Below are 40589 nucleotides of genomic sequence, written 5' to 3' on the forward strand. Positions count from 1 at the left end.
ATCGAAGAACTCCGTCACGTGACAGGGTGGGAGATTGTCGTATCGGATAAGGTGCAACAACAAGCGTTGATACGTTTAGCTGAACAGATCACTCCTGGTGTGATCAAGACACCCAGTGTGTACCTTGTCAAAAAAGCAGTAGGGGTACGGACAGAGCAACATCTATCCTCAGAAGTCATCGAGGCATTTGCTCGTCAAACAAAGTGGCACTTGCAAGCCGAGTGAAAGGAGAACAACACATGCATGTACGCAGCCTAGAGATGAAACGAAAAAATGGGACCACCTACCGGTTAGAAACGGATCTAACGGATGAAGCGATTCGCAAGCAGTATCCAAAAGATAGTCTCGTTAGTGAACACGCCCTACGAGGGAAATCTTTCACAAGCGAAGAGGATGATGTGTGATGTCCCAAGCGCGATTTCTGGTCATCGACACAGAAACAACAGGTACAAACCCATTAGAAGATACGATCGTCGAAGTGTCTGCCATGTGGGTAGTCGGTCTTAAGCCCTAAATTGTATTTGAGACTTATCCCTTATCTATTAATCTTATATTATTAGTGAAGGTGATTGGTGTATGCAGAGAAAACAATACACCTTGGAGTTCAAACAACAGGTGCTTCAGGAAGTGCACGAGGTGGGCAATGCTGCCCAAGTTACACGTCGGCACGGTCTTACCCCGAAGATGGTCTATAACCGGATGAAAAGATCCAACCACCATGACTGGCAAACCACATCTCCTAAGGCAAAGAAAGTTGCCAGTTATCTTGTTTCTTCTGCTGAGTTTAAGGATCTTGAGACGACACCATGATCTCGTCGTGAACAAGAAGAAGGTGTATCGACTTTGTGCAGAGCTGGATATTGTAGAGCCGCAGCACAGAAAAGAATTCAGCATCCGAGACGATTGGCAAACAATCATGAGCTTTCGGAATCAAACCAACTCTGGGAAATGGACATCAAGTATGTGTCCATCCATGGTGAACATCGATTCTTCTTCCTGATGCGTAATTGATGTGTACGACCGAGCGATCGTTGACTATCACATCGGACTTTCCTGTGAAGGGCATCATACGGAACAGAGATTGCAACGTGTTTTGTGGAAGAGGCAAATGTTTGAGAACGATAGCCGACCTGTCATTCGAACGGATAACGAACCGCAATAGGGGCTGTGAGGGAGTAGGTGTGACGCATGAGCGCATTCCGCCAAACAAGAATGCATATACATTGAAATGTTCCATTCACAGGTAGAAAGCGACCGACTGTCTACTACAGAGTTTGAGAACTACCAAGCAGCGTACGTAGTCGTGACAAAATAAATGCCTTTTTACAACCAAAGCGAAGTTCATGGCAGTTTATATGATTTGACATCGGAACAGTTCATTCGTGCAATTGTAATTCGTGAGGTGAACCCATTTGTTGTCAAGATCTGATCAAGCAATCTTACGATTGAATGCGAATAGGGGAGCAAGGCTCTGAAATTGAGGGGGTAACTCGTTCAGCAATTTTCTACAATCACTTATGGGTAATGCTAAGGACTTTAGCCATGGGGAGGAGGTCAAACACTATTGATTTGTCATCATACCCGTAGTAAATGAGGCAGTTGATTAAAAAAGGATCACCACATATATGGGTGATCCCAATCGTTTTATGCACCGTGAACCATACTCCACATGCGAGATTGATGCCATGGATGACGAGGATCAATGCGCTGCGCATATAACCAATTTACTGCGTTAGCACGTTGGGTTGGACTGATGGACACATTCATAACGCTGCTCATGTGGTCGACAAAGGCCGCACACCCATCTGGGGTAGATAGCAATTCGCGTGAACAATTGTTCCTCAAGCAATGATGTGCTCGCCGCCAGTAAAGAGGATTCGCGATACGTGCGCGAAAGGCATCTACGAGTCTAGGATCGAGAGCCATTTATTTTCACCCCCTTTCCATAGATGACTGTAGGTATTTCGATACCGTGTTAGTGCAACAAGGGGCCATACTTTAGGATATAAGTGATAACGAATGTGTAAAGCACCAGGGAATGCTGATCCTGTGGGAACGAGTTCACGCCACTGGGATTTTTCAAATGACTCGATCAACCAAGATGCGCTGCGATGGCTTGCATGAGATAGGCGCTTCTTCTCCAGATCATTGGTCTCCACCGAATACAAATAAAGAAGAGTTTCAAGAGCCCAAGCCGTTTGCGATGGAAGTCCCTGTTGTAAAGGAGTATAACAACCCAAAGTATCACTTTTACACGACTCTCCGAAACTACCGTCTCTTTGTTGAATGAGTAGTAACCAGTTACGTGCTCGCTGTAGTGGTTTATTTGTATCGATCATCTTGCTTACGCACAGTGCCCGTACAACGCACCACGTGCCGTAGAGATACGTATTGCCCCAGCGTCCGTACCAAGAACCATCCTTTTCCTGTGCATGCAAGAGCCAACGCACGGCGCGATGAATGGCGGGGTCGGTTGCTACCATCTGCTGGTGATTAAGGAAAAACTCTATCACTCTAGCCGTAATGTCCGGAGTGGACGGGTCTGCAATAGCATGCCTCATGTCGTTACTTGGGATGTTTTCCATCCAACGCTTCCCACAGTTTTGGTCAAAGGCGGACCAACCACCGTCGGAGTTTTGTCGGGAGATTAACCACTGAACACCAAGTTGCCACTGAGAGTAATTACAATCGGATGCATCAGCGAGTGCCTCAAGACATGCGACGGTGTCATCCGTATCGGGATGTCGGGTGTTGTTACTGGAGAATCCCCAGCCACCAGGCATCGTGAACGCCTGGTGATACGCATCCCACTGCGAAATGTGCTGATGGTTTACTAGATAACGCATTGCAGAACGAACGTTTGAATGACTTAGAGGCAACCCTGCATCGCGTACAGCACGTAGGGTGAGTGCTGTATTCCAGATATGAGCGTCACAAGTTTGTTGATGGTTTTTTGCTTCACCAAACGGACAGCCCCATGATCGACGGATTACATTCACAGTTTGTCGAATGTCTGGATGTGTCAACTCATATCCCATGGCTAATTGCGCAAATAGAAATAAAAATGTAGAAGAGTGATACCCTGCGAGTGTGCCATCAAGTTCACGCTGACTGTTGAGGTAATGCATACATCTCCGTAGCAATGTCGTTGGAACTGACATACCCCGTTTATGTTTTGATCTCCTTTGCAACTTTATTACAGAACCATAGGCCATCAAATGCCCCAATTTTCGGGTTGATACAACAGGTGACACATACTGATGGGCAGATACGATGATCATTGAGGCGATATGCAAACGTGTAAAGGTGACAATGTCTTGCATCTTTACTGGGGATAGGTCACTCCATAACCAAGCGTATAATGTCGGTGAAGGCAAATGTATCCAGGAAATCTCTCCACCAATTGCGAGAAGCATTTTTGTAAGATTGCGGCAAGCCTTCAGCCCTCCTGATCGCAAAATGAACTGTTCTGTTGCCAGACGTTCGTCAGGATACTCATCCCAAGCATCGTATAGGGTCATAGCATAATAACATTCAACTGTAGTTGAAAGATCGCCGGGTGAATCTGGATACGGACTCCAAGAACCGTCTGTATTTTGTGTTTCTCGCATGCGATCAATTAACCCCTGTATCCAGATCGGATCACGATAATTGAGCAAATATAAGAAAGAAGCTGTCTGTGCATCTGGCATGATCCCCATTTCAAATCCATGTTGCCATGATCCATCAGTTGCTTGTTCGTTCAAGAGGGAAGTGACCGCTTTCTGGATAATGCGTTGAACGACTACACCGCGGTCAACCGCAGACTGATGGATATGGTATCCCATACGGCCCCTCCCCTTTCGACTCATTATATTTTTAGAATGGTAAGAATGATCGGAATCCATGACTAAGCACTTGAAAGACTCGATACTCATCTTCTATTTTACTGAAACCATATCTAAGTCCCTCTACTGTTACTCAACCAAACTATGCTAAGAGTCTGCAGGTGTTTAGACGTTTTCATCTTATTACGCACCCTTAGGGCAATTGTATGAAGAGAATGGTATGCATGATGATGTCTATCCTTTTGCAAAAACAAGTAAAGTAAGATTTACGCATATCATGATGAAGGAACAGTGATAACATTACAAAAAATGAAATTGACACTTTGATTCTAATGTTTATTTCATACTAGAAATGGGCTCTTAGTGGATGAACCTATAAATGATACTAATAAAAACGTTGGGTAACTATTTAATGACTCCCTTATAAATAAAAATAGAAGAAAAATCTTCAAAGACACTTGTAGACTAGATCTAAAGAATCTCAATCAGTTATACGATCTATAAATGATACGTATATAAATGAAGAAGTCACTTCTATATATCGGGTATGTGAATGATTCATCCGTATTCAAACAGAAAACTGTGTGATATCGTATGGGTTCCTTAAATAAAACATTCTATTTTATACGTAATTGAGACTCCTTATATCGAATACTTACAACATATACAAAACACTCAATTTGATCCATGGGTGTCTTGTATATGTTCATTACAGATCATTAATACCCGCCCATACCTGCTTCACTAGCAGGTGCAATTAAGACAAACAGAACAAAGATAATGAGAAATACAACAGCCCATCTTGTATACCCACCAAACGCGCCCATTTTATACCCACCTCTCATAGAATAGAATGTTTAGTGCCCGCCCATTCCAATACCTGCAGCCCCACCAAAAGCTGGAATCAGTAAGAAAAACAATACAAAAATAATGAGGAACACCACAGCCCATTGCGTGTATCCTCCAAAAGTACCCATGATCAAATCACCCTTTTCTGTTAATGCATAACCCTATAGTACTCTAAGCAGTCTTTGACCGTATGTGCTTACAACCATTTATTAGGATTAATTAGCGAATTTTCATCTAGATTTAGGCTTTTTAGAAGACTCTTCAAAACACATAGTTACATAAATAAAAATAAAAAAATGAAATTAATTCCGTATAATTGGTGTTGTACATACGATAATTCAGTATTCGATCTTTGTTACTTAAAATAGGCCATAATAGGCATATGCTGTTTCAAAGTTGCTACAATGAAATACATTAGAAATATCCCCTGATGTCATTCCTTAATGGCCCACCACTAACCACGGAAACTACCCCTTTGGTTAGTGGTGGGCCATGCTGAGTTTTATAGAACATCAGATCCATAAGCAGAAGCATCAAAAACAAACGATCGTGTTACAAGCACCTACGAAAGCAGTTGCAGCAACAAGGCACAGCTTCAACTCGTGGGTAACTCAAACAAATCGGACAACGAGAAACCCGTTGGATGTCGGATGTAACCCATCATGTATCAAAGACTCTCGTAGAGTGATATGGAATTGGGATGTAAATGTCAACACAAACTTGTACACTTTCGCTTGTTTAAGTATGTACAAAATCAATCATCATCTTTAGCGAGATGATTCTTCAACCGGTAGGATTCGCTTACAATGGTAACGACAGTCGCATGATGTAGGATACGATCAGGAATAACGTTGGACAGTTTCGGTTTACGAAACACTTCATCTGGTGCTCTGAAGTTCACATTTGTTGTCAAAATTGTACTTCGTTTTTCATAGTGAATATCCATCAGTTGAAAAAAATAACTTTGCATTTTTTGGTTCAATCGGTAGATAACCGATCTCATCAATAATGAGTAGTTTCTACTTAGTATCATACTTTAATCTAGCTTCTGAACGATTTTCTAGCATCACTCGTTTTAAGTTCTGAATCAGATCATGACATGTAATAAAGTAAGTGCTAATACGTTTCTTGACTGCAGCGATTCCCATAGAGGGGCGACTCTAGATAACATGCAGGATCAGTCTATGATTCTGGCCGTACAAGATACGACCATGTTTACTTTCACCTTGCACCGAAAGGCCGAAGGACTGGGACCTATCGGACAGACAGGTTTGTCTGGTTTTTTCCTACACCGTTGCCTTCCGTATCTATCAAGGGGGTCCCGCAAGGAATCTTGGCCCACCGTTTGTGGACTTGCTCTACTGAGGATAAGGGAAAACGGGAACTCCGTAGACAACGTCCTTTGGAAGACAAAGAGAGCGTACGTTGGATCGACGTTACGAAAGAAGCACGAACTGTCATTCCTGATTCTACCAAAGTAATCATGGTCGGAGACAGGGAAAGTGGTATCTTTGATCTGTTCCTTCTCGCAGTCAACAACCATGATTTTTTGGTTCGGGCCGCCTGGGATCGCCGACTTCATGATTCGGATGACCATCTCTAGCATGCTGTTGAGAACGCCCCCGTCCTTGGTCAAACAACCATCAAAGTACCACGTAGAGACGAACGCCCTGAACGGGAGGCCATCCTTACCTTACAGGCTGCAACGGTAACCTTAAGGACGCCACCTCATCGAAAGAAGGAGAATCTGGCACCCCCCACAGTGAACGCCCTACTCGTGCGAGAACAACCGCCTCAGGATGGCGAACCACCAATCGAGTGGATGGTTTTGACCACGTTACCTATCACCACTTTTGAAGAAGCTCTACCATGTTTAACTTGGGTTGGTGGATTGAGCGATTCCATTACATCCTAAAAAGTGGTTGTCAAATAGAAAAGCTTCAGTTGGAGACGAAAGATCGGCTCATGCGTGCACTCGCAGTATACAGCATTGCGGCCTCGCGTTTGCTACGGCTTACTTATCAGGCTAGGTAAACGCCAGAGTTACCCTGCACGGAAGCGCTCAGAGAAAGCGAATGGCAGGCCCTCTATACAGCGACGAACAAGACAACCGTTCTTCCCGAGCAACCTCCGAATATGCAAACCGCTGTACTGTGGATTGCCAAACTCGGTGGTTTTCTCGGACGCAAACGCGATGGCAATCCCGGCTTAAAGGTGCTCTGGCAAGGCTTCCGCCGACTCCATGATCTAACTACGATGTGGGAGATCCTAAACCCGCCTAATATTTATGGGTAATGCTAAGGCCTAAAGGCATGGGGAGTGGTCACCCAATTTAGATGTCAACGACCCAGATGTCATAGTGGGATCGCTTCCCTGGTCTTCAAATTTCCCACGATCTGTGAGAAGTCGGAATTAAACTGAAAAACGATTGAATATCCACGATCGTTGTTCAAGAGTGGAGATTATTTTACATTAAATTTAATACTTCTTGTGCAAGAATTTTCCTGTCTCTAAGGAGTCGAGATGAATGGCGTGTTTTTCCTCCTCATGATATACTATCAGTAGTGTTAGTGAATAAGGTATATATTGTATGGAGCTTGACAGTAATTATCATTCAGTGTTCTTGAAGTATTACCATCTGATTTTGGTTATCAAGTACCGGCGTAAAGTGATTGATGATGCCATTACGGACTGGTTGCGTAAGATTTTTGAGTACATACAGCCAAATGACAGCATCACGCTTCAAGAATGGAATCACAATCGTGATCATGTCCATGTTTTGTTCAAGGCACATCCCAATTCCGAACTATCTAAGTTAATCAACGCTTACAAAAGCGCGTCATCAAGACTAATAAAAAAAGAATTTTCAATCATAATAGCAAGTGGTATGTGAACCTTGCCTATGTGACAGAAGCAGTCGCGCCACTCACAGAGATTCAAAACGCGGCGGGCATTGACCTTGGATTGCTTTCGCTGATTGCCACCTTGGATGGGGAATTCTTCGAAAATCCCAAGTGGTTACAGAAGAGCGAAAAGCGGCTGAAGCGCAAGCAACGACAGCTTTTCCGCAAAAAGAAAGGCAACAAGAACCACGAAAAGGCCAAACATGAACTCGGACATATTCACGACCATGCGGCAAACCAGCGTAAAGACCATCTGTACAAAGTGAGCTGATCTTTGGTGGATTGTTATGACCTGATGTGCATAGAGGATGTGCAAGTGAAAGGGATGATGAAAAATCATCGACTTGCAAAATCTATGGAAAATACAGGATGGGGAAGGTTGACGGCCTACATCGAATACAAGGCAACATCCGCTGGGAAAATGCCATTAAAGTTCCACCCCATCACACATCACAACTTTGCAGTAGCGGTTGCGGAACGATTGTAAAGAAAGACCTATCGGTGCGAATCCACAAGTGTCCAGCATGTGGATTAGACATGGATCGTGATGTAAACGCAGCGATTAACATGCTGCATCGAGGTTTAGAAATACTACAGAAAGTCAGCTAACTTGTATGCGCCACATAGGCATGGAACGTGCCGAATCCACGCTTGCGGAGATCATGTAAGACTTGCTACGGCAGACGGTGGTCGATGGAATAAGAAGCTTACACCTCTAAGCGAAGGAGGGAGCAGTTCACTCATAGTATGTACTTTGGAGGAATAATATCATGATATCAAAAGTTAATCTTGCAGAAAAATTTTCATTGTTTGAAGATCTGTGGCATCCTCGAGTTGTCGGGGAACTTAATGATTCCTATGTAAAGCTTGCGAAGTTAAGCGGGGAATTCGTTTGGCATCAACATGCCGATGAAGACGAAATGTTTTTCGTCATCAAAGGAACATTGCTTATTCGCTTGCGCGATCGTGATATTACTCTAGAAAAAGGTGAGTTTGTCGTCATTCCAAAAGGGGTGGAGCATTTCCCGATCGCTAAAGAAGAAGTGTATGTCTTGTTACTGGAGCCTAAATCCACGCTTCATACCGGAGATGTTGTTACAGAACGCACTGTTACTACAATAGATTGGGTTTAACGCAAACCAATGAAAGGCGTTGGGATTGAAATGAAGAGAATTGGAATTATCGGCGGGCTAAGTGCTGAGTCAACGACTCATTTTTATGGTGCATTAACTAAATTATATGTAGAGCAACATAATGACACCGATTATCCAGAAATTGTACTGTTTAGCGTTCGGTTTCAAACATTTATGAACTGGTCAAAAGCTGGGGAATGGGATAAATTTACCAATGGATTGCTGAATGGATTACAAGCATTACGAGCATCTGGAGCTGATTTTGCCGTTATTGCAGCAAATTTACCCCATGTTGTGTTTGATGAAGTTGAACACGAATCCCCGTTACCGTTATTACACATTGCGGATGCTGTTTCAGCGAGCGCACATCAACGTGGATTTCGACGCGTTGCATTGATTGGTACACTTCCAACAATGAATGCTAGTTTCTATCACGACCGATTGAAACCTTTTGGGATCGAATGTATGACACCTTCAGTGGAGCATCAAATGATGATTCAGGAGATTCTTGATACTGAATTATTTCGCGGTATCATGACTACGGAAGCAGAACAGAAATTCATCCATATAATTGATTCGATGAAAGAGCAAGGCTCTGACGCGGTGATTCTGGGTTGCACGGAAATTCCAATGCTTATTTCTGATACAAACAGTCCTTTACCTGTGCTTGATTCAACGATGTTATTCGTCAAAAAAACGCTTGAAACAGCTTTATTTGGTTGAATCTTGGTCTCGTTTGAGATTTCGGTTCATTGCACAAGTTTACTACTTTTAAAGTAGGGAAGGAATGGCATGTTCTTTAGTCCTCAGTATAATTGTGATATTATGAACAGATTAAACGAATTATACAGATATCTGATGAGTATTTATACAATTACACTGTTTGGTGACAGATATCAATCTCTCAGTACCATGAGCTACGAACTGAAACCAATTTAGTACACCCCATGTATTGACCGCATTTGAAATTATTAAGTAGTTGTGAGAGCATAGTCAATATACTCGATTTCTCTTTTATAGCCTCTCGGCATTGAGACGTTCCTAAATGAGCAATAACGTTAATTATGCAAGTTGTTTACTGGGAATGGAGTACTTTCGGTATGTCGAGCTGGTTTCCATAGGGAATTGGGCATGGCAAAGAAGCCACGGCCCGGATCTTTTTTGAAAAGGTCAGCGTGGCTGCGCCGAGATTCTTGTGTGGCTTAGGCCACCAAGAAAGTCGACTTCAGGTCAATCTCGATCTCGTGATGCCACGCATCCAGGTGCTGACACATCATAATCCCGAAGATTCGGATCAGCCACATGTTCGTACTGCGATGCCTGCCAGCTTCGAGCTTGTAGTCGATCTTCTCCCGTTTGTTGGAACGCTCGACGGATGTTCTGCGTTTGTATGTCCCGTTCCACGCCTCACTGTTTCTTGCAACCGGCGGAAACAGGCGCGGGTTGTCGTGGGTATACGTGTACACGCACCGACCGTAGGCTGAGTCCGAGCAAGGCGTATCGCACGTGCAACCACCCTTTTTCATGAGGGGACAGCGGTATTTGCGTCTCCCGCGTTTGACATCATACCCGTTGTTTTTCATGGCAAGCCCTTTTTGACAGATGGGAGTTCCTTGATCGGATAGCGTGATGTCATCCTTGTACTTCTTGATTCCGGTGTGGCGTTTGTTGAGATCAATGAACGCAAGGATATCCTTGGACACAAAATATCGGTAGAAAGGCATGGCGTCATGAGCCGCATCGAGGAGCACCCGTTTCCAAGTCCAATCCGGGTCATCGTGCTCGAACTCTCGGATACTCACGACTAGCGACACGGAGTCATGGCGGGAAGCCCGGCACAGTCTCGGATAGAGAGGAAGGTCATAGCGGCTGTCCGATGCCGTGAACCGATAGAGATGGTAGCCGAAGTAGTGGCAGTTGCGATGGCTGTCCCACCCGATATCACAGTCGGGTTGCGAATACAGACGGGGACAGGCGCACGAATCCTTGCCTTGTTTTCGACAGTCACAGATCCGCTGACTACGAGGGTAGGCGGCTGTTCGTATCGGCGTTCCGTCCCCGGCGATCGACAGAGCGGACACGTCGCCCAAGATCCCGAGAGACGCCGAGACCTGCACAAAGCATTCGCGAAACAGGGCCATGAGACGGTCGGTGGGCAAGGAGATAATGGCAGAGCGGCGGATCAGGATCCGGCGAACCAACCGCTCCACCTTTTTGGGTGTCGTGGTCGGGGCTTTTTCTCCCTTCTTGCCCTTGACGGGTTTCTTCTTCCGTTTGGGTTTGATACGACCTGTCAGATGAGGGCTGGCAGAAGGCCAGAGGCGGGCGAAGAAGTCGTAGAAGGTGCCCACACCGGGAGTATGTCCGGGAAAGAAGCCACTGATGATGGCGTATAGGGGAACGCGGCGCAATTCGTCGACCCACGCCGTCACGGAAGTGCACCCCACCTGCAACATCAGAAGGTAGGAGCGAAAGAGGTCGGCCGAATCGGTCGCCTTGATGCCACGGATGGCATACTGTCGGCTCAGAACGGATGCGGTGTTCGAGAGGTCCGCCAGCCAGAACTTTTCGATGAAGGTCCAGTCTTTGGCGAGCAGCACCAGGATGCCGCCCGAGTAATGGGTACGCAACTGCTCCAGGACACACGATTGGTACTGGGCATGGGAGCGGATGGATGGTAACATACGGGGTGAACTACCCCTTTCGGCGAAGGATAGAGTGGGCTAGACTCTTCGTCGCGATTATTGGGGTAGTTTTCAAATGTCAAGTGTTTTTGTGGGATTTTACGCTATTTTTCGCCACAAATCGAAGTAGAATTTCCAGTTCCCTGCCCTAAGCAGGCAAGGAAGCCCCGTTCATGGTGGAGGGCACGGCAACATCCTACGGACAAGAATCCCAGGAGAATCAACGAAGATCGAATGCCGAGAGGCTATCATAGCTAAAGGAGGCTACTGAAAAACTTACGGTTTTGCTGAAACAGCTAAAAAAGGAGTGATAAAAGACGAACCCATTCTGGTTTTTGAAGTATGGTCGTCTTTCCGTTGTCTAAGCAGGCAGGTAAGAATGATTTTTTACTTGATCAGTTTCAATATTTTTTTAAATTGACGGTGAATATGGCCATGGCGCCTTATAACTCCATGCCAACAAGACCTGAAGATGACGCTACGTCATACCTGTGTCTGTGTTTCAGTTCTCTGTCCTTTGCTTCAATTTTGTAGCGGCCTTTCGCTTTGAAGTACTCACTTTCCTGGAACACCATCTGTTCTGCGTGCTCGATCAATTTAATCGTCACTGAGTATGATTTACTTTTTGCTCCTTCAGTGTAGCATCCCTCTTTCAACAGTATTTTTTTACATATTTTAATAAAAAGTAGTATATAATGGCTTGGTTTTTACCTATGCCATGCTTTCCAGATCGCCATATGTCCGGCTTTGCATACATACATGCCCGTATCTTTATTGAACTGAAATTCATCTTCTTTCTTGCGTTCCCTTTGCGTGATGGGTGGATTTAATTTAGCAACCAGTTCCATGTCATTGTCGTGGCTATACTTTATATTTTATTTTTTCGAGTAAGCAGTATCCCCGATGACCGTCGTGACAACAGCCACTGTCATCAGCCGTTCCACGGTCATGGGATATGCGTTTTGTATACAAAGAACGAGGAATTTGCGCTCTCTTGACCCACCTTTGCATCCTAGTCTTCTGAGATTTGAAGCTACTCTAAGTCATCCACAACCGTTTCTTTCAATAGATTAAGCGGTTCTTGGACCTTAGAAAGTTGACAGACGCCACCTTCCGATTCGAGTACGGCAATTAATTTTAATAGTGATCGATTCCTGATTATATCGGGCTTTCGTATGGGTCGCATCGATGATCATCGCCTTGCTTTTGATCATGCCATTTTCAATTGTGATTTCAACGGTCTTATGGATCAGCCTATAAAGCAAGTTCAGACCCTTTAGCCGTAACTTTCAAATCTTGGTTAAGGAGCTCGATTCAAACACGGAGTCTTCATCCGCCATGTGAAGAAAACATTTGAATGACATGTCATATTTATTTCGCTCGACGATGTCCACGTCGGACAACATAAAGGTCGCCTTTAAGAGCAAAAACTTGAACATCCGAATCAGATCAATGGGCTTTTGGCAAGAATCCAGACAGTAGTGCTTCTTAAACTCATCGTGACCACTCCCTATGCCTTTAGGCATGGGGAGTGGTCACAAGAAATGTCACAAAGAGCATCTTAGAAAACCCGGAATCCCAACTATCTTGATAAGCATGGAGTTGGCAACTGCATAGTCGTCGGTGTGGTAGCCTGCAATATGGTGATACACCTTCTGCAGTACTACTACGTCACTATTCGAATGATCTCGATGCAAAACACAAGCAGACAACCCTATGATCTGATCACATTCCTTGTAGAGAGATAACCTAGCGTATGTGGACAAGTCACCGCCGTCGAAATTCACTTTCAACCCTGGGTTGAAGTCTATAATGAATTCTTGTACGCTGTTCATGAGAAGAACCCCGTAGGTGTTTCGATTCGATATTTCAACACGACTAAAGGTTGAGGTCTTTTCTACCATCACGTCATCTTTTAGGGGGAATTGGCCAATTTCCAATGGATCCTCGCACTGCATACTTTCGTCGTCTCTTCAAGATCATGCTATGAATTTTTCAAATAGGATTATTTAAAATAAACGTAATATAGGTTAGGGGATCTTGCATTGTCATCCATGATTGCACCAGCTCGTCCTAAACAGTCACCATTGCAACGCTGGCTAATCCATCCGTATCGTGAACCCATCATTGTTGGTTTACTTGCCATCTTAATCGGAGTGATCGGTGGACTAGGGGCTATTTTATTTAGGGGTATGATTCATTTATTTGCATCATGGTTTTCTATGATACCTGTCACACATTCTCCACTGCGCGCCTTAATTCCAGCTTTAGGGTTATTGCTTGTTGGACTCATTACACATTTTTTTGCAAAAGAAGTCAAAGGCCACGGAGTACCACAATTACTAGAATCGCTTGCTTTGCGTGGCGGCAAGATTCGTCCGCGTGTCGCATTTTTTGGCATAATAGCACCTGCAATCACGCTTGGTGCAGGTGGATCCGTGGGACGAGAAGGTCCGATTGCGCTAATCGGTGGCGCTTTTGGTTCGATTCTTGGACAACGGCTACGGCTCTCCGATAAGTATATTTCCCTTCTCTTAGCATCAGGGGCAGCAGCAGGCATTGCGGCGACATTTAATGCGCCGATTGCAGGCGGTTTTTTTGGCTTAGAAATTATATTAGGCAGTTATGCGATGGGGGCTATTATGCCCGTATTTTTAGCTGCAGTTACAGGGTCTACAGTTTTTGATGCAATCATGGGGAATCACCCCGTGTTACAAACGACACCCTACCCTGTGATTCATCCAATAGCCCTCTTGTTTATGATTATCCTTGGCTTACTGGCTGGAACACTTGGTATTGCCTATTCTAAAGGATTGACCTTTTCGGAAGATTTATTAGAGCGTTGGCGTGTACCCTTTTGGGTAAAAAACATTACAGGCGGGGCACTCGTAGGAGTACTTGGCTTACTGGCACCTGAAGTCCTAGGCGTTGGGTATCCCTCGATCCATTTGGCACTCGGTGGGCAATTAGCCATTGGAACCATTCTTCTTCTGTTTGTATTGAAATATGTAGCGACACTCACTACGGTTGGGTCCGGTGGTTCTGGGGGTGTCTTTGCACCCTCGCTCTTTCTTGGTGCGATGCTCGGTGCGTTATATGGTGATGTATTGCGATTCATGGTTCCTGGGTTGATTCCGCATCCAGAAATCTATGCCATTGCAGGTATGGGTGCCATATTTGCTGCGGCTGCTCAAGCTCCATTTGTATCCATTACGATCTTACTCGAGGTCACCGGAGATTATCAGTTGACCCCTGTTGTCATGGCTGCCTGTGTGACAGCTTTTGTAGTCCATGGATTACTTACGCGTGACTCTATGTATACAGTAAAGCTTTCACGACTGGGGATAAACATCTTACGTGGCAATGAGGTGCGACCCACAGAGCGTATCTCTGTGCAACAAGCCATGGAGCCGTTGGCCGCTCATTTTTCTTCTGACGACACACTAGTAGAAGCGTATCACGGAGTAAACCTGTCGCGCGATCATGTAGCTGTTATTACAGATCATCGACAACAATTACAGGGAATTATGACGCTTGAAACCTTGCGCTCCTATGCTGAAAGTATGCCGCTGACGACTCCTTTATCCATGCTTGATTTTTCTGTCCTGCCTGTCATCGTGCAAAGCGCTACTCTAGAAGAAGCGATGCGTCTTTTTTCGTTGCATGATGTTACCTTATTGCCCGTAGTAGATGATCGCACAAATGAAGTTGTGGGAACGCTCACTCAGCGCGATGTCGTTCGTGCGTATAGTGCTTATACGTTGTATTCGACTGAATCCAACGCTAAAGTACAGCAGTTAAAGGATTATACTGGAGATGTGGGGCAGTTTGTGAGTATCCCATTAAAGCATTCGAGTCCGATTGTCGAGAGTCCATTATCTGAAATAAGTATACCTAAACAGGCTGTCATTGTTTCTGTGAAACGAGGAGGAGAAGTGGTTGTCCCACATGGGAATACAGTGTTGAAGCCGGGGGATGAGTTATTGGTCTTTATTTCTCCACTCTCTGAAGTGGACCTTGTCCTCGCACAAATTCATGGGGCTGTTCTCCTGTAAAGGGAGGGAGAAACACCATCATCAAGCATAAAAGCATTCGTTGCATCACATGCTAGCTCCGAAGATCATCATTTGTAGGAGGAGCTTGGATGCAACGGAGTAAACAGAGTATGCTAATTCACAGAAATCAAAAGATCAGCTATCCATCGAAAAAAAAAGGTCATGGTTCTTTAGGACTCGGTGAGCTCATATTCATTGGGGTTGGGGGCATTATTGGGGCTGGGTTTTTTCTTGGCAGTGGATTACCCATACGCACTGCAGGTCCAAGCGTACTGATCTCTTTTGTGATTGGCGCATTTCTAACCGCACAGGTTACAGGTGCACTCACCTCGATGGCAACTCAACATCCTGTAGAAGGGTCGTTTAAAGTATATGCCGATATGTATATTGGACAATTTGCTGGGTACATGCAGGGCTGGATGTATTATTTAGCTAGTGTATTAACGATCGCGAGCGAAGCTGTAGCGATGAGTGTGTTTACTCGTGTGTGGTTGCCGGGTGTTCCATTGTGGATATTTGCGGCTGTATATTCTGCGATTATTTTGCTGATCAATGCTTTTGGTGTTAAAAGTTTTGGTCGTGTAGAATCTTTGATGAGTGTGGTAAAAATAGCTGCCTTGGTTGGGTTTATCCTATTTGTCGTCATAATCATGTTCGGGCACGCCTCAGTGGGTAGATTTGCACATGCCAGTCTTACGTCTGCAGGATTTTTTCCACATGGTATCACTGGTATCTTACAGTCCATGTTAATCGTAGTTTTTGCCTATGCTGGGATTGGCGTTTTTGCAACAGCGGCTGCAGAAGTAAAAGATACGCGAGAAATTGAGCAAGGAGCCATATGGACGATCATCATCTTGACGCTTGTGTATGTGTTATCCATTGGTGGACTCTTATTGATTGAACCTTGGCAGACAGTGAGCACAAAGACAAGTCCATTTGTTTTAGCCTTAGAACATGCAGGGATGCCTGTATTAGCGTATATCTTTAATGCGGTTGTCCTTGTTGCCTCTTTTAGTGTCATGGCAGGTGCTGTGTTTTCAGCCAATCAGATTGTAGTGAGTTTAGGAAAAGACCGTGAAGCACCTCGTTTTGTCTCTAAGACATCTAAGCGAGATGTCCCATATGGGGCTCTAGCGAGTACGGCAGGTGGGATTTTCATTGCGATTGGAGCGGCGTTTATTTTGCCGTCCAATATCTATAATTTTCTTATTAGCGCATCCAGTTTTATGACCTTTTTCTACTGGTTTATGATGTTGTGGACTTTTCTTAAATGGCGTAACACAAAAGAGGGAAGACAAGGGGAAGTTTCTCGGCTAGCATTTGGTCAGCCGTTTTCCACAGTGATCACCATGGTTGCGATTGTTGTTCTCACCGTGTATGCGTTATTTCAAAAGGATCAACAAATTGCCTTTTATGCATTTGCCATTGTAACAATGATCATTGGTGTAAGCTATCTATTTGTTAAAAAGAAACTTGTGAAACCATGATCTGGTTCGATCGACGTAACGATATTGATGCAGCGTTCAAAGCTGGCGGATCCAATTCACAGGTCATTGCTTGAGGCACTTACGAAGACTGAGTTCTTTTGTCATATTGATGGTGAAGAGGTCAAGGGAATTTATGTGTGAACTGCTCCCTCCCTCGCTTAGAGGTGTAAGCTTCTTGCTTCCATCAACCACCGCCTGCCGTCGCAGGTCTTACATGATCTCCGAAAGCGACGATTCGGCACGTTCCATGCCTATGTGACGCATACAAGTTAGCTGACTTGCTGTAGAATTTCTAGCCCTCGATGCAGCATGTTGATCGCTGTGTTTACGTCACGATCCATGTCTAATCCACATGCTAGTCACTTGTGGTTGCACCGATAAGTCTTCCTTTCACGATGGACCCACACCGATGCTGCAAAGTTGTGAGGTCTGCTGAGGCAACACTTTGATCACTTGTTCCCAACATTTTTGGCCTTGTATTCCAAGTAGGCTTCGAGACTCCCTCAGCTTGCATTCGCGATAGAATTTGCAAGTCGAAGATTTTTCATCATCTCATTCACCTGCAAATTTCCCATATAAATAAGGTCATAGCGATCCACCAAAGATCGACACACTTTATGCAGATGGTCTTTGCGCTGGTTCGACACATGGTCGTGAACATGTCCGAGTTCATGTTTGGCCTTTTCGCGGTTCTTGCTGCCTTTCTTTTTTCGAGAAAGCTGACGTTGCTTACATTTAAGGAATGAAATCACGATAAAGATCATGTTTATATTTTATTTAAAAAGCAACAGTGAATTATTTAAATAAGATTCTTGGCCCATTTGAGAGATCATAAAATGAGTCAGCAAGCCCTTTGCAGATGAAAGATACTATAGAATAGTTGGTTTTCGAGTGAGGCAACTTTAAATAGAGTGATAAACTGGATTGCATTAATGAGTTCATTTTATTATGATGTATATCATAATAAATAGGCGATGGAGCTCGCCATAACCGCCCTGTTGGGATGATGGCTCCTGCGAATATTGTCTTATATTCGCAGGAGCCATTTTCATTTGGAGGTCATCGGAAATGAGAGACGAAAAAACTGAAACACATGTAAAGAAGCATGATGTAGTTTCCGATTATCTAGTACAAATCAATCAAGTACGCTTACTTCTTGACGAAGAAGAAGTAAGCCTGTCCCGTTTGGCATTAACCGGAGAGCAAACGGCAATGAATCAATTGATTGAAGCGAATCTAAGATTAGTTGTTTCTATTGCTAAGCGCTACAATGGACGAGGACTGGACTTTGAAGATGTAATACAAGAAGGGAATCTCGGCTTAATTAAGGCGGCACAAAAGTTTAATCCAAATTTAGGCTATAAATTCAGTACGTATGCAGTGTGGTGGATTCAAGAATCCATTAAACGGGCAATGGCTAATAAATCAAAAATAGTACGCTTTCCTGCTCACGGATTCAATGATTTTTTGAAACTACGAAAGATAGTTATATCTAGATTCTTAGAATACGGGAAATACCCCTCAAATAAGTGTCTTGCTGCAGAATTAGGGAGAAATATTGAGTATGTCACATTACTCAGGATATGGCTTAATGAACCAATGTCCATGGAAATGACATTGAGTGATGAAATGCCATTGCCACTTAAAGAAATGATACCGGATCAAAAAATGGAAGATATCTTGGATACCTTAACTAAAAATGAACAGCAGCAGCAAATGATGGGTTTGTTAGAACAATTAACTGATAGAGAGCAAAAAATATTACGACTGAGATATGGTTTTGATGGAAGAGAACCAATGACACTTGCAGGAACAGGAAGGGAATTAGGAATGACCAGGGAAGGAATTCGTCAAATTCAAAACAAGGCATTAAGTAAACTCAGAATAATGATAAATAATGAGCATTAACCTGACAATAAATAGGGTAAATAGATAGAAAATTTGTTATATTACTCCAATATATGATTTAATTATTGGAGTATGTTTATGAATTGAAATCGCACAGTTTGATATTTACAAACATAAAAATCCAGAGATTTTAGGAAATGATTACCAAGAAGGTGAACCGCTAGCATTATAAAATGTTTGAGAGTATGTCTTTTTTCGTGATCAATATACTAGTCGACATTGCAAAGAGTAATCGAAAGACAAGATTCTAAACGTCCAGCACATTGAAAGTCGAAAAACGGATGGAGATACGCCGGATAATCTCATTACTCGCAAGATTTCTTATTGTGATGCCAGTCACATGATGGTACTCCGTTGGTTTTTCTACAACGGGATATCAAACTAACTTCTGTCTATCTGACCAAGAATCAAATATGGAGTAGAAAAAAAGACATAAGATTGACGCACGTTGTATTCGTGGAAATCCTTGCGCAACCAATAGAAACAATCTATCTATTCAACCAGGTTCGCGGAAAAAATCATCAGTTGCATAGCGATGGTTTTGAAAGAGGGAATAAGGAAGGCAAACAAAAGTCCACGGTATCTATTTGGATTCCAATTGTTTGATAAGGTGCCTTATGAGGGTCAAGGATGGCTCGTTTTTGGTCGGCGTTTCAGTGAATATTTTGATTTGCGATTGCTAAACGAAACAAAGGTTCATACCAGAGCGAATGATAAGAAACTGGAGTTGTTAGAACGATCCCATACTTTTTTAGTAGAAAGGAGAGAAGATGTAGTCCTCTTCGCTTGAAGAAGCCGGAGTCTCTTACGCTGAAATACGATGATATAAGAAATATTCACTAATGAATTGACAGATCCGCAAGTGATGATTATTCTAATAATAATAGTGAATAGCGATGGAGCTCGCGTATAGCCTATTAAATAGGATGATAGCCCCTAAAAAACTTTGCCTAGGGTAATTATGCAAAGCTTTTAGGGGCAATTTGTATTTGCATTAATAAAGTGAGTAAAGGGGTAATGATACAAATGAATAGTAAGCATTGGGAATTCAAATCAATATGCCCAAAATGCGATCATGTTTCAACCCACTCATCACCAATAGGAGAAGTTGTTGTACGCATTCATTGCGAACATTGTTCACACGGTTACGAGTACACGCATGTGATTATAGAACATAAAGAAGTAGAAGATATAGGAGAAGAAGCGATTGATGAATAATAGCGATGATACTCATGCAGGAGGGATACTAGATTGCCGTATTATTTATTAAAATACTTAAGTCCTCTCACAGTCGAACAATTTTATTCTTCATTATTGCTAACCATAGGAATCATTGGTATCTGCGTAATTTTTATAAGTTTGCTGCTTTTCTTTTTAAAAAAAAACAAACAATTTAGTGGTCTGTCTCGGACATCTCAAAATTTCCAAAACAATAACAAGAGTACCTCTGTACCTGTGGGTCGATGGATTTTATGGTATGGATTAGCCAGTTTTTGGTTAGTTGATGCTATATTACAAATACAGCCACCCATGTCTAGTAGTATGTTTGTTGATATGGTAGTAGCTCCAGTATTACAAGGCGAACCCACTTGGTATTTACGTACCTTAGGACAAGGAATTCAGTTGTGGACGAATCATCAAATAGCATCGGCTGTTTTTGCCGCTGTGATCCAACTGGCTATTGCAGTCTTTCTATTTTTAGGAAAGGATCGGAGGATAGGCAAAATAGGATTATGGATTTCTATTGCATGGAGTTTGGTGGTATGGACGTTAGGAGAAGGTATGGGCGGTATTCTTTCAGGCAGCCCTACTTTTATTACAGGAAGTCCTGGATCAGTCATTCTATACATTGTAGCTGCAGTCCTGCTATTATTACCTATTTCACGGTGGGAGGATGGGGGAATTCACCGAAGAATAGGGAAATGGATCAGCCTCTTTTGGGTTATGACTGTAGTTTGGCAAGTATTACCTAGCGATGGTTTTTGGACGTGGCAGGGTTTGAGTAGTGGTATTTTTGAAAATACATTTGAAACACCGCAGCCACCATTTATATTAATGCCAATCCAGATCTTTTCACATCTTGTAGAACAACATCCCATCCTATGGAATGGATTTTTTGTGTTGATGATGCTTATGTTAGCCGTTGGATATTTATTTACAACATGCAAACGATGTACGTGGATGTTAACTGTATTTTGGCTATTTTTTACTTGGTGGGTTGGTCAAGATTTCGGTGTCGTAGGTGGTGTGGGGACTGACCCTAATATTTCTCCTATGGTAGCTCTGGTGATTTACTCTGCTTGGTATGTAGAAAGACCGATTACAGACTACAATCAGTTACATTTATTTTTACGTATGACAAAAAGGGTACGTACATATAAAATGTGGATACGGCAGCATCCGCGAGTAATCTATGGAACATTTACACTATTTTCTGTGCTGCTGCTATTTACAAGTTATACGGTAGCTCCTGCGATTGCATCCAATGGAATTACAATTAAAAGTATTCAAGCGTATCAAAAATCTAGGCAATCTTTTTCAACAAAAAATTTGACTGAGCGTTTTATGCGGATCAATACGAAAAATCACCGTGTATATTTTCAATTGACAGCAACGACCACGCCGCTGGGTGATGTGGACTTTGATGGATTTGCTAATGGATACTTACAAGTTGTAGTCCCAGTCGGCTGGAACGTTGATGTAACATTTAAAAATAATCAATCGTTAGTGATCAATAGTGCCATGATTGTACCCTTACATGAGATCCAAGGAGGAGCATTTACACCTGCTTTTAAAAATGCATACACCCCCCATCCAACGATAGGAATCGGAACGAATGAAGTAAGTACATTTCAATTTATGGCTAATAGGGCAGGGTTGTATGCAATCGTCTCTGCAGTACCTGATGGTCAAACGGATTCAGGGTTATGGGCGCGTTTTGATGTATCTACAAGGACAAAGATCCCTTATATCGTTGCTAAATAACCTACATTGCAATGGATACTTTAAGGTTGGCTACTTGAATTTACGATCATAATGAACTTGGTGGGAAAGTGCATATACGAAGAACTTTGAAAGTAGAGTAACACTCTCTGAGCAATTGAAATGACAAAGATGTCATTTATACTATAGCGTGTCAAGGAGGACAATAGGCATGAAGGATACTGCTAGTTTTCTTAACACGTACTACTTAAGTCTTTTTGAATTGGTAGGTGCTATCGTCTTTTTGGTGATTTTCAAAGTAGTGATGCTATTGGTCATGGAAAAAATGTCAAAATCATTAGCTGATAACTCACATCCTGAAGATTTGAAGGCTAAAAAAAAGGCAATTCACATACCGGTACAATACCGAATGATCAAACATAGCATTGCTACATTTTTGTTGATCAGTGGACTTTTACAGATTCGTCCTAGCATCCTTTTTATCCAACCATCTACGTGGCTTGTGCATCAGCAGATGGGAGTTGGATCCGCATATGATACATTTCTCACTTTCTTTATGCATCACGGGATGTGGATTAATATCTGGTCAGTGGTCATTCAACTTTCACTTGCAGGACTCTTATGGTCGTTTCGTCAAGTGACCATTACGCGAATCATGGGTGGGTTCGTGTTTCTTTTTGGTCTTTTTACTTGGGTATATGCTGAAGATCTCGGACGAATAGGCGCCCCCAACCCGACCTTTTTGGCTGGATCGCCTGGCACGGGAATACTGCTTGCAATCACGGTTGCGTTATTATGGATTCCGTTAAATAGTTGGCGCACACTCCTTATGCGCGACCTGGTCGTCTATGTCAATGCAGGATATTGGTTTTTATTTGGCATTGTTCAATGGCTACCATTTCATTCATTTTGGTCAGGAAAAGGATACCAGATAATGATTGCACTTCATCCTGTTCATACGCCGGTATGGCTATTCCGTTTGTTTGCACAAGTGAATCTGTGGGGAATGCATCATGGCGGGATCGCGACATTTATGCTGGGGATCATCGCACTGGGATTAGCTGTTATGTGGCTGTTTACTAAATGGCGCTCAGGACTTACAGGATTTGTCGCAAGTATCACATGGATGATTTTGTTTGTTTTGTGGATCGTTTTTCAAAGTGCGGGATTTCGCGGAGCATTTGCATTGGCATTTGGACCCCAACCCCTATTGGCCATCTGGGTAGCCGTATCTTTTCTTTTTTATTCTAGAGAAAAAATCCCTCAACACTGATTCATTTCACCTCGTGTTAAGGAATTGATCAACGCTAATTTTTTTGATTGATTTTTATCAAATGCGCCGTAAAACTCCTTGATTCATCTATGGGGATATAAGGCGCTCGCCGTCAGGCGAATCTTTTCTTTTTCCTCCAAACAATAGATAACATTTTTGTATCTACTGTTTGGCGCTATACTAGTTTGTGGTGATTCATCCTGAGTAGAGATGTTGATTCAAACCACAATGTCACGTTCGATTGTAAATACCATGTTGTCTTTTGCCCGGAGTATCGCCGTAAAGTGCTTGCTGAACCCATTGACGAAAGGTTAAAGGCGTTGCTTTGGGAAAAGTCAACGGACATTCAGGCTGAAATCGTTGACATGGACATCATGTCTGATCATGTTCACCTTCTCATCAAGTGCGATTCGCAATACGGGATTCACAAAGTCATTAAACAACTCATGGAATACACGTCCAAAGTTCTTCGTGATGAATTCAAATCCATCAAAAGTCGCTTGCCTTCCCTGTGGACGAATGCCTATTTTGTCGCTACAGTAGACACTGTTCAACTGGATGTGATCAAGAAGTATATCGAAGAGCAGAAATTCAGGTGAGACCATGCGAAAAGCGTATAAGTATAGACTCTATCCTACGAAAGCGTAAGAAGAGAACATCCAGTTTACCTTAGAACGATGTCGCTTGCTCTACAATCGTTTGCTTGACGAACGGCGTTTCGCCTATAAAACGGACAAGACTACGCTGAATGACTATGATCAGGCTAATACGCTAAATGAGCGCAAAAAGTACATTCCAACACTAAAACAGGTTCATTCGCAGGTGTTACAAGATGTGGTGAAACGACTCGACCAAGCATTTCAAGCCTTTTTTCGTCGTGTAAAGGCAGGTGAAACGCCTGGGTATCCACGTTTCAAATCAGCAGGACGATATGACTCTTTCACGTACCCACAGGGTGGCTATGCGATCCATGGTCATCAATGAACACTCTCAAAGATTGGCGAAGTGAAAATGAAACATCATCGCCAGCCACAAGGAAAAATAAAAACCTGTACTGTCATGGTGAAAAACGGTAAGTATTGCGCCAGTCTGTCATGCGAAGTGGAGCTGAATTCCTTGCCAGAATCGAATGCCACCGTTGGGATCGATCTTGGGGTCAAGCATCTTGCGATTACGTCCGATGAGGATTTTTACGAACAGCCAAAATTCCTGCGCGAATCCGAACGAACATTGCATAGAAAGCAACGATCCGTATCACGCAAGAAGAAGGGGTCTATTCGTCGTCGCAAAGCCGTTAGAGAGCTAGCGAGATTGCATGAGCATATCGCGAATCAAAGCAGGGACTACGCGCACAAAGTGTCTAAAAAACTAGTCCGTGGCTATGGACTCATTGCTTTTGAACATCTGAACGTGCAAGGAATGGTGAAAAATCACCACTTTGCCAAAAGCATCGTTGATGCGTCTTGGCATCAACTCGTACAGTACACCACGTAAAAAGCGGAAGAAGCTGGTCGTCGTGTCGTGCTAGTCGATCCCAAAAACACAAGTCAACTCTGCTCGAATTGCGGGGAAATCGTTCCTAAGAAACTGTCTGAGCGTGTACACAGGTGCAATCATGGTGGCTATGTTCAGGATCGGGACGTAACCGCGGCACAAAACATCTTGAAACGTGCGTTAGACTAGTATGTTGACATGGCTTGGACTGAGCTTTCAGAATGTAACGTAAGCGGTTGCGTCATGCGTGTGCTGAGAAGCCCCATGGGGAGTGGTCACAATAGGTACCTCAGACTATTGATGGACTAATAATAAGGAGATGAGGGTATTTTGTTTTCTTTATCTACTCATATGTTGCAATTGATCAGTATGATCGCGATCATCGTGGGTGCCTTGATCGTGATCGTAATTCGCCTGCAAGCGGCTAAAAAACCCACTTCGACGATGAAAATTATTATGCCACCGCTTGGAATGATAACCGGTTTTTTGATGTTTCTAGTTCCTGATATCAGAATTCCTTGGACGTACGCACTGATTACTTTTCTTGTTGGATGCTTTTTTTCCATACCTTTAATTTATACGTCTCATATGAAAAAAGTAGATGGTGACATCTATTTAAAAAGGTCGCCAACTTTTATCTTTGTATTGTTAACGTTACTGATTATTCGTCTTGCGTTGGATAGCTACATTGGGACACTTGTAACAATTGCACAAACAGGAGGGATGTTTTTCATTTTGGCATTTGGCATGTTGTTACCGTGGCGAGTTGCAATGTTATTACGATATAAAAAATTTCTTAGACATAGTCAGTAACATGTCTTTCCGCTTAAACTTCAAAATTAGATTTGAGTCTTTATACCTAATCTAGTAATTATCACCTAGAAATATCCGCGGTGATGTGAAACGGATAATAAAAATAGATAAAGTGGGTATTTAAGGTTGAGTGGTGGCCAGAATTCAGTCTCTTTTCGTGCTGAGTATGGCCCTATTACATCACTCTCACTTCGGGAGACGTTATATAGATAAATGCGGTTTAAAAGGAGCGCGCAGATTCCCATGGTTGCCACAGGCTGCTACCAATCCTTAGATCGGATTAGATTCCTACCAAGTGCGTATAGCAGGGTCTGAATGAACATCTCTGCGATTTTAATCCATTGATTCCGCATTGTCTCCATCCGTCCTGATTTCATCAAAAGAATTTTTTAGCAACAAAGAAACAAGCCCTTTATTTTACATATACATAGGGCGAGGGACGAGAAATGTACATATACTCACAAGATGACGGTAGAATGGCCATTGAGAAAAGGAACGTCACCAAACACATGAAATGCAGGGAGTGAGGTCAATGGCTAAAAGGGAGAAACCATCACATGTGCAAGTACTACGTAAAGAGAGAGGAACATCAGGCAAGCCAACCACAGACGATCAAGTACTATCTGATGCGATGATCGACTTGTTGTACGATCGTATCGTGAAGGATACACAGACCAATCGTCGTCTTTCCACACGGGTTCATTCGTTTTCTCCTGATGTTGAGCACCAAGGTGAGGATGTCTGGGTACTGGTAGCCGAGGGGAATACGCCGATTAAAACCTCTCAAGGCGACTTAACTTTGCATGATTTTTTGAAGGGCTTTCGCGCTGGGGCAGAGATTCATGTGCATCGTGACGAGATTCTTTTTGGTCTTTTAACTTTAGTCGCGGAACAAGAATCGTTTCGCGTAGCTCCAGTGGGAAAAGCATGGTGGGCTGTTTCGCGTGCGGGGTCTCTGAATGAATCTGGCGAAGAGAAATCATAGAGAGATTTTTAGGGATGAAGAGGAGGGCAACCTCTGTAAGATAGGTACCCGTAACCACAACGTTACGGGTTCTATCTTTATCTGACCCTCATTTTCCAGACGAACAACTCTGATCATCTTAAGATCACAACCATATCCGATAATTGGGTTATAAAGGATGACAAATCACCCACACAAAGGCCCCCTTTCGTAGCGTATCTTATGTGAGCGATGAGAAAGGAGGCCATTTCATATGGGTACATTCGGTGGATATACGCGCTGGGCTGTGGTCTTTTTAATTATTTTTGTCCTGTTCTTCTTGCTCGTCCCAGGTTACGGCGGAGGCGCATACTAAGTTATTGGTGCAAAAGGAGAGAATCTCATGGATGGTGTCTTCGGTGGGTACACCCGATGGGCGGTAGTGTTTTTAATCATCTTTGTCTTGTTCATGTTGTTTGTGCCTGATGTGTACGGAACAGGTGGAGGCGCAGCCGCAGTTGGTGGGTACGGCGCATACTAAGTGATGGCTTAGGGATCGCACCTTGATTTTGAACCAGACAAAAACAAGGGCATGATGTCCATGTTTCAAGATGTTAGAACGACACGAAGCGTAGTAGGGTTGGGCTAAAGAGAATAGGTGTAGGTATTACCTGGTTGAAGTTGTTTGGCTAGTCGGCTACTTGTAATTTTGGATAGCCGACTTTTTCACGTCGTCATTTGAAATAGGTGGTTTCTATAGGCACATTGCCATTGTACGAAAATATATTCCACCTTATTTGATGAGGGTGTAAGAAGGCTCGTCCTCATGGTTACCACACTCATGTCGAGAAGGCATGATAGGCAAATTCACTATTTTTTCTCCAAGACTGGAGACCAAATATAGTCTGATGAGGTTCATGAATAAGGAGGATTTTCGTGATGCACCATCTCACGCTTCTTCATCCAATCATACGCAATTAGATGAAGTCATGATTAGGAACTACGATCAAATACAAGAGGATATGAGGGAATTGCGAGCAGCTTTGCGTAAGTTATCCAGTAAAATAGATAAACAGCAACTAACGGTTGTGCCAAACAATCAGGAACAGCTTATCTTTAGGACAGTTACACCGCAGGAAAAAGTCATGATGATTCGTTATATGAGGGAGAATATTGAAAAATTTAACCCAATCCCTATACTTAGGATTTGACAGCGATCGGCTTCAAGCCAATTATTCCGCATTTCATTCGCATTACATGTAAAGTGCGTGACCTTCGCGCAACCATTTTTAAAGTAAGGGTATTGAGAAATGAATAATTGGGTGCTGATCGAAGGTCATTCGCCACGTGGATATTCTCATTTCACCACGTATCTTGGTGGTGAATTCAAATCGAATATATACAATTTATTCTTATAATGTAATAATGCATTACACTCATGGACGCAGTTCACTTCTCATTGGCCGTGTTTTGAACAGAATAACCCCCATAGATTGTAGTAAAGTGTTGGGAGGTGAATATCATGTGTACCAAAGCACAATGCGAACAACACGTTGGACAATGGATTCAGTTTCGTACCCTGTATGGGCATCATATCGGACGTATCGAACACGTCACAGCCAACGCAGCCATCGTGGTTTCTCCGAGTCAATATGTGCCACAGCATCTTGCCAAACCAGTGACCGCTGATGATGAAAGTAAGCTTGACATGGTTCTTGCCTTTTGGCCAGGCGGTGGATACCCCCGAGTGGGATATGGCGGCGCCACAGGTAGTGGCTATGGAATACGATCAGGTCAGGTAAATGGATATGGTTGGCAACGATGGGCAGTGTCCTTTCTGATCATCTATGCTTTATGGGGACTCTGGTTTTGGTGATCGTTCTCTGAGAACGTTGATCGGGTGATAAGCATCCGCCGTGCCCTCAGCTCATGCTGGGTACTGCGGATGCTTTTCTTCATTACCGAATGCGCCGTAAAGCCCCGCACTTCAGTGCTGGGGATATAAGGCGCTCGTCGTCAGGAGAATCTTTTCTTTTTGATCATCTACGTCTTGTGGAGACTTCGGTTTTGAAGAGAAATTCCCTTTTGTTTTTAGTGAGCGCCGCCAACACGGAGGATATTGCGCCCTTTTGACTTATTTGAGGCGCTTACGCGCCCTTTGCTTCGACTGGCTCTCTTTTTTTGCCCCAGATACTTTTGCTTTTTTCTTGCGACCCGAAGCTGAGCGCTTCTGCTTCTTTGCAACACGCTGCGTATCTTTTACTGACTCTCGCTTTGTACGTCTGTGCCACCTTAAAACGTGATCTATCTTCGCCCCACCCGCTTCATCACGGCATATAGAAGCAACAGTCTGAGCCTCATTACCAACCCCATCTCTCTGACTACTTTCACGTATTGCCAATACATGCATGAAATTCGCCTTGCGTTCCAGAAGAGTCATCCAGACATGCACAGGTTATATGTTCACCACAGCGTCATAACAAATGGGCATCACCTATAAAAGTATATGGCAAAGAAGGCGTGCGTATTGATGGGGGCATGTTTGGAGGAACCCCCGTAAAATAGTTGCATGTTTAATCATCATCGTCTTGTTTTTCTTGATTATGGTATTAAGATGGTATAGTGGGCATAACGGATCTAAATATAAGGTTATCCAAGGTGAGCCCCGTGACACAGAAATACGACAAGGAATTCAAACTTCATGCAGTTCAATTAGTTTTAGAGCGTGTAAAATCAGTTAGCCAAGTGGCTCGCGAACTAAGTATGTCGTAAAAGACATTGTATGGCTGGATGTCAAAGTATCTTGAGAATTCATCCACCCCATTCGTTGCAGGTATCTTAGGCGAGAAGTCCAGACGATACTGGATTTGCAGCGAGATTTACGGGATTTTCGAGAGGAGAATGAAATCTTACAAAAAGCAGCACGCATCTTCATGAACGAACAGAAATGAACTATCCATGTATTGATAGAGACCGCTTCACATTTTCGGTTAAGAAGATGTGCAAAGTAGTGGGTGTATCTCGGAGCGGGTACTATACGTGGCGTAATCGGCCAGAGAGTGAGCGTTCCAAGCGCCGCAAACGAATCACCAGGCGAATCCATCAGATCTTTGTGCAATCGAGACGGTTGTATGGTAGTTCGAAAGTTACGCAAGTGCTACGTCAAGAGGGCGAACGCATACTCAAACCACGATGACTCAGTTCAAGAGCATATGCGTCAGCAGATATTCGAATTGGAGCGCCCCAATCAAGTTATATGGAATATATTACCTGTATACCGACTGCTGAGGGATGCTTTATGTTGCGAGCCTAATGGACTTGTACAGCCGTAAAATCGTTGGCTGCGTGCAGATTCGCGAATGATGAAGAAACTACTGTGCATGCTGCGCTAAAGCAGGCTTATCAGGATAAGTTACGAGAGTATGAGATGATAGGTAGCATGAGTCACAAGGAGAATTATTTTGACAATCCCTGTAACGAATCGTTTCATAGCGTACGCAAGCGCGAACTTGTCTATCTGGAAAAGTTAAAGACAAGGAAGCAGGTTAATCAGTTGATCTTTGAGTATATTGAGATTGAGTACAACCCGGCGCAAATACACCCATTCAATGGATTTCTTACACCAGTTGAGGACGAAGGGAGATATTCCCAAGCGCTGAGAATTCAAGCAAGTTAAGTAGGACAAAAGTACTCATAGTAGCATATGAAAACTTATCATTTCTCTGTTTTGTGGTGTCCACTTTATTGACTTAATACCACAGGCCAACCACTGACGAATGATGAATATTTGGCTATCATTCGTCAGCGTCGGGAAAAAGCAGCCTTAGCAATACGGCAACGTAAGGCCAACCATGCAGTCTATTGGTCTCAATGGACCACTGAGCAAAAAAACGTGTACGCAAGTTCGAAAGTAAGTGACGTAGAGCGGTTTGCTGGAAACCCGCACGAGCCGTTCATTGATGGACTGGCCTCGACAGGGGCGGCCTACTCTATCAAGCAGACTTCAAGGACGAGAATTTATCGAGTAATTCTTTGCTTTCTTCATTGAGGCCAATAAAATGAACCGTTTTATTACATTCTTTGTATCTGTTAATCACTCTTTGTATACCTACGACAGAAGAATGATCCCAGATATGTGTGTGTGTAAAATCAATAATGATTTTTTGAGGATCCACATGAACGTCAAATAATTGCACAAAATGTGTCATAGTCGCAAAAAACATTTGTCCACGGAGAATGTAAATTTTTACACCTTCCTTATCAGTGGAAGTTGTTGCATGCAGTCTGGCAATTTTCCAACCAAACGTTACGGCACTTAGTGCAACTCCGGCAAATACGCCAATAGCTAAATCGTTTGTCGCTACCACAGAAACTACTGTGAGAATCATAATGACAGCTTCTATTCTCGGAACTCTATGCAATTGACCAATTGACTTCCATTCAAATGTATTCGCTGCCACCATAAACATCACGCCAACTAGTGCGGCCACAGGAATTTCACTAACAATTGGTCGAAAAAGCACGATTAAAGAAATTAAAAAGGCTCCCGAAATGAAGGTGGACAATCTCTTCCGCCCACCATATTCCACATTGAGGACGGTTTGACCAATCATTGCGCAACCAGCCATTGCCCCAAAAAAACCAGTTACCAGGTTTGCTATACCCTGTCCGCGAATTTCCTTGTTTTTATTACTCTTCGTATTTGTCAAATCATCGACTACAGTTGCTGAAAGAAGTGTTTCTAGGCTACCGACCAACGCGATTGGAAAAGAGTACGGTAAAATAATCATGAAGGTATTCCAATTTAAGGGCACCGATGGAATATGGAAATAGGGCAAATGTCCAGATAGCTCCCCGATCTGCCCTACTGTTTGTAAATGAAGATGCATAACAATGCTTACTACAGTCATAAAGGCAATTGCAACAATAGCTGAGGGAATCACTTTTGTAAGATGTGGCAACCCATAAACAATAACTAAAGTAGTTGCTACCATAGCATACGCAACCATTCCAGCGCCTTCAATATGAGGCAACTGAGCTAGAAAAATAAGAATACCTAGAGCGTTCACAAATCCAGTGACAACAGTATGCGGCACAAATGTGATAAATCGCCCTAACTTAAAAATACCCATCATTATTTGAATGATACCGGTTAAAATGCCAGCAGCAAATAAATACTGATCTCCGTGATTTTTAACCAGTAATACCATAAGAAGAGCCGTGGATCCTGTGGCCCCTGAAATCATTCCTAGTCTACCGCCAAATATGGATACAATAACACTGATGATAAAGGCTCCGTATAAGCCAATCATAGGATTGACCCCAGCAATCATTGAAAAAGCAATGGCCTCTGGAATCAATGCAAATGCAACCGCAATGCCAGATAGTACATCCTTACGGACATTCGATAGCCATTCATCTTTTAAGTTTTGAAAAATAACAAAACACCTCACCCTCGTGTATTTATTGGTATTGACTCTCAACTCTCATGAGAGTCCAGTATCCTAGTAACAATCTTTCAATCGACAATAAAAAACCCTATAAATATGGGCAAATTCTTAATTGAAATCATGCGTTAACACTCGGTCATTCTCCGAGTGTTGAGTCCGTTAGTAAATCAGTCTTTTAATTGTAAAACGGGGCAGAGAGGTAAGTCAACTGCGTAAAAATACGAAAATATTGTGTAAGCGCAAACACGGTTGCACTATAACGGATAAAAATTTATTGTAAGAATAAGACCCAGTGTAAAATAGTTAATATTATAAGTTTTTATCTCTTATGATTATCTGTTAATTATTTCCTATCGTGTATATGCCAACAATCTCGTAACTCCATACTTTCCTTAATGATTTTTGATCGACTCTCTCTATAATAGTAGTCCCAGATATCCAGATATCTAAGAAGGGACATTTAAGGTGCAATTATGACTACGAGAAAGAATTACACCACATCTTTCAAACTAGAAGTTGTTCTGATTTGCCTAAAGAAGAAAAACGATTGCTTACATTTCATCAGAGTAGGGTGTCCATGCATCCATACTTCACAGATGGGAAAATACAACTGCAGAAAAATTGACTAGCCTTTTAAGATGAGTTGATTCGTTTAGCTGAACAGATCACTCCCGGTGTGATCAAGACACCCAGTGTGTACCTTGCCAAAGCAGTGGGTGTACGGACAGAGCAACATCTATCCTCAGAAGTCATCGAGGCATTTGCTTGTCAAACGAAGTGGCACTTGAAAGCCGAGTGAAAGGTGATGTCAAATGTCCCAAGCGCGATTTCTGGTCATCGACACAGAAACAACAGGTACAAATCCATTAGAAGATACGATCGTCGAAGTGTCTGCCATGTGGGTGGTCGGTCATGAGATCACACCCGCTTTCTCTTCGTTGGTGAATCCTCAGTGCCCGATCCCACCTCAATCATCCGGTGTACGCCGCATAATTTAGGCAAATTTAGATGCGCTATGTGTAGCATGTTTATAACATAACACATATGTTATACTAAAGACATGACATGGAGCACAGAGTTCTACAGGAAACAGGAAAAGCAATGACGATTGTCCTATCGTGGAATGGTTAGACTCACTCCATGACAAACACACTGCCAAGGTGTTGCGGTCGATGGATTTACTGGAGGAATTTGGACCTGGAATCGGTATGCCTCACGTCGAGAATATAACCGAAAATATCCGATGCTTACGGACAAAACAGGGGAGTAATATCTTTCGTGTTCTCTTTTTCACCTTGGTAGATCAACGCCTGATCTTACTCAGTGGATTCACGAAGAAAACGCCTAAAACCCCACCAGCAGAAATTGAACGGGCTATCGGATATCGAAATGATTTTTTGGAGCAACAAAAGCGGAAGAAAAAAGGAAGTGACGGCAATGAGTGACCTTCAGAAGTATCTCGAAAAACGTCTCGAAAATCATGAATTTCGTAAGGCTTGGGAAGAAAGCAGGCTGGAACATGAGGTTGCTCGACAGCTCATTCAGCTTCGGATGAAGTCTGGACTGACCCAGGAGCAACTTGCGGAGAAGGTCCATACAAAGCAAAGTGAAATCGCACGTATCGAAAACGGAAAACAAAATATAAGCATTGACAAACTCAAAAAAATTGCGGAAGCCATGGGCGGAACCGTTGACATTCAGATTACATCCGTTCCTGAATGTCAAAAACAATGAGTGGATGAGTACAATTTGCTTGCGACAAGGAAGAGTATCTGCTTAAACAATTAGGGGTCAGCGCAGCCGATTCCTACTTGTTCGTAGATCGATAGTGTAAATGGACTTCTGTCAAGGTGCTAAACACAAAAAGAAGAACTTTTTAAGACACTGAGTTAGATCATAGATGCTCCATTTGTTGCGGGGTTTTATACCCAATTGCTGAATGCATTCGATTACGATTGTATTGCCCTTCAATATACTGAAATCATTGCGGTTTTGCGTCTTCATATGATTTGAAAATCGTTCTGTAGACCAGTTCTTTCTTTACTATGGCATGAAAACTTTCAATTGATCCCCAAGGAGGAATTCAATTGGCGAAAGATATATATCTTCAACCCAATGCACCTGATCCTATTCATAGTCATGAAGTAGTACTAGATATTGTGCGTAAATATGTTCCGGATGTAAAAGCAGTTACCAAAGTTGATGAATCTGGCGGAGAAGCCCGCACCTATGCAGTGGATGACCACATCATTTTAAAAGTGCAACGTCCACAGCAATTGCGTCCTCGAACGAGTTTAGAAAAAGAAGTATTTTTCTTAAATCAGTTAGCATTAGATAAACATATCCAAGTCCCGAAAGTACTTGGATATGGTCGAGAGCATGACATAGAATACACTGTCATGACGCGTATTCCAGGTATCGCTATTGTGAATACCACTTTATCAAGGAATAGCCGTAAAGAAACACTCTACACACTTGGTCAAACGTTACGTTCGATTCACTCGATGTCACAAGAACCATTCATTGAAAGTAACCAGTTTCCTGGTGACTCGAATTTCGAAGAGGTGAAATCCCGTTTTGAAGAGTCTTTTCAGGGAATCATTACACGCATTTACGATAAACAAGTACGATGGTCATTAAAGTTCACCCCGGAACAAGTAGTAGAAAAAGCACTTTCTAAACTGCCACATTCAAGAGAACGTGTTGCATTGCACTCCAATCCCGGACCCACACATACGTTTGTCGATTCATCAACTGGGCGCTTTTCCGGCCTCATTGATTTCGGCGATGCATACATAAGCCATCCGGCTTGGGATCTTTGGAGATGGAATCTACCTGAAGATCGTCAGGCTGTACTCAATGGATACACATCAAGCTATCCAGTAGATGATCTATTTCTCGACACTTGGACGGTCGTTATGGTTCTCTCCGATATGATGGCCATAGCTTATCAAATGCACTCTAACGTTGAATCTGAAGAAGATTTAAACATTTTAGTAAAGCAAATGTAATATAGTAAACACCACGAGGGCCAGAAAAGTCCTCGTGGTGTTTGCTATCTATGTAAAAAAATAAATGACGCTATACGGGTCCAGACTTGGACAAAACGGCTCTCCGATATTGATTCTGTACGAGAAATTCTCTCTGGATCATCATGGGTATTTTGCGCTATGGATGAACCCGCCTATGTGGCGCAGCGAATCGTGAATGCCGCTTGTATTCAAGCAGAGATTCCGTGTGTATATGCATTGAATCAATATAACAATGGCAGAACATTCGAAGTACATCCACTCAAGAGTGGATGTGTGGATTGTCTGCTTGAACATACAAGCAGACGTTTCCCGTCGTTTTTTAAACTTGTAGATGCGTTAACGAAAGAGGATTTCTAATCGCCAACATCCGTAATTTCTCCCACGATTTCATTGCTAACATCTTGGATTGTGAACCGTTGGGCTAATTTACAGGAGGGAGCTGCCCACAATGCGTGAGATCGATCAGTATGTTGAGTCCATTTATAGTGATGTAGAGGACAGCCCGGAAGTGGCGGAATTGAAAGTAGAAATGCGAAATCACTTGATGGAGGCCGCTACAACCTTACAACAACTAGGCTATTGCGAAAAGGATAGTATCCGGATATCCATCGAACGGTTTGGTGATGAGGATAGCCTGCGCAATGGGCCTAATAACTTGAATCATCCTTCTGGGGATGATCCAGATTCCCTAGCTCGAAACAACGGGATCGTTGCACTGATCTTGTCGGTTTTGTCCATTGTACTTCCGTTGCTTGGCTTAATTTTCGGTGTCATAGGCTTTTTGATTTCGAGAAGGAACACGAAATATCAAAAGGCCACGCTCGGTTCTGCAAGGATGTCGTCCATTGCATTCATCATCAGTATCGTTGGGATTGTGATTCAATTATTGGAGATCATCGGAACGATAAGCTTTTACCATTCCGTCTAATCTGTTATCAGATAGTATGAGATGGTTAGTTGAACGCGGTGTTCAATTCCTACCCGCAGATGGAGAATCTCTCATCGACTAAGGACCATTCTGGAATGCACACTCCTGATATTTCCATGATCCTTCTGGTAATATTGCGGAATTCATCGCTAGGCATACACTGGCTCATTCGAATGCGACGACATTCTCAGCGACTGCTGTAACAGGGGGTATCTGAAATTGGTTTGCCAGTCATTCACCCTGCAAATATTGTAGTGGAACTGGAGAAGAATTTTGGGCTAGAGGCTTTGCATGACGGTGGTTTCCCAAATTTCGTGGGGATGGGATCGGATGAGGTGCTTTTTATCGTTGTTGAGCACCAGAGACCGTGGTTCCCAACACGAGAAATACCCGTTCAATCATCGTTAGTTGGAAAAATCAAAACAGGAAGCAAAGGATTGTGGCACGATCAGAACGAATTGGACCAGTTTGAATCATTTTGATGTGAACAGCAAGGTCGCTAAACGGTGCGAATACGCTGTCTAGTATGAAATCCCACTATTCTGTGTTGGTAGTGCCCTATGCTAACATACTCTGCAAAACTACGTACTTTTCACGTACAAAATACACCCATAAGAAACGTTTAGTTTCCTATTAGATTAACATTTTAGTGTTTTATTATGCTAAATCCGCCATATGTATGATATACTTTATACGAACATATATTCGAAGTGGGGTAGAAGTTATGACTCGAACCTATAAGCAGAGACAAAAGAAACAGATGAGCGATACCTTCCCACATAAACCACTGATTGATCTTGCTTGGCTCAAAAAACAAGAACGCAAAATAGCTAGTGGACATGTGGATATCATGCAACGTGCATTACATAGCATCGAAAAACATAAAGCCTATCTCCTCATTGCCTCTACGATGGAAGAGTACATCCACATACAATTTCCTTTTTGGGTGCATCCATTGCTCTCCCTTCGACCACCATGCACGCATGTACAACTCGTCCATCTACCGTCGTTGACGATGTGTGATGATTGCCGCCTGACCTTTTGCTCAAAAAAATTGGATTGAAAATGGAGGGTTTTCGGGCTTGTTTTTTTGATACGCTTGTGATAGAGAAAGAAATCACTCATGGGGGGGCTGGCGAGAGATGGGGTATAATTACGTGATTGTCGCCAATAACGACAAAACCAGAATCACCAATTCAGATTTACCACCACAAGAATTTTTAGACGAACTGTTTTACTATACAGACGGGTTAGTGGCCTATGGAATTAAGCCCGATCACTTTTTAGTCTATTTAGATGAAACCGAAACGAAACAGACCTTTATTCCTCTGTATGGAACAGAAGAACCTGATCCCGTGTTATTTGTCGATGATCATGCGTATGTGAAACATAAAAATAGGACGTTAGAAGCAGAACTAAAAAGCCAGTGGATGACCATTGGCGGAAGCGCATTAACTCTCATGAAGATGTTGACCTCACTCCCCAAAACAGAGGTGGTTCCTCCATGGTTTCCTTTTATCCATGCGTTCATCGAACATATGCGGTCGACAGATCCCGATCTGTATCAGCAATATCATCTACGGTATATTGCTGATGAGACACGGATCAAGGCCTCTTGTACGACGTATTACTCGACGGGTGCCGTGGACAAACTGATCGCCCGACTCAAAATTAAAGTGGGTTATGCATTTTATCTACAATATGGTATTGACGAGGCTTTACGCATGATGGCCGAATACAACGTCTTACATAGCGAGTAGAACGATGATTGAATCCACACCGACTTGCAAAAAACAAGGCCATGAGGGTGCATCTCTCATGGCCTTGTTGCGATCAACGATGGTCTGCTTCTACTAGCTCCATTTCTTTGGCTAGTAATTGTTCGACGACGAGTTCGGGTTCTATGTGATACCTATCGGCTAAAGCCAAGATCGAATCCATGGCGCGTATCGACAACAAGAGCTGGACAGGTTCGACCAGCGTATAGATGCCTAGACGTTGTGCGAGCAGATAATCGTGTTGACCGACAGCTACTTTGCTACTGATGATATATACGGTGAAGGTTTGATGGCTAACAATAAACTCTAACGATAACCCCACCCGAAAATGAGCGAGCAAGCTCACTAGCATTCTCGATGAGTGCCCCACATAGTCCGTGCGAAACCGCGTAAAATGATACACCCCTTGCGTGGTATGGACTGTCACGGTGCACGCTTCGCCTTGAGTGACCACTTCAATCACTTCTGCTTCTTCTTCAATCCCTCTTGCATACGCCAACTCGTCGTCCGACGTGGGATACAAACTATACACATGTTGAATGCGGTCTACATAGTCTATGCGAATGGTTTCGTCCATATTGTTTTCATCCTTCCTTTCTATGTACATATCATAGATCCCTGTCAAGTCGATGACTCATACATTTTCACTCCACTTTTTTTATTCGTTTTTTTTTATGCAAAAAAAGTGGAGTGAAAATGGAGGGTTTTTGTGCTTGACAATACACTACGCTTGTTATCAGGAAGGGAGATTTGATGCCCATCGATGCTCTTCACGCAAAAAAGTGAAGAGCAAGTAGAGAGTTTTTGGGATTGACTTTCTTCTACGATGAAACAGAAAGGAGGTAATCATGGGTGAATCCTCGTCAATTTCAACAGCAGTTGCAACAATCCTTAGCCATCCACCCATTCAATCCGCAAACCTTAGTGGATCAAGCCACCCGTGGATTCATTCATCTCATCCTGATCGGGTTTGATTGGATCTATCTGCTTGCAGAACTAGGCGTGCTCTTTGGTGCGATTGTGTTTCTCATCGGTGCGGCGGTCCATCAAAGCCGTTGGAAAGGGACAGGTACTCGTATTCTTTTTTTCTCGATTGCAGGCTTTGTCATCGGCACGATCGGGCCTGGCATTGTGCTCAGTATCAACGATTATTTTCACTAATACGAAGGAGGCTTGATGTCGATGAAACGATGTAACCATGGCATGCAACAACTCTACATTTTTCTCGTCACCTTCATGCTCATGACGGTTCCAGCTTACGCTGCAAGTAACAACCTTACGGTGCCGTCAGGCATGCAAAATATCGTCGGATCGAATGGACAATCCTCGAACTCGATATTTACGATCGTCTTCACCATCATCAACGATATCGTAGGAGCTGCTAGCGTCATTGGCGGCGCTTGGGTCTTGTTTGAGCTGTACCGTGGGGTGATTGGATTTATGCGTGGGGGCATCAATGCGCAAAAACGGGAGGAAGCCAAAGGCCACTTGCTACATGTCGCCATTGGAGCGGTGCTCATCGGTGGTGCACAACTCCTAATCGGCGCTCTCTATTCCTTCGGTAGCGGACTTAAGTAAACCACAACTCATAGAAAGCCCTGCTCACGAATTCGTGTGAGTAGGGAAGGGAGGCTATCGTATGCTTGATATTCAATCACCTGTACCCTTGACCGAAGGCGAAACCATCGCCTTTGGCGTCAACACAAAACAGATCCTCCACTTTGTCATCGGCTTAGGGTTTTCAGCACCGATCGTGATTCCTATGACACTGTTAGCCGGATGGTTCCACATGAACCCGTTTCTACCGATCATCACAGGAGCTATCCTCGGACTTGCTTTTGCGGCTCTTCACTGGCGTGATTGGTCTCTCGCCGAACTGATTCTGCTTTCGATCCGTTTCATGCTACGGCCAAAAGTACTGATGTATGATCGCGAATACAGAGTACGCATCCATGCACAGAAAGGGGAATGACGATGAATCGTTTGGTTATCATGGGCGGTGGCATCATCCTTGCCTTTGTTGCCTTGGTCCTCTGGGATCTGCAAAAGTCTAGAACGCAAGGGACATCCTCACAGGATTCGTCCACGAAAAAGCATCATCCTCTTCAAACCTTTCTTCCGATCGATGGGTTTGATGATGACAGCGATGCGATACGCTATCGCACAAAGCTCAAACGCATTCTGCGTGTCGACAATCTCAACCTGAACTCCATGAACGTACAAGAAATCGAAATTCAGCGCAACCGATTCCGTGACATGATGGTGCGACTATCCCATCCTTTCCAGATCTCCGTGCAGGCACGGCGTGCCAATTATACAGACTACATGAACTACGTGCATGATCGCATTCAACCTACCTTGCAAGAGGAACGCGACAAAGGAAACACAGCCTTTGTGGCGTACGGCGAACAGTTTATGCGGTATCTTGGCGAAGAAGTCAAAAAACCACGGAGCGACCGGGAGAACGCCTTTGTGGTCAGTGTCCCATCCAAAGTAGGCGAAAAAAAGGAAGCACATATCGAGCGGTTAGAGCGAGAAGTGAGCTATGTGGAGGATGGATTCGAAAGCATGAAAATACCCTATCTCTCCTTAAACCGCATCCTCACCGCTGAATTGATCCAAAACTTTTGGAATCGTGATCGAGCCATGAGTCAACGCTATCGCGACGCGTTTCGAAACTTTGTCCATACGCCTACGGTACATGGAGCATCCACCATTTCGGACGAAGATATGCGAAAGGAAGAGATCCATCATGCGTAACAAGAAACCACAAGAAAAGCACCGTTGGTGGTGGTTTGGACGAAAAGACAAAAAACGTAGGGTATATACTGATCAGCCAAAGGACCTAGAAGATCATACACCGACCATAGAAGATATCATGACGGTAGCGGACGCCATGGAAGTCAAACCATCGTATGTGTATATCTCACCCACAGGCTATACCAAAGTGTATTATGTGACGGCCTTGCCAAGTATCGTTCGTTTCGGTTATCTGCAGCGTTTTTTTCAGCTAGGTGCCGATGTCCATGTCAGTTTGCATATCGATCCTGCAGACAATCAGAGCGCGATAAAAAAGCGGACCCACATGA

The 40589-nt window shown here is 43.3% G+C and carries 45 protein-coding genes, 7 pseudogenes and 1 riboswitch; of the genes and pseudogenes, 43 read left to right on the plus strand and 9 right to left on the minus strand.

The window, feature by feature from the left end; translation table 11 throughout:
- The 3 genes from MM817_RS13985 to MM817_RS13995 all read left to right on the plus strand — a co-directional run.
- Nucleotides 1-225, plus strand: a 225-nt coding sequence (locus MM817_RS13985) for a hypothetical protein (protein ID WP_241716263.1), incomplete at its 5' end; no start/stop codon positions are given.
- A gap of 14 nt (nucleotides 226-239) precedes the next feature.
- Entirely contained in the window at nucleotides 240-404 is a 165-nt protein-coding gene (locus MM817_RS13990) for a hypothetical protein (protein ID WP_241716265.1), read from the plus strand.
- Nucleotides 405-576: 172 nt separating this feature from the next.
- Nucleotides 577-810, plus strand: coding sequence for a helix-turn-helix domain-containing protein (locus tag MM817_RS13995; protein ID WP_241716267.1), 234 nt, complete (start codon nucleotides 577-579; stop codon nucleotides 808-810).
- 834 nt (nucleotides 811-1644) lie between these two features.
- Here the strand turns inward: MM817_RS13995 and MM817_RS14000 are convergent.
- Entirely contained in the window at nucleotides 1645-1926 is a 282-nt protein-coding gene (locus MM817_RS14000) for a hypothetical protein (protein ID WP_241716269.1), read from the minus strand.
- Nucleotides 1902-3827, minus strand: a complete 1926-nt coding sequence (locus tag MM817_RS14005) for a prenyltransferase/squalene oxidase repeat-containing protein (protein WP_241716271.1) — start codon at nucleotides 3825-3827, stop codon at nucleotides 1902-1904. The genes MM817_RS14000 and MM817_RS14005 overlap by 25 nt, the downstream gene beginning before the upstream one ends.
- 1375 nt (nucleotides 3828-5202) lie before the next feature.
- On the opposite strand from MM817_RS14005, the pseudogene MM817_RS17490 reads away from it, so the two are divergent.
- Nucleotides 5203-5358, plus strand: a pseudogene (locus tag MM817_RS17490) (RNA-guided endonuclease InsQ/TnpB family protein); the annotation flags it as partial.
- A gap of 72 nt (nucleotides 5359-5430) precedes the next feature.
- Here the strand turns inward: MM817_RS17490 and MM817_RS14010 are convergent.
- Nucleotides 5431-5827, minus strand: a pseudogene (locus MM817_RS14010) (ATP-binding protein); the annotation flags it as partial.
- A gap of 182 nt (nucleotides 5828-6009) precedes the next feature.
- Between MM817_RS14010 and MM817_RS14015 the strand changes: the two are divergent.
- The 8 genes and pseudogenes from MM817_RS14015 to MM817_RS14040 all read left to right on the plus strand — a co-directional run bounded on the left by MM817_RS14015 (nucleotide 6010) and on the right by MM817_RS14040 (nucleotide 9435).
- Complete coding sequence (locus MM817_RS14015; protein ID WP_241716273.1) at nucleotides 6010-6279, plus strand: hypothetical protein; 270 nt, start codon at nucleotides 6010-6012, stop codon at nucleotides 6277-6279.
- A gap of 446 nt (nucleotides 6280-6725) precedes the next feature.
- Nucleotides 6726-6971 (plus strand): annotated as a pseudogene (locus tag MM817_RS17495) (IS4 family transposase); the annotation flags it as partial.
- A 295-nt stretch (nucleotides 6972-7266) separates the two neighbouring features.
- Nucleotides 7267-7542, plus strand: a pseudogene (gene tnpA / locus MM817_RS14020) (IS200/IS605 family transposase); the annotation flags it as partial.
- Nucleotides 7543-7565: 23 nt separating this feature from the next.
- Nucleotides 7566-7850 carry a transposase gene (locus MM817_RS14025; RefSeq protein ID WP_241716275.1) on the plus strand — a complete coding sequence of 95 codons (285 nt, stop codon included), beginning with the start codon at nucleotides 7566-7568 and terminating at the stop codon, nucleotides 7848-7850.
- A gap of 45 nt (nucleotides 7851-7895) precedes the next feature.
- Nucleotides 7896-8066, plus strand: coding sequence for a hypothetical protein (locus MM817_RS14030; RefSeq protein WP_241716277.1), 171 nt, complete (start codon nucleotides 7896-7898; stop codon nucleotides 8064-8066).
- Nucleotides 8060-8188 carry a zinc ribbon domain-containing protein gene (locus MM817_RS17500; RefSeq protein WP_419723410.1) on the plus strand — a complete coding sequence of 43 codons (129 nt, stop codon included), beginning with the start codon at nucleotides 8060-8062 and terminating at the stop codon, nucleotides 8186-8188. Before MM817_RS14030 ends, MM817_RS17500 begins: the two co-directional genes overlap by 7 nt.
- Nucleotides 8189-8349: 161 nt before the next feature.
- Nucleotides 8350-8712: a cupin domain-containing protein gene (locus MM817_RS14035; protein WP_241716279.1), complete on the plus strand. Its 363-nt coding sequence runs from the start codon at nucleotides 8350-8352 to the stop codon at nucleotides 8710-8712.
- A gap of 30 nt (nucleotides 8713-8742) precedes the next feature.
- The gene (locus MM817_RS14040) at nucleotides 8743-9435 is read left to right on the plus strand and encodes an aspartate/glutamate racemase family protein (RefSeq protein WP_241716282.1); all 693 of its coding nucleotides are present in this window, start codon (nucleotides 8743-8745) and stop codon (nucleotides 9433-9435) included.
- Between the two features lie 479 nt (nucleotides 9436-9914).
- Here the strand turns inward: MM817_RS14040 and MM817_RS14045 are convergent, their stop codons facing one another.
- Both MM817_RS14045 and MM817_RS14050 read right to left on the minus strand, forming a co-directional pair.
- On the minus strand, nucleotides 9915-11396 hold the full coding sequence (locus MM817_RS14045) for a transposase (protein ID WP_241716284.1): 1482 nt from the start codon (nucleotides 11394-11396) through the stop codon (nucleotides 9915-9917).
- Nucleotides 11397-11839: 443 nt separating this feature from the next.
- Nucleotides 11840-12895, minus strand: a pseudogene (locus MM817_RS14050) (transposase); the annotation flags it as partial.
- Between the two features lie 555 nt (nucleotides 12896-13450).
- Between MM817_RS14050 and MM817_RS14055 the strand changes: the two are divergent.
- Together MM817_RS14055 and MM817_RS14060 are read left to right on the plus strand one after the other, a co-directional pair.
- Entirely contained in the window at nucleotides 13451-15451 is a 2001-nt protein-coding gene (locus MM817_RS14055; RefSeq protein WP_241716340.1) for a chloride channel protein, read from the plus strand.
- Between the two features lie 89 nt (nucleotides 15452-15540).
- Complete coding sequence (locus MM817_RS14060; RefSeq protein ID WP_241716286.1) at nucleotides 15541-16938, plus strand: amino acid permease; 1398 nt, start codon at nucleotides 15541-15543, stop codon at nucleotides 16936-16938.
- A gap of 503 nt (nucleotides 16939-17441) precedes the next feature.
- Here MM817_RS14060 and MM817_RS17505 read toward each other — a convergent pair.
- Nucleotides 17442-17702 carry a transposase gene (locus MM817_RS17505; protein ID WP_419723408.1) on the minus strand — a complete coding sequence of 87 codons (261 nt, stop codon included), beginning with the start codon at nucleotides 17700-17702 and terminating at the stop codon, nucleotides 17442-17444.
- A gap of 197 nt (nucleotides 17703-17899) precedes the next feature.
- Nucleotides 17900-17961: riboswitch (Fluoride riboswitch) on the plus strand.
- A gap of 45 nt (nucleotides 17962-18006) precedes the next feature.
- Between MM817_RS17505 and MM817_RS14065 the strand changes: the two genes are divergently transcribed.
- From MM817_RS14065 to MM817_RS14115, 13 genes and pseudogenes are all read left to right on the plus strand, one after another.
- Nucleotides 18007-18846: a sigma-70 family RNA polymerase sigma factor gene (locus tag MM817_RS14065; protein WP_241716288.1), complete on the plus strand. Its 840-nt coding sequence runs from the start codon at nucleotides 18007-18009 to the stop codon at nucleotides 18844-18846.
- A 1251-nt stretch (nucleotides 18847-20097) separates the two neighbouring features.
- On the plus strand, nucleotides 20098-21831 hold the full coding sequence (locus tag MM817_RS14070; protein WP_241716290.1) for a sulfocyanin-like copper-binding protein: 1734 nt from the start codon (nucleotides 20098-20100) through the stop codon (nucleotides 21829-21831).
- Between the two features lie 169 nt (nucleotides 21832-22000).
- Complete coding sequence (locus MM817_RS14075) at nucleotides 22001-23062, plus strand: hypothetical protein (RefSeq protein ID WP_241716292.1); 1062 nt, start codon at nucleotides 22001-22003, stop codon at nucleotides 23060-23062.
- Nucleotides 23063-23262: 200 nt separating this feature from the next.
- The gene (gene tnpA, locus MM817_RS14080; protein WP_241716343.1) at nucleotides 23263-23661 is read left to right on the plus strand and encodes an IS200/IS605 family transposase; all 399 of its coding nucleotides are present in this window, start codon (nucleotides 23263-23265) and stop codon (nucleotides 23659-23661) included.
- Between the two features lie 4 nt (nucleotides 23662-23665).
- Nucleotides 23666-23710 (plus strand): helix-turn-helix domain-containing protein, encoded by a 45-nt coding sequence (locus tag MM817_RS17510; protein WP_419723411.1) that lies wholly within the window; start codon nucleotides 23666-23668, stop codon nucleotides 23708-23710.
- Nucleotides 23711-23746: 36 nt separating this feature from the next.
- Nucleotides 23747-24046, plus strand: coding sequence for a hypothetical protein (locus MM817_RS14085; RefSeq protein WP_241716294.1), 300 nt, complete (start codon nucleotides 23747-23749; stop codon nucleotides 24044-24046).
- Nucleotides 24047-24058: 12 nt separating this feature from the next.
- Nucleotides 24059-24556 carry an RNA-guided endonuclease InsQ/TnpB family protein gene (locus MM817_RS14090; RefSeq protein WP_336605184.1) on the plus strand — a complete coding sequence of 166 codons (498 nt, stop codon included), beginning with the start codon at nucleotides 24059-24061 and terminating at the stop codon, nucleotides 24554-24556.
- Between the two features lie 12 nt (nucleotides 24557-24568).
- Nucleotides 24569-24745, plus strand: a pseudogene (locus tag MM817_RS17515) (zinc ribbon domain-containing protein); the annotation flags it as partial.
- A 141-nt stretch (nucleotides 24746-24886) separates the two neighbouring features.
- Nucleotides 24887-25369: a CcdC family protein gene (locus tag MM817_RS14095; RefSeq protein ID WP_241716298.1), complete on the plus strand. Its 483-nt coding sequence runs from the start codon at nucleotides 24887-24889 to the stop codon at nucleotides 25367-25369.
- Nucleotides 25370-25901: 532 nt separating this feature from the next.
- Entirely contained in the window at nucleotides 25902-26354 is a 453-nt protein-coding gene (locus tag MM817_RS14100; protein WP_241716300.1) for a hypothetical protein, read from the plus strand.
- 361 nt (nucleotides 26355-26715) lie between these two features.
- Entirely contained in the window at nucleotides 26716-26853 is a 138-nt protein-coding gene (locus MM817_RS14105; RefSeq protein ID WP_241716302.1) for a hypothetical protein, read from the plus strand.
- 376 nt (nucleotides 26854-27229) lie between these two features.
- The gene (locus tag MM817_RS14110; RefSeq protein WP_241716304.1) at nucleotides 27230-27523 is read left to right on the plus strand and encodes a hypothetical protein; all 294 of its coding nucleotides are present in this window, start codon (nucleotides 27230-27232) and stop codon (nucleotides 27521-27523) included.
- Between the two features lie 311 nt (nucleotides 27524-27834).
- On the plus strand, nucleotides 27835-28188 hold the full coding sequence (locus MM817_RS14115; RefSeq protein WP_241716306.1) for a hypothetical protein: 354 nt from the start codon (nucleotides 27835-27837) through the stop codon (nucleotides 28186-28188).
- Between the two features lie 258 nt (nucleotides 28189-28446).
- On the opposite strand, the gene MM817_RS14120 is transcribed toward MM817_RS14115, so the two are convergent.
- Nucleotides 28447-28764, minus strand: a complete 318-nt coding sequence (locus MM817_RS14120; RefSeq protein WP_241716308.1) for a hypothetical protein — start codon at nucleotides 28762-28764, stop codon at nucleotides 28447-28449.
- A 215-nt stretch (nucleotides 28765-28979) separates the two neighbouring features.
- On the opposite strand from MM817_RS14120, the gene MM817_RS17520 reads away from it, so the two are divergent.
- Both MM817_RS17520 and MM817_RS14125 read left to right on the plus strand, forming a co-directional pair.
- On the plus strand, nucleotides 28980-29084 hold the full coding sequence (locus MM817_RS17520; protein ID WP_419723409.1) for a transposase: 105 nt from the start codon (nucleotides 28980-28982) through the stop codon (nucleotides 29082-29084).
- Nucleotides 29085-29688: 604 nt separating this feature from the next.
- Complete coding sequence (locus tag MM817_RS14125) at nucleotides 29689-29988, plus strand: IS3 family transposase (protein WP_241716310.1); 300 nt, start codon at nucleotides 29689-29691, stop codon at nucleotides 29986-29988.
- Nucleotides 29989-30304: 316 nt separating this feature from the next.
- Here the strand turns inward: MM817_RS14125 and MM817_RS14130 are convergent, their stop codons facing one another.
- Nucleotides 30305-31765 carry a SulP family inorganic anion transporter gene (locus MM817_RS14130; protein ID WP_241716312.1) on the minus strand — a complete coding sequence of 487 codons (1461 nt, stop codon included), beginning with the start codon at nucleotides 31763-31765 and terminating at the stop codon, nucleotides 30305-30307.
- A gap of 809 nt (nucleotides 31766-32574) precedes the next feature.
- On the opposite strand from MM817_RS14130, the gene MM817_RS14135 reads away from it, so the two are divergent.
- From MM817_RS14135 to MM817_RS14175, 9 genes are all read left to right on the plus strand, one after another.
- Nucleotides 32575-32760: a 3'-5' exonuclease gene (locus tag MM817_RS14135; RefSeq protein ID WP_241716314.1), complete on the plus strand. Its 186-nt coding sequence runs from the start codon at nucleotides 32575-32577 to the stop codon at nucleotides 32758-32760.
- 120 nt (nucleotides 32761-32880) lie between these two features.
- The gene (locus MM817_RS14140; RefSeq protein ID WP_336605183.1) at nucleotides 32881-33207 is read left to right on the plus strand and encodes a type II toxin-antitoxin system RelE/ParE family toxin; all 327 of its coding nucleotides are present in this window, start codon (nucleotides 32881-32883) and stop codon (nucleotides 33205-33207) included.
- Nucleotides 33200-33496, plus strand: coding sequence for a helix-turn-helix domain-containing protein (locus MM817_RS14145; RefSeq protein WP_241716318.1), 297 nt, complete (start codon nucleotides 33200-33202; stop codon nucleotides 33494-33496). Before MM817_RS14140 ends, MM817_RS14145 begins: the two co-directional genes overlap by 8 nt.
- 353 nt (nucleotides 33497-33849) lie before the next feature.
- A complete protein-coding gene (locus tag MM817_RS14155; protein ID WP_241716320.1) occupies nucleotides 33850-34773 on the plus strand; it encodes a phosphotransferase family protein in 924 nt (307 codons plus the stop codon).
- A 60-nt stretch (nucleotides 34774-34833) separates the two neighbouring features.
- Nucleotides 34834-35151: a ThiF family adenylyltransferase gene (locus MM817_RS17525; protein ID WP_419723412.1), complete on the plus strand. Its 318-nt coding sequence runs from the start codon at nucleotides 34834-34836 to the stop codon at nucleotides 35149-35151.
- A 91-nt stretch (nucleotides 35152-35242) separates the two neighbouring features.
- Nucleotides 35243-35722: a permease prefix domain 1-containing protein gene (locus MM817_RS14160; protein WP_241716322.1), complete on the plus strand. Its 480-nt coding sequence runs from the start codon at nucleotides 35243-35245 to the stop codon at nucleotides 35720-35722.
- Nucleotides 35723-35946: 224 nt separating this feature from the next.
- Nucleotides 35947-36204 (plus strand): hypothetical protein, encoded by a 258-nt coding sequence (locus MM817_RS14165; RefSeq protein WP_241716324.1) that lies wholly within the window; start codon nucleotides 35947-35949, stop codon nucleotides 36202-36204.
- Nucleotides 36205-36446: 242 nt separating this feature from the next.
- The gene (locus MM817_RS14170) at nucleotides 36447-36785 is read left to right on the plus strand and encodes a hypothetical protein (RefSeq protein WP_241716326.1); all 339 of its coding nucleotides are present in this window, start codon (nucleotides 36447-36449) and stop codon (nucleotides 36783-36785) included.
- Between the two features lie 79 nt (nucleotides 36786-36864).
- Nucleotides 36865-37482, plus strand: a complete 618-nt coding sequence (locus MM817_RS14175; protein WP_241716328.1) for a hypothetical protein — start codon at nucleotides 36865-36867, stop codon at nucleotides 37480-37482.
- 73 nt (nucleotides 37483-37555) lie between these two features.
- Here the strand turns inward: MM817_RS14175 and MM817_RS14180 are convergent, their stop codons facing one another.
- Entirely contained in the window at nucleotides 37556-38077 is a 522-nt protein-coding gene (locus MM817_RS14180) for a hypothetical protein (protein WP_241716330.1), read from the minus strand.
- 275 nt (nucleotides 38078-38352) lie between these two features.
- Between MM817_RS14180 and MM817_RS14185 the strand changes: the two genes are divergently transcribed.
- The 5 genes and pseudogenes from MM817_RS14185 to MM817_RS14205 form a co-directional block, all read left to right on the plus strand.
- Nucleotides 38353-38661, plus strand: a complete 309-nt coding sequence (locus MM817_RS14185; protein WP_241716332.1) for a hypothetical protein — start codon at nucleotides 38353-38355, stop codon at nucleotides 38659-38661.
- 21 nt (nucleotides 38662-38682) lie between these two features.
- Complete coding sequence (locus MM817_RS14190) at nucleotides 38683-39078, plus strand: pilin (RefSeq protein ID WP_241716334.1); 396 nt, start codon at nucleotides 38683-38685, stop codon at nucleotides 39076-39078.
- Between the two features lie 61 nt (nucleotides 39079-39139).
- Nucleotides 39140-39472, plus strand: a complete 333-nt coding sequence (locus MM817_RS14195) for a hypothetical protein (RefSeq protein ID WP_241716336.1) — start codon at nucleotides 39140-39142, stop codon at nucleotides 39470-39472.
- A 2-nt stretch (nucleotides 39473-39474) separates the two neighbouring features.
- Nucleotides 39475-40260, plus strand: a complete 786-nt coding sequence (locus tag MM817_RS14200; protein WP_241716338.1) for a hypothetical protein — start codon at nucleotides 39475-39477, stop codon at nucleotides 40258-40260.
- Nucleotides 40253-40589 (plus strand): annotated as a pseudogene (locus MM817_RS14205) (conjugal transfer protein TraC); the annotation flags it as partial. The gene MM817_RS14200 and the pseudogene MM817_RS14205, both read left to right, overlap by 8 nt.

The sequence above is a fragment of the Sulfoacidibacillus ferrooxidans genome (assembly GCF_022606465.1).
Lineage (GTDB): Bacteria > Bacillota > Bacilli > Alicyclobacillales > SLC66 > Sulfoacidibacillus > Sulfoacidibacillus ferrooxidans.

What these genes read in the sequence shown, in the direction of transcription:
- MM817_RS13990 (WP_241716265.1), top strand. Translation starts at nt 240, where the DNA reads ATGCATGTACGCAGCCTAGAGATGAAACGAAAAAATGGGACCACCTAC.
- MM817_RS13995 (WP_241716267.1), top strand. Translation starts at nt 577, where the DNA reads ATGCAGAGAAAACAATACACCTTGGAGTTCAAACAACAGGTGCTTCAG.
- MM817_RS14000 (WP_241716269.1), bottom strand. Translation starts at nt 1,926, where the DNA reads ATGGCTCTCGATCCTAGACTCGTAGATGCCTTTCGCGCACGTATCGCG.
- MM817_RS14005 (WP_241716271.1), bottom strand. Translation starts at nt 3,827, where the DNA reads ATGGGATACCATATCCATCAGTCTGCGGTTGACCGCGGTGTAGTCGTT.
- MM817_RS14035 (WP_241716279.1), top strand. Translation starts at nt 8,350, where the DNA reads ATGATATCAAAAGTTAATCTTGCAGAAAAATTTTCATTGTTTGAAGAT.
- MM817_RS14040 (WP_241716282.1), top strand. Translation starts at nt 8,743, where the DNA reads ATGAAGAGAATTGGAATTATCGGCGGGCTAAGTGCTGAGTCAACGACT.
- MM817_RS14045 (WP_241716284.1), bottom strand. Translation starts at nt 11,396, where the DNA reads ATGTTACCATCCATCCGCTCCCATGCCCAGTACCAATCGTGTGTCCTG.
- MM817_RS14055 (WP_241716340.1), top strand. Translation starts at nt 13,451, where the DNA reads ATGATTGCACCAGCTCGTCCTAAACAGTCACCATTGCAACGCTGGCTA.
- MM817_RS14060 (WP_241716286.1), top strand. Translation starts at nt 15,541, where the DNA reads ATGCAACGGAGTAAACAGAGTATGCTAATTCACAGAAATCAAAAGATC.
- MM817_RS17505 (WP_419723408.1), bottom strand. Translation starts at nt 17,702, where the DNA reads ATGATCTTTATCGTGATTTCATTCCTTAAATGTAAGCAACGTCAGCTT.
- MM817_RS14065 (WP_241716288.1), top strand. Translation starts at nt 18,007, where the DNA reads ATGAGAGACGAAAAAACTGAAACACATGTAAAGAAGCATGATGTAGTT.
- MM817_RS14075 (WP_241716292.1), top strand. Translation starts at nt 22,001, where the DNA reads ATGAAGGATACTGCTAGTTTTCTTAACACGTACTACTTAAGTCTTTTT.
- MM817_RS14100 (WP_241716300.1), top strand. Translation starts at nt 25,902, where the DNA reads ATGGCTAAAAGGGAGAAACCATCACATGTGCAAGTACTACGTAAAGAG.
- MM817_RS14105 (WP_241716302.1), top strand. Translation starts at nt 26,716, where the DNA reads ATGGATGGTGTCTTCGGTGGGTACACCCGATGGGCGGTAGTGTTTTTA.
- MM817_RS14110 (WP_241716304.1), top strand. Translation starts at nt 27,230, where the DNA reads ATGAATAAGGAGGATTTTCGTGATGCACCATCTCACGCTTCTTCATCC.
- MM817_RS14115 (WP_241716306.1), top strand. Translation starts at nt 27,835, where the DNA reads ATGTGTACCAAAGCACAATGCGAACAACACGTTGGACAATGGATTCAG.
- MM817_RS14135 (WP_241716314.1), top strand. Translation starts at nt 32,575, where the DNA reads ATGTCCCAAGCGCGATTTCTGGTCATCGACACAGAAACAACAGGTACA.
- MM817_RS14145 (WP_241716318.1), top strand. Translation starts at nt 33,200, where the DNA reads ATGAGTGACCTTCAGAAGTATCTCGAAAAACGTCTCGAAAATCATGAA.
- MM817_RS14160 (WP_241716322.1), top strand. Translation starts at nt 35,243, where the DNA reads ATGCGTGAGATCGATCAGTATGTTGAGTCCATTTATAGTGATGTAGAG.
- MM817_RS14170 (WP_241716326.1), top strand. Translation starts at nt 36,447, where the DNA reads ATGACTCGAACCTATAAGCAGAGACAAAAGAAACAGATGAGCGATACC.
- MM817_RS14175 (WP_241716328.1), top strand. Translation starts at nt 36,865, where the DNA reads ATGGGGTATAATTACGTGATTGTCGCCAATAACGACAAAACCAGAATC.
- MM817_RS14180 (WP_241716330.1), bottom strand. Translation starts at nt 38,077, where the DNA reads ATGGACGAAACCATTCGCATAGACTATGTAGACCGCATTCAACATGTG.
- MM817_RS14190 (WP_241716334.1), top strand. Translation starts at nt 38,683, where the DNA reads ATGAAACGATGTAACCATGGCATGCAACAACTCTACATTTTTCTCGTC.
- MM817_RS14195 (WP_241716336.1), top strand. Translation starts at nt 39,140, where the DNA reads ATGCTTGATATTCAATCACCTGTACCCTTGACCGAAGGCGAAACCATC.
- MM817_RS14200 (WP_241716338.1), top strand. Translation starts at nt 39,475, where the DNA reads ATGAATCGTTTGGTTATCATGGGCGGTGGCATCATCCTTGCCTTTGTT.